The organism is Microbacterium sp. NPDC055683 (assembly GCF_053617895.1).
On the sequence record NZ_JBSHGQ010000008.1, the window covers coordinates 1 to 56107 of the forward strand.

Consider the following 56107-nt stretch of genomic DNA (forward strand, 5'->3'; position numbering starts at 1 on the left):
GATGCCGCCATCGACGGGGAACTCCGAGATGCCCGCACCGGGCGGCGGCGGCACGGTGTCGACGAAGACGACGCGCGCGACGCGCGCGGGCCGTGGGGGGGGCGCGCCCCCCCCCCCCGGGGCGCCCCCCCCCCGGGGCCCCCCCCCCCCCCCCCACCCCGCTGGCTCGCACCACCCCGACGATGAGGACAGGACGATGACGTCGCACGCACTCGACAACCGCTTCGCGCTCGCCCGCTACCGGGAGGGCGCGTCCGCGCGCCTCGGCCTGGTCGCGGGCGACCGCATCCGCCCCTTGGGCCCCGACGAGCTCGGCGCCCCCGATCTCAACGCGTTCCTCGCCGACGCGTTCGCCGGCTGGGAGCGCCTCGCCGCTCTCGTCGACGCAGACGGCCCGTGGCGTCCGCTCGCCGATGTGACGCTCACGGCTCCCGTCGAGCCGCGCCAGGTGCTGCAGACGGGCGCCAACTACCGCCAGCACGTCATCGAGCTCGTGGCGGCGGGGCTCACGAACAACACCGACCGCACGCCGGAGGAGGCGCGCGCGTTCGCCGCCGAGATGATGGACGAGCGGGCAGCTCACGGCGAGCCGTACTTCTTCATCGGGCTGCCCGCGTGCGTCGTGGGCGACGACGTGCCGCTCGCGCTCCCCGCATACAGCGAGGTGCACGACTGGGAGCTCGAGCTCGCCGTCGTCATCGGCCGCGAGGCGTTCCGCGTGTCGCGCGACGACGCGCTCGACCACGTCGCGGGCTACACGATCGTCAACGACATCACGACGCGCGACCTCGTGTTCCGGAAGGACATGAAGGAGATCGGCACCGACTGGTACCGCGCGAAGAACGCCCCGGGATTCCTCCCGACGGGGCCGTTCCTCGTGCCCGCCGGCCTCGTCGACGAGGCAGACGCCCGCGTGCGCCTCGAGCTCAACGGCCAGACGATGCAGGACTCCTCCACGAGCGATCTGCTCTTCGACATCCCCGCCCTCGTCTCCGCGGCGAGCCAGACGATGCCGCTGCTCCCCGGCGACCTGCTGCTCACGGGCAGCCCCGCGGGGAACGGCCAGCACTGGAAGAGGTTCCTGCAGGACGGCGACGTCATGACGGGGTCGATCGCCGGCCTCGGCGCCCAGGTCGTGCGCTGCGTGGCGGAGGGCGCATGAACCTCCACGACCCGGCCCTCATCGACCGCTCAGACCCGGCGGGCTACATCGCCGAGGCGGCGGAGGCCTACCGCAACTGGGGCCGCTGGGGCGAGGACGACCGCCTCGGCACCCTCAACCTCATCGGCGACGCCGAGCGCGCCCGCGCGGCCGCGCTCGTGCAGGAGGGGCGCGTCCTCTCGCTCGCGCAGTCGTTCGACATGGACGGTCCGCAGAGGGGATGGCGGCGCCGGACGAACCCCGTGCACACGATGCTCGACACGGGCACCGACGCCGAACGCGGCACGCAGGGCTTCCCGCACGGCATCGGCGGTGCGGACGACGTCATCGCCATGCCGCTGCAGTGCTCGACGCAGTGGGACGGGCTCGGCCACATCTTCGACCGCGGGATGGCCTGGAACGGGCGGCGCGCGGGCGACGTCGTCACGAGCGACGGCGACCTCGTGACCGGCATCGAGCACACCGCCGACCGCATCGTCGGGCGGGGCGTGCTCCTCGACCTCGGCGCGCACCTGCGCCCGGAGACGGGGGAGCTCGAGGACGGCTACGCCATCACCTCCGCCGACCTCGACGCGTGCATCGCCGCGCAGGGCGCGTCGAGCGCCGTCGGACGCGGCGACCTGATGCTCGTCCGCACGGGCCGCCTCTCCCGCGCCCGCCGGGAGGGATGGGGCGAGTACGCGGGCGGTCCGTCCGCCGGGCTCTCCGTCACGACGGCGGGATGGCTGCGCTCTCGCGACGTCGCGGCGGTCGCGACCGACACGTGGGGCTTCGAGGTGCGCCCCAACGAGTTCGACATCGCCTTCCAGCCGCTCCACCAGATCGCCATCCCGAACATGGGCCTGACGATCGGCGAGATGTGGGACCTCGACGCCCTCGCGCAGGCGTGCAGGGAACGGGGGCGATGGGAGTTCCTGCTCGTCGCCCCGCCGCTGCCCATCACGGGGGCCGTCGGCTCGCCCGTCAACCCGCTCGCCATCCTCTAGACACCCCCACCGAAAGAACGAGGAGGTTCTTCATGACCGCTGTGACGAAGGTCGCGATCGCCGGATGCGGCGCCGCCAGCCTGGCCGTGGCCATCCCGCTCGCCGAGGCGGGCGTCTCCGTCGACGTGTACGAGCTGAAGCCCGAGCTGTCGGCGCTCGGATCCGGCATCACCCTGCAGGGCAACGCGCTGCGCGCGCTCGGGCGCCTCGGCGTCTGGGAGCGGGCAGCCGCCGAGGGATACCCGTTCGAGGGCCTCACGCTGCGCGCGCCCGGCCCCGACGCGGCGGTCATCGCCGAGCTCCCCGAGGTGAAGACGGGCGGCCCTGACTTCCCCGCGTGCATGGGCATGTACCGCCCCGACCTCGCGCGCATCCTCGTCGAGCGCGCCGAATCGCTCGGCGTGCGCATCCACTTCGGCGCCAAGGTGACGGGCGTGCGCGAGACGGACGAGGGCGTGCTCGTCGACGTGGGGGGCGCCCCCGTCGGCGTGTTCGACCTGCTCGTCGGGGCGGACGGCCTGCACTCGACCGTGCGCGAGCTCATCGGCATCGAGACGCAGCCCGAGCACACCGGCATGGGCATCTGGCGCGCATTCGTGCCGCGCCCCACCGAGGTGACGCAGAGCCAGCTCTACTACGGCGGCCCCGCCTACATCGCGGGCTACACGCCCACGGGCGAGGACACCATGTACGCGTTCCTCGTGGAGGACGCGCAGGACCGCTTCGGCGTGAGCCCCGCCGAGGCCGTCGAGATCATGAGGGGCCTGTCGGCCGCCTACGGGGGGCCGTGGAACGCCGTCCGCGAGAGCCTGTCGGAGACGAGCCGCATCAACTACACGTGGTTCACGGCTCATGTGATCGACGGCGCCTGGAACCGCGGGCGCACGGTCGTGATCGGCGACGCCGCGCACAGCTGCCCTCCGACGGTCGCGCAGGGCGCCGCGCAGGCGATGGAGGACGGCATCGTGCTGGCTGAGCTGCTGCTCGCGGCCGATGTCGTCGACGGCGCCCTCTGGGATGCCTTCCACGCGCGCCGCGTGCCGCGCGCGACGGCGGTCGTGGAGGCGTCCGTCCAGCTCGGTCGGTGGCAGCTCGAGCACGACCGCGACGCCGACGCGGCCGGGCTCATCTTCGGCGTCTCGCAGCGGATGGCGCAGCCGGCATGAGCGGGCCGATCGACGTCCACGCCCATCTGCTGCTCCCCACGCTGCAGGACGAGGTGGCCCGCCGCGACCCGGAGGGGTTCGCCGCGGCGGGCGCCCTGGAGGCGCGGCGCAACGGGCCGGAGAGCCTCGCCGCGTCGGGGCGGATGATCGGCGCCCGCATCCCGCTCCTCACCGACGTCGCGGCGCGCGTCGCCGCGATGGACGAGCAGGGCGTCGCGGTGCAGTGGGTGAGCCCGTCTCCCAGCCACTACTACCCGTGGGCGGGCGAGGAGCTCGCCGTGTTCGCGGCCGTCGAGGCCAACGCCGCGATCGCCGCGCACGTCGCGCTGGCGCCCGACCGTCTCTCGGGCCTCGGGGTCGTGCCGCTGCAGCATCCGGCACGGCTCGTGGAGTGCCTCGACGACGCGCTCGCGCGGGGGCTCCTGGGTGTCGAGCTTTCGTCGGCGGCGGGCGACGTGGAGCTCTCCGACGAGCGCCTCGAGCCGTTCTGGGCGCGCGCGGAGGAGACCGGGGCCGTGCTCTTCCTCCATCCTTTCGGGTGCACGCTCGACGAGCGCCTCGACCGGTTCTACCTGTCCAACACGGTGGGGCAGCCGACCGAGAACGCCGTCGCGCTGTCGCATCTGATCTTCGCGGGCGTGCTCGACCGCCATCCGGGGCTGCGCATCGTCGCCGCCCACGGAGGCGGCTACCTGCCGACCGTGATCGGCCGCTCCGACAGGGCATGGGCCGTGCGGCCGGAGGCGCACGGGTGCGCGCAGGCGCCGTCGAGCTATCTGCGCCGGATCTGGTTCGACACCGTCGTGCACGACGCGGTCACCCTGCGCGCGCTCGTCGCGGTCGCAGGCCCCGAGCGCGTCGTCCTCGGCAGCGACTTCCCGTTCGACATGGGCCTCGACGATCCCGTCGCCTTCGTGCGCGACGCGGGCTTCGGCGACGACGTGCTCTCGGGCAACGCGGCGGCGCTCGCCGCAGGCGTGCGTGCGGGATCGGCAGGGATCGCGGGCACGCAGCGGATGGCGGAGGCCGGCGCATGAGGATCGGCCGCTGGACGCGCGACGGGCGCGCAGAGGACGGCTTCATCGAGGCGGACGGCGTCGTGCCGTTCGCCGACGGCCTGACGGTCGCCGAGGTGCTCTCCGCCGGCCTCGCCGCACTTCCTGGCCTGCGCGAGCGCTCGGGCCATCCGGTCGCGGGCCTCGACGGGGTGGCGCTGCGCGCGCCGCTCGACCCCGCGACGGTGCGCGACTTCGTCGCGTTCGAGGAGCACGTCGAGGGCGTGAGCGCCTCGGTCGACGGGAAGAGCGAGGTCGTGCCGGAGTGGTACGAGGCGCCGACCTTCTACTTCACGAACCCGCACACGATCGCGGGGCCGGGCGACACGATCGCCCCGCCCGTGACGGCGCGGCTCGACTTCGAGCTCGAGGTCGCGGCCGTGCTGGGGGTCGAGGGGGCGAACCTCACGGCCGACGAGGGCGAGGCGGCGATCTTCGGGTACACGATCATGAACGACTGGTCGGCCCGCGACCTGCAGTCGCGCGAGATGAAGGTGCGCCTGGGCCCCTGCAAGGGCAAGGACTTCGCGACGAGCCTCGGTCCGTGGATCGTCACGGCTGACGAGCTCGCGCCGTTCCGCGACGCCGACGGGTTCCTCGCGCTGCGCGCCGAGGTCTCGGTCAACGGCGAGCGGTACGGCGAGGACCTCGTCTCGAACATGGGATGGCCCTTCGGCGAGCTCGTCGCCTATGCCTCGCGCAATGCGCGCGTCGTGCCCGGCGATGTGCTCGGCTCGGGGACGGTCGGGAACGGCGGCTGCCTCGGCGAGCTGTGGGGGCGCGGCAGCACCCTTCCGCCGCTCGCCGAGGGCGACGAGGTGCGCATGTCGGTCGAGGGCATCGGCGAGCTCTTCGGGGTCGTCGGCGCCGCCGCGTCGGCCCCCGCCATCCCCCGCGCCCGGGTGCGGAGCCGCGCGCGCACGCGCTGACCCGCCGCGAGCGCGCCCGCGCGCGTCGACCCGGCGTCAGATCCGTGTCGCGGCGATGCGGGCGCCCTCGCCGAGCGAGGCGAGCTTCGCCCAGGCGATCTGCTCGTGCACGCGGCCGCCCAGGCCGCAGTCCGTCGCGGCGATGACACGCTCGGGGCCGACGATGCGCGCGAAGCGCTCGATGCGCTGGGCGACGAGCTCGGGGTGCTCGACGAGGTTCGAGGAGTGGCCGACGACTCCCGGCACGAGCACGAGGTCGTCGGGGAGGAGGCCCGCGTTCTCCTCCCACACGGCCCACTCGTGCTCATGGCGGGGGTTGGCCGCCTCGAACGAGATCTGGCCGACCTTCGCGCCGAGCACCGTCCGGAGGATGTGCCGCAGCTCGATGTCGGTCGTGTGGGGGCCGTGCCACGATCCCCAGCACAGGTGCAGGCGCACGCGCTCCTTCGGCAGCCCCTCGATGGCCGCGTTGATCGCGTCGATGCGGATCTGCGTGAAGGCGAGGTAGTCCTCGACGCTCGGCTCGGGGTTGATCTGGTCCCAGTTCTCGGCGAGCGACGGGTCGTCGAGCTGCAGGACGAGGCCGGCGTCGACGATCGCGCGGTACTCCTCTGCGAGGGCGGCGCCCCAGGCGTCGATGTGCGCCTGCTCGTCGGGGTAGAAGTCGTTGCGGACGCGCGCAGCGGACCCCGGCGCGATGGCCGTGAGGAACCCGGTCTCGCCGTCGTCGAGCGCTCCGCGCAGGGCCGCGATGTCGGCGGCTGCCGCCCCCTGGCCGCGGTACGAGAGCGCCGACGTCGTGGTGGGGAAGGCCGTCGCGCCCTTCCCGGTCTCGACGCCGTGCTCGGGGTCGGCGTAGGCCTCGGCGAACGCCTGCCGGTCGCGCCGGTCGAGGAACGAGGTGAGGCGGATGGCCCCGGGCTCCGAGCGCCGCGGCGGCTCGTTGAACGCGTTGACCTCCGTGAGCGAGAGGCCGTTCACGCGCTGGAACGAGTAGCCCCACCAGGCGCCGTAGTCGACGGGGCTCGACATCGCCTTGCCGAACTCGCCGTCGCCGGGCTGCGTGATGCCCACCTCGCGCTGGCGCTCGACGACGTCGCGGACGGCCTCGGCGACGAGCTCCTCGTACTCGGGTGTCGTCGCGAGCGTGAAGCCGTCGTCCTCGAAGGTGCGCGCGGAGTTGGCCTCGATGAGGGCCTTCGTGCGCGGCAGGCTGCCGGCGGTCGTCGTCTCGATGGTCGTCATGCTGCACAGCTCCTCGCCACGGGGAGCGCCCCCGCCTCCGCGACGCTACCCCGTGCGCCCCGTTCGCTCCGCATCGGGTGTCGAACAGTGACGGATGGCTCGGGCTGGCGCGCGGACGGTGCACGCGCTAGAGTATGCGTATAGCGAACGTACGTTCGCAGAACGAACATCAGCGAGGAGGCCGGATGATCGACAAGACCGTCGCGGGCGTCGAGGACGCCGTCGCGGGGATCGAAGACGGCGCGACCGTCATGATCGGCGGCTTCGGGCGCGCGGGGCAGCCCGTCGAGCTCATCGACGCGCTCATCGCCCATGGCGCGACCGACCTCACGATCGTGAACAACAACGCGGGCAACGGCGACACCGGTCTCGCCGCGCTCCTCGCCGCGCGGCGCGTGCGCCGGATCATCTGCTCCTTCCCTCGCCAGAGCGACTCGTGGGTCTTCGACGGCCTCTATCGCGCCGGGGAGATCGAGCTCGAGCTCGTGCCGCAGGGCAACCTCGCCGAGCGCATCCGCGCGGCGGGCGCCGGCATCGGCGCCTTCTTCAGCCCCACGGGCGTCGGCACAGAGCTCGCGGAGGGCAGGGAGCAGCGCGAGATCGACGGCCGCTCCTACGTGCTCGAGTACCCCATCCGGGCGGATGTCGCCCTCGTCAGCGCCTACCGCGCCGACCGATGGGGAAACCTCGTCTTCCGGGAGACGGCACGCAACTTCGGCCCCATCATGGCGACGGCGGCCACCACGACGATCGTGCAGGTCGACGAGGTCGTGCCGCTCGGTTCGCTCGATCCCGAGACCGTCGTCACGCCGGGCATCTTCGTCGACCGCGTCGTCGCGGTCGGTGAGCGCGCGTGGCTGCAGGACGGCGTCTTCGTCGGAGGCGTGAGCATCGAGGGCGCCCCGATCGGCGCCGAGGAGGGAGCGCAGTGACCACCCGCATCAGCCGCGACGAGCTCGCCGCCCGCATCGCGGCGGACATCCCGGAGGGCTCGTTCGTGAACCTCGGCATCGGGGCGCCGACCCTCGTGGCGAACTTCCTCCCGGCCGACGAGGAGATCATCCTCCACACCGAGAACGGCCTGCTCGGCATGGGAGCCGCTCCCGAGCCCGGCCGCGTCGACCCCGACCTCATCAACGCCGGGAAGCAGCCCGTCACGGCTCTGCCGGGAGCGGCGTACTTCCACCATGCCGACTCGTTCGCCATGATGCGCGGTGGTCATCTCGACGTGTGCGTCCTCGGGGCGTTCCAGGTGTCGCAGACGGGCGACCTCGCGAACTGGTCGACGGGAGCGCCCGGCGCCATCCCCGCCGTCGGCGGCGCCATGGACCTCGCCATCGGAGCCAAGCAGGTGTTCGTCATGACCGACCTGCTCACGAAGCAGGGCGCATCGAAGCTCGTGGCGTCGTGCACCTACCCGCTCACGGGCGTCGGATGCGTGACGCGCGTGTACACCGATCACGCGGTCTTCGACGTGGCGGATGGCCGCTTCCGTATCCGCGAGCTGTTCGGAGACAACACGGTCGCGGGGCTCGAAGCCCTCACCGGCCTCGACCTGGAGGAGAAGGACGCATGACCGCGAGCTTCGTCTACGACGCCGTCCGCACCCCGTTCGGCCGCGCAGCCGGCGCGCTCTCGGGCGTGCGTCCCGACGACCTCGCCGCTGTCGTGATGCGCGCCGCCGTGGAGCGCACGGGGCTCGACCCCGCGCTCATCGACGACGTGATCTTCGGCGACGCGAACCAGGCGGGAGAGGACAACCGCAATGTCGCGCGCTTCGGCGCGCTGCTCGCCGGCTTCCCCGTCTCGGTGCCCGGTGTGACCGTCAACCGCCTGTGCGGCTCGTCGGTCGAGGCCGTCATCCAGGGGTCGCGCGCCATCGAGGCGGGCGACGACCGCATCGTGCTCGCGGGCGGCGTGGAGTCGATGAGCCGGGCGCCGTTCGTCGTCGAGAAGTCGGCGAAGGCGTGGCCCGCCGTCGGCAACCAGACGCTCTGGAACACGTCGATCGGGTGGCGGATGGTCAACCCCGCGCTCCCCGCGCAGTGGACGATCTCGAACGGCGAGAGCGCGGAGCTCCTCGCCGAGATCCACGGGATCTCGCGCGAGGAGCAGGACGCCTTCTCCGTGCGCAGCCACGAACTCGCCGCGCGGGCATGGGCCGAGGGCGCATACGACGACGAGATCGTGCAGGTGGAGGGCCATGAGCTCGCCCGCGACGAGGGCATCCGCGACGGGTCGACGGTCGAGAGGCTCGCCGGCCTGAAGCCGCTGTTCAAGAAGGACGGCACCGTCACGGCCGCGAACTCGTCGTCGATCAACGACGGCGCCTCCGCCGTGCTGCTGGGCGGCGAGGGCGCGCTCGAGGCGGAGCCGCTCGCCCGCATCGCCGGCCGCGGCGTGTTCGGCAACGAGCCGCACCTGTTCGGCGTCGCACCCGTGGAGGCGGCGAACATCGCGCTGCGGCGCGCAGGGCGCACGTGGGCCGACGTCGACGTCGTCGAGCTCAACGAGGCGTTCGCGTCGCAGAGCCTCGCGTGCATCCGCCAGTGGGACGTGGACCCCGAGCGGGTCAACATCCACGGCGGCGCGATCGCGATCGGACATCCCCTGGGGGCGTCGGGCGGCCGCATCATCGGCCACGCCGCGCACGAGCTGAAGCGGCGCGGCGGGGGAGTGGCGGTCGCCGCCCTCTGTATCGGCGTCGGCCAGGGGCTCGCGGTCGTCCTCGAGCGGTAGTGCGGACACAGCGCAGGAGTTCCGCGGCCGTCAGCGCGTTCATCCCGCGGTACGACGCGGATCGCGTGCGCGCGCTGACGCCCCGGGGTCTCGGACTCCTGCGCTGTGCTCGGGGTAGGGTCGCGAGGTGAGCATGAGCGAGCCCGACGACGCGCGCGGCGACTTCGTCCAGTCCTTCGCCCGCGGTCTCGCGGTCATCCGCTGCTTCGACGCGGACCATCCGCGTCTCACTCTCAGCGAGGTCGCCGCGCGCGCCGGCATCACGCGCGCGGCGGCCAGGCGGTTCCTGCTGACGCTCGAGAGCCTCGGCTACGTGCGCGGCACGGGGCGCGAGTTCGCGCTCACGCCCCGCGTTCTCGAGCTCGGCTTCAGCTACCTGTCGGCGCTGTCGCTGCCAGAGGTCGTGCAGCCGCACCTCGAGCGGCTCTCGCAGGAGGTCGACGAGAGCGTGTCGGCCGCCGTGCTCGACGGCGGCGACATCGTGTACGTCGCACGTGTCCCCACGCGGCGGATCATGAGCGTCGGCATCACGATCGGCACCCGGTTCCCGGCGTATGCGACGAGCATGGGGCGCGTGCTGCTCGCGGGGCATCCCGACGCCATTCCCGAGGCGCCCGTGTCTCCCGCGACGGGGGAGCAGATGGACAGGGACGCTCTGCGACGGGCGATCGCGCGGGCGGCGGACGACGGCTTCGCCATCGTCGACGGCGAGCTCGAGCAGGGCGTGCGGTCGATCGCGGCGCCCGTCCACGATCGTGACGGCCGCGTGATGGCGGCCGTGAACGTGTCGACGGCGAAGTCGCGCGTGAGTGGGGAGGCGCTCGAGAGCGAGATCCGCCCCCTGCTGCTCGCGACGACCGCCGCGATCGACGCCGAGCTGCGCCACCTGTAGTCGCGCGGTCAGCGGGATTCGGCGCGGACGGGGGAGCTCCCGCGCGGGGTGGACTGGCTCGTGCGGCGCCGCCGGTCGCGCATGCCGAGGCCGTCGCAGCGGGTGCAGGGAGATGTCGTCTCGTCCGCCCGGGCGGTTACGCTGGCTCCGTGCGTGAGATTCGTGATCTGGACACCGTCGAGCTGATTCTTGAGGCGCAGGGCATCTTCGATGCCATCCGCGGCACCCGCGTGATCGACGCGGGCACGATGCGCGCACTGCAGCAGTCGGGCAACTACGTCACCGGCTATTTCGATGACGGGCGGATGGTCGGGGCCTCGGTCGGGTTCTTCGGTGCGCCGGACGACCGCGCCATGCACTCGCACATCACGGCACTGCTGCCCGAGTTTCGCGGGCGCGGATGGGGCCGCGAGTTGAAGGAGCATCAGCGCCAGTGGGCGCTGCGCCGAGGGGTCGGCAACATCACGTGGACGTTCGACCCGCTCGTCGCGCGCAATGCGCGGTTCTATCTGGGTGTGCTCGGCGCGCGTGTGACGAGCTACGTCGTGAACCAGTACGGCATCTTCGGCGGCGGCGACGCGGGCGACGAGTCGGACCGCCTCGACGTGAAGTGGGCGCTCGCCGATCTCGCTCGCACCCCTGCCGACGCTGATGTCGTCGCGACGCTCGAGATCCCCGAGGATGTCGAGGCGCTGCGCGAGAGCGACCCGGCCGCCGCGCACGAGTGGCGTATGCGCGTGCGTCGCGAGATGGCCGTGCTCACGGGGCGCGGCCTGCGCCTGGCCGGCTTCGCCCCCGGACGCGGGTACCTGTTCACGGAAGCCTGAACCGGGTCCTTATTCGCCACGTCGGCCTCCCGGGCACTCGACCGTGCCCCGCGCCCGGCTCAGCCCGGCAGCGACGGGTGCGGCTCCGTGGAGCGCTGGCGCGGGATGAAGAGCGACAGCACGACGGCGACGGCCCCCGCGGCGATCGCGAGCCAGAAGCACACCTCGAATGCCGCGCGGGTCGGGATGGTCGCGCCGTCGACGTCGATGCTCATGGCCGCGAGCACGCCGCCCATCACCGCGGAGGCGCTCGAGGTGCCGACCGAGCGGAAGAGCGCGTTGAGCCCGTTCGACGCTCCCGTCTCGTTCGCGGGGACCGCGCGCATGATGATCATCGGCATGGCCGCGAACGTGAACCCGATCCCGACGCCGATGAGGATGTTCGCCACGAGGATGTGCCACACCTCGGTCGACCACAGCAGCACGAACACGTAGGCGAGCACGATCGCCGCGGCGCCGCCCGTGAAGAGAGGGCGCGGCCCGATCGTGCGCTCGAGCCAGCCAGACAGCGGCGAGATGACCATCATGACGAGGCCCGCGGGCATGACGACGAACGCCGCGGCGATCATGTCGAGGCCGAACCCCGACCCCGTCTCGACGGGCAGCTCGAGCAGCTGCGGGAAGGTGACGTTCGACGAGAACAGGGCGAAGCCCATCCCGATCGCGGCGACGTTCGTGAAGAGCACGGCGGGGCGCGCGGCGACCCGCAGATCGAGCAGCGGGTCGCTCGCGCGCAGCTGGTAGACGCCCCACACGAGCAGGACCACGACGCCGCCGACCACGCAGGCGAGCGCGGCGGGAGACGCCCACCCCCACTCCGCGCCGCGGGAGACGAACAGCAGGATGCCGGTGAGGCCGACCGCGAGGCCGATCGCGCCCACGATGTCGAGACGACCGGGGGAGCGGAGGATGTCCTCCGGCACGAAGAGGACCACGAGCGCGAACCCGACGACTCCCAGCCCGGCGGCGAGCCAGAACAGACTGTGCCAGTCGGCGTTCTGGGCGAGGTATGCCGCCAGAGGCATGCCGACGGCGCCGCCGACGCCCATGGTCGCGCTCATGAGCGCCACGGCCGTGCCGAGCCGCTCGGGAGGCAGCACGTCGCGCATGATCGCGATGCCGAGGGGGATGACCCCCGTCACGCCGCCCTGCAGCGCGCGCCCGATGATGACGCCGACGATCGAGCCCGACAGCGCGGCGATGAGCGAGCCGACGACGAGCAGGGCGAGCAGCACGATGACGACGCGCCGCTTGCCGTACATGTCGCCGAGGCGCCCGGAGATGGGCGTCGCCACCGCGGCCACGAGGAGCGTGATCGTCACGACCCAGGTCGTGTCCTCGCGCGAGGCGTCGAGCAGCGCGGGCAGCTCGGCCTGCAGCGGCACGACGAGCGTGAACATGAACGACGAGCACAGTCCCGCGAACGCGAGGACGGCGACGGTGAGCCACCGCGGCGGCCTTCGGGAGAGTGTGGCGCGCCGGTTCATCCCCTCCAGGCTAACGGTGCCCGCCGACACCGGCTCCGCGTACCGTGGGAGGCATGATCGGCCCCGACTGGATTCCGCACCACCGCGCCTCGGATCGCGAGCTGGTGGGATGGCTGCGTCCTGCCGACGAGGGATGGGTCGCGATCTCGCTCTTCGGCGCGGACCTCACCGGGCCCGTGGACTGGGATGAGGCGGAGGCGCTCCTCGAGGAGCAGGGGCTCTCGTGGATGGCCGACGTCTGGCTGCTGCGGGGCGACGACGGGCGCGACATCCGCGTGAGGCTCGTCGAGTTCGCCCCCGATCGACTCCGCGACGACGGCACCGTGGAGGCCGGGCGGGTCGTCGTGAAGACCGACGACTTCGGCGCCATCGACGTGCCGTACCGTCTCATCGATCTGCCGTGGCCGCCGCCGTCGACGCTGCGGCCGCTGAGCAAGGGCAGCGGCGGCGCACTCGCCTGACTCAGCCGATCGCGCCGAGGAACGCCCGCGGATCAGGGGCGTCGCCCGGGGCCTGGATGGCGACGGCGTCGGCGCCCGCCTCGGCCAGCTCGCCCACGCGGTCGGCGATCTGCTGCGCCACGGCGCCCGCACGCGGGTCGATCTCGGTGAACGTGCGCACGAGGGTGCGGCCGGGGCGCCCCGACGCCGCGCGCCCCTCGTCGACGATCGCGCGGGCGTCGCGCACGGTCTGCCCGCCCGTGACGGTGTCGAGCAGCACGGAGTCGCCGATCTCGCCCGCGAGCCGCAGCGTCTTCGGCCCGCGCGCGCCGATCGTGATCTCCGGCGCGGCCGCGGGCGGCCATCCGAGGCGCACGTCGGAGAGGGACACGTAGCGGCCGGCGACGTCGACCGTGTCGCCGTCGAGCAGCGTCCGCACCGCCGTCACGTACTCGCGGAGCAGTGTGAGGGGTGAGGCGACGCGCGCGCCGACCTGGCCCATCCAGTCGAGCACGCCGTGCCCGAACCCGGCCACGAAGCGGCCGGGGGCGAGGCGCTCGAGCGTCGCGATCTCCATCGCCGCGAGCGCGGGGTTCCGCAGCGGCACGGGCAGCAGACCGATGCCGACGCGGACGCGCGAGGTCGACGCGAGTGCCGCGGCGGATGTCGTGAGCCCGCCCTCCTGGAAGCAGTCCTCCCACAGCCACAGCTCGGCGACGCCCGCGTCGTCGACCGCGCGCGCGACGGCCACGAGCTCCTCCGGCGGCGATTGCGGACGGAAGACGATGCCGACGAGGGGCGACGATGCCGAGGTCATGGCCCCATCGTGCCATCAGGGCCCGACATCGGGGAGGGACGGCCGCGCACGGCGACGCCGCGCGATGTCGCCGGCCCGTGCCATCCTGGTCGCGTGACGACGCAGGGGCCGGGCACTCCCGGCGGGACAGCCGAGCGGCCGGCCGTGTTCTTCCGCGACGCGGCCGAGTTCCGGGCGTGGCTGGAGCAGAACCACGACACCGCGACGGAGCTGTGGATGGGCCTGCGGCTCGCCCACGTCGCCGACCGCGGCCTGACGTGGGCGGACGCCGTCGTCGAGGCGCTCTGCTTCGGATGGATCGACTCCGTCTCGCAGCCGGTCGACGCGGACGCGCGCCGCCAGCGGTGGACGCCGCGCACGGCACGCAGCACGTGGTCGCTCGTCAACATCGCCCACGTCGAGCGGCTGCTCGCGGAGGGACGCATGCATCCGGCGGGCATCGCGGCGTTCGAGCGCCGCACCGAGGCGCGCTCCGGCACCTACTCGCACGAGAACCCTGAGGTCGAGATCGCGGAGGCGCAGCAGCGTGTCATCGACGCGTCGCCCGCCGCCGTCGCGTTCCTCGCCGCCGCGACGCCGGGCTACCGCAGGGCGGTGCGCCACTGGATCGTGTCGGCGAAGCAGGAGGCGACGCGCGACCGCCGGGCGCGCCAGCTCGTCGAGGACTGCGAAGCGGGCCGCCTCATCCCGCCCCAGCGTCCCGGTGGCACGCCCGCGTGGCTCGCCCGCGCGGCCGCGGCGGCGGCCTCAGCGGGGTGAGGCTGACGGCGCCCGCTGCCCGCGGCCGAGGAGCACCAGCACGACCACGATCCACGCGGTCGCCGCCACGGCGACCGCCGCCGCGGTTCCCCAGAGCGCGGCGGGGTCGGAGATCGCCAGCGACGGCAGGTAGCGTCCCGGCACGAGCGCGGCGAACGCGCCGGCCGCCACCGCACCCGCCCACGAGCCCACCATGTTGCCGATGTGGGAGGCGATGCGGCGACGTCGGATCGCGATCACTCCGAGCGTCGTCGTCGCGAACGTGAACACGGCGAGGGCGTGGAACAGCGTCAGTCCGCCGCTGAGCGAGTAGATGAACATGCCGCTCACGCACACGAGGTACATCATCACGACGAACGTGCGCCCGATCACGCGATGGGCGGCATCCCTGCGGCGCCGGAGGATGTTGACCGGGCCCAGCAGCACGACGAACGACGCCGCGACGGCGTGCACAGGGATGGCCAGCGCGTGGATCTCCATAGCGCAAAGATAGAGGCACTATCCGATGGGTGCATCCTGGATAGCGGAGGCGCCCGCATCGATCCGAGGAGTCACGATGAAGCTCTCCGAGCTGTCGCTCAGGAGCGGTGCGTCCGTCCCGACGCTGAAGTACTGGATGCGCGAGGGCATCCTCCCGCCGGGAGCGCTGCGGAACCAGACCACCGCCGTCTACGACGAGCGGCACCGGGAGCGGGTCGCCCTCATCCGGACGCTGCGCGAGGACTTCGACCTGCCCATCGTGCGCATCCGCCGCCTCGTCTCGCTCATCGACGACCCGGGCGTCCCGCTCCTCGACGTCATGCAGGAGTGCCAGCTCATCGCGGTCGGGCTCGCACCGGGCGGCGACGGCGACGACTCCGGCCCCGTGAGGTCGGTCATCCGCGACCTGGGATGGCCGGATGCGGCGAGCATCGCCAGGGACGCCCTCGCCTCCGCGCTCGACGACGCGGTGCGCGCGGGCGTGCCGTTCTCGACGGAGACGCTCACGGCCTACGGGCGTGCCCTCGCGCCCTTCGCGGCCGCAGACATCGCCGTCATCCACCCCGAAGGATCGCGCGACGCGGTCGCGCGGGGGCTCCTCCGCGGGGCCGCGGCGCAGGCGCGTGTGCTGCTCGCCATGAACCAGCTCGCGCACACCTCGGAGGCCATCCGTCGCACCCGCGGGCGCGGCCCCGCGCCCGCGTCTCCGAGCGCCGACGACTAGGATTGCTGGCGATGCCCGCGCGCCTCGCGCGGCCGCGCATCGCCATCCCCCTTTCCGACCATTGGAGCCACCGTGGCCGAGCAGTCCCGCCTCGACAAAGTCATCGCCCTCGCCCGTCATCGCGGGTTCGTCTTCCAAGCGGGCGAGATCTACGGCGGGTCGAGGTCGGCGTGGGACTACGGCCCCCTCGGCACCGAGCTCAAGGAGAACGTCCGCCGCCAGTGGTGGCAGACGTTCGTGCGCGGGCGCGGCGACATGGTCGGCCTCGACTCGTCGATCATCCTGCCCTCGAAGGTGTGGGAGGCGTCGGGCCACGTCGCGACGTTCACCGACCCCCTCGTCGAGTGCCTGCAGTGCCACAAGCGCCACCGTGAGGACCACCTCGTGGAGGCGTACGAGGCGAAGAAGGGCCGCGCGCCGGAGAACGGGATGGCCGACATCGTCTGCCCCGACTGCGGCACGCGCGGCCAGTGGACCGAGCCGAAGTCGTTCTCGGGTCTCGTGAAGACGTACCTCGGCGTCGTCGACGACGAGTCGTCGCTGTACTACCTGCGCCCCGAGACCGCGCAGGGCATCTTCGTGAACTTCGCCAACGTCGTCACGGCGGCCCGCAAGAAGCCGCCGTTCGGCGTGGGCCAGGTCGGCAAGGCGTTCCGCAACGAGATCACGCCGGGCAACTTCATCTTCCGCACGCGCGAGTTCGAGCAGATGGAGATCGAGTACTTCACTCCGCCCGCCGAGGCGCCGGAGTGGTTCGAGCACTGGGTCGACGCCTGCTGGAACTGGTTCGTCGACCTCGGCATCGACCCCGCGCACATGCGCAAGTTCGACGTGCCCGACGGCGAGCGGGCGCACTACTCCGACCGGACGATCGACGTCGAGTACGACTTCGGCTTCGCAGGCAAGGGCTGGGGCGAGCTCATGGGCATTGCCAACCGCACCGACTTCGACCTGTCGAACCACATCGCGCACTCGGGGTCGAACCTGGCGTTCTTCGACCAGGCCTCCGGCGAGAAGTACGTGCCGTACGTCATCGAGCCCTCGTTCGGCCTCACCCGCTCGATGATGGCGTTCCTCGTCGACGCATACCACGAGGAGGAGGTGCCGAACGCGAAGGGCGGCGTCGACACCCGCACGGTGCTGAAGCTCGACCCCCGCCTCGCGCCCGTGAAGGCCGCCGTGCTGCCGCTGTCGCGCAACGAGCGCCTCTCGCCCCTCGCCCGCGAGGTCGCCGACACCCTGCGCGCCTCGTGGAACGTCGACTTCGACGACGCCGGCGCGATCGGCCGGCGCTACCGCCGTCAGGACGAGATCGGCACGCCGTTCTGCGTCACGGTCGACTTCGACTCGCTCGACGACCAGGCCGTCACCGTGCGCGACCGCGACACGATGGGCCAGGAGCGCGTCCCGCTCTCGGGGCTCCACGCCTATCTCGCGGAGCGTCTGCGCGGCGCCTGACGCCGTCCGCCGAGCGCCCCGCCCCGGAGATCCGGGGCGGGGCGCTCGGCGTCTCAGGCCGTGACCTCGATGGTCATCCCGTCGGCGCCGCCCGCCTCCGCCCAGACGAGCGATCGGCGCAGGACGCCGCGCAGCACCTCGACGTCGACCTCGGCGAGCCGCGGGAGGTAGAGGCATCCCGCGCCCGTCGTGTGCGGACCGAGGTCCGCGAGCGTCGCGGCGTGGGCGCCGGCGCCGTCGAGCAGGTAGAGGGTCGTCGCCGCCTTCCGCGGCGCGAACGACAGCAGGGGGCTCTCGCCCTCCGTGCCGGTCGGGTATCGATAGCGGCACGCGCCGAAGCCGACGATCGTGCCCCACAGCACGGGCTCGCGACCCGACGCCTCCCGCATGAGGTCGACGAGGACGAGCGCATCGTCGCGCCTCCTCGCCGGCTGCACGCCGGCGATGAACGCGAACGGGTCTCCTCCGGAGGGCTTCATGACCCGAGCATGTCACGCGTCGACGGGCGCCGCCTTCTTCGGGTTCGGGATCTGCGCCACGGCGAGCACGGCCAGCACAGCGGCACCGGCGTAGAGGTAGAACGCGCCCGGGTAGGCGGTGCCGGCGGCGACCATGACACCGGTCGCCCACGGGCCGATGATGGCGCCGAAGCGCCCGATGCCCGAGGTGAGGCCGATACCGGTCGCCACGAGGTTGCGGGGGTACACGTGGCCGGCGAAGGCGTACATGAGCGTCTGGGCGCTGAAGACGAAGACGCCCGTGATGAAGATCGCCGCCGTGAGGGCCACCTGCGCGTCGAAGGGGATGGACAGCACGACGAGCAGCGCCGCGGCCGCGGCGAACCAGATCATCGCGACGCCCTTGATGCCCCGCGCGTCGGCGGCGAACGCGCTGATGACGAGCCCGGCGATCGCGCCGAGGTTGAGCACGAACAGCATGATGAGCGAGTCGGCGACGGGGTAGCCGGCTGCGCCCATGATCTTCGGAAGCCAGGCGTTGAGGCCGTAGACGAGCACGAGCCCCATGAACGCCGCGACCCACAGGCCGATCGAGGAGCGCAGGTAGCGGGGCTTCAGGACGTCGGTCATCGACGTCTTCTGCCCACGCGCCCGCTCCTCGGCTGGTGCGGTCTCGGGCAGGCCGATCCAGAGCAGGACGAGCAGGACGAGACCGAGGCCGCCGCCGAGGTAGTAGAGCAGTGACCACTCGGCGCCCGCGAAACGGCCGGCGAGCGACGCGAGCACGGCGCCCAGGTGGTAGCCGATCATGGGGATGTTGTTGGCGAGCGCGCGGCGCCCGACGGGCGCCGCCTCCTGCATCATGGCGAGCGCGACGGGCATGCAGCCGCCGAGACCGAGGCCCGCGACGAAGCGGGTGAGGCCCATGAGGGCGGCGTCGGGCATGAGCGGGAACGCGAGCGTGAAGACCGAGAACACGGCGACCGCCACGAGAAGCGGGGCGCGTCGGCCGAACCGGTCGGCGATGCGGCCCATCGATGCGGCACCGAGCCCGACGCCGACGAGCGAGACGGTGTTGACGATGTTCATCTCGTCGACCGAGAACCCGCCGATCGCGGGATCGGTGAGCACGGGGATGGTCGCGCCGAGGGCGACGATGTCGTACCCCTCGAACACGACGATGAGGAAGCAGAGGATGGCGAGCCAGCGGCGGCTCTGCGGGGCGGTCATCGACGTCGTCGTCCCTTCCGATTCGCTCCATCGTGCGCCGATGCACGACGGATGCCCCGGAATCGTGTCAGGTCCGCTCCGGTATGCCGGTCAGGACTCCCGCTGAGCGGGAATCCGGATCATCCCTTCTTCGCGGCGGCCTTCATCGCGCGCTTGTGCTCGCGCACCTTCGCGAGCGACTCGGGGCTCGTGATGTCGGCGACGGAGCGGAAGGAGCCGTCCTCCCCATACGGGGCCGACGCCTCTCGCCATCCGTCGCCCGTGAACCCGTACTGCTTGCCGAGCAGGGCGAGGAAGATCTTCGCCTTCTGCTCGCCGAAGCCGGGGAGGCCCTTCAGGCGCTTGAGCACCTCGCGGCCCGACGGGGCGTCGCGCGTCCAGATCGCCGCCGCATCGCCATCCCAGTCATCGACGACCGCCCGGCACAGCTGCTGCACGCGCCCCCCCATCGACCCGGGGTAGCGGTGCACGGCAGGCGTCTCGCGGAACACCTCGACGAGAGCCTCGGGGTCGTAGCCGGCGAGCGCCGCGGCGTCGACCGCTCCCGCTCGCTCGCGGATCTTCTCGGGCCCGGCGAACGCCGTCTCCATGGCGACCTGCTGGTCGAGCAGCATCCCGATGAGGAGCGCGAGCGGGTTCTCGCTCAGCAGGGTGTCGGCGGTCTCGTCGCCCGTGATGTGAAGCGCCATGGATCCATCGTCGCAGGTGGGGGGACACCGTGCAGGAGATTCGGGCCGCACCCTTGTTCCGGGCCGCGGGAACACGCGGGCCGGCGGCAGCACGCACGGTGGTTCTCCTGCGGTGTGTCCGCCGGAGGCGCCAGCGGATGGCCGGGGCCGGCTCAGCCCGCGCGGACCTCGCCCGTGAAGGGGCAGGCGGCGGCGGAACCGGCATCGGCGGGCGCGACAGCGGGCCGCGCGTCGATGCCGAACAGCGTCTCCAGCGCGTCGAACACCTCGTCCGAGCGGCCGTCCGCGGCGAGCTGCGCGGCCCGCGCGGTGGGGGTGTGCAGCATCACGCCCACGAGATGCCGCAGCGCCTGCTCGACCTGCGCGCCGTCACCCCGGCCGCGGGCCCGGTCGACCTCGGCCTGCGTGAGTGAGAACATGTGCTCGCGCAGCGCGACGATCGCGGGCTGCGCGCTCTGACGGCGCCCGGCCATCCGGAACCGGGCGGCGGCGTCCTCGACGATCGCGCGCGCGGCCTCCGTCGCCTGCAGCTCCTCGAGGGGCGCGTGCAGGCGGATGGTCTCGAGGTCGAGAAGCGTGACGCCGTCGACGGCCGAGACGTCGGGGGCGACGTTGCGCGGCATGCCGAGGTCGATCACCATGAGTGCATCCGCCGTGCCGGTCGCCCGCAGCAGGGCGCCGTCGATGACGGGCTCCTCGCGCGAGGTGCACGTGATGACGAGGTCGGCCTCGGCAAGCGCCTCGGGGAACGCGCCGCCGTCGACGCTGCGCAGGCCGTGCTTCGCGGCGAAGGCGGAGCCGCGCCCGGAGGGGGAGTGCACCGCGATGTCGTCGACGCCGTGATCGCGCAGCGCGGCCAGGGTCGCCGCCGCGTACGAGCCGGTGCCGACGAGCAGCGTGCGCTGCGTCGTCCAGTCGGCGATGCGGCTGCCGGCCAGGTCGAGAGCGAGGCGCACGAGCGAACGGCCGGCGCGGCCGAGCGCCGTGCTGTTCTTGACGCCCTTCTGCGTCTCGGTGGCGCGCTGGAAGAGGCGCTCCAGCTCGCTGGACGTGGTCCCGTGACGACGCGCCTCGTCGAGCGCACGGCGCACCTGGCCCCCGATCTCTCCCTCGCCGACGATGACCGACTCGAGCCCGGAGGCGACGGAGAAGAGGTGCGCGGCGACATCCCCGCCCGAGGCGAGCTCGTACGAGCCCTCGAGATCGTCGGCCGTGACGCCCGTCGCCTCCTCGATGGCGACGCGAGCCGCCGCGAGACCCGCCTCGCGTGCGGCCTGCGGCGACGTCTCGTCGATGTCGATGTACGCCTCGAACCGGTTGCAGGTCGACAGCACGACGGTGCCGCGGACGCCGTCGGCGTGACCCTGGATGATCGGAGCGATGTCGGTGGTGTGCGTGCTCAGCCGTTCGAGGAGGGTGAACGGGGCGGTCTTGTGACTCGCGGACAGGCAGAACAGCACATCGTCATTCTACTCCTCGTAAAAGTGCGCGCAGGCGACGTCCAGACTCGGGGAAGGCATGCCTAACCTGCACTTTCCGTCTTCCCAGTCGGCGGGTGGGAGGATGGCCGCATGCCTTCCTCCGACGCGCCGCTGCTGCGCGCCCTGCGCGGCGACCGACCAGAGCGGACCCCCGTGTGGTTCATGCGCCAAGCCGGGCGATCGCTCCCCGAGTACCGGGAGCTGCGGGTCGGCACGCGCATGCTCGACGCATGCCTGACCCCTGACCTCGCCGCAGAGATCACGCTGCAGCCCGTGCGCCGCCACGGCGTGGACGCCGGGATCTTCTTCAGCGACATCGTCGTCCCGCTCCGGCTCGCCGGCATCGGGGTCGAGATCGAGCCGGGCCGCGGCCCCGTGTTCGCCGACCCCGTGCGCACCCGCGCCGACGTCGACCGCATCGTCGCCATCGATCCCGCCGAGGTCGCGGCGGCCGCTGACCCCGTCCGCGAGGCCGTGCGCGCCGTCGTCGCCGAGCTCGACGGAACCGGCACGCCCCTCATCGGCTTCGCGGGAGCCCCTTTCACCCTCGCGGCGTACCTCGTCGAGGGCGGCCCCTCGAAGGAGCACCTGCGCGCCCGCGCCATGATGCACGCGGACCCCGCGGCGTGGCATGCCCTGGCCGGATGGCTCGCGCGGGTCTCGCGCGCCTTCCTCTCCGCGCAGGTGGAGGCGGGCGCGGCCGCCGTGCAGCTGTTCGACTCGTGGGCCGGTTCGCTCGCCCCCGCCGACTTCCGCGCCTTCGTCGCCCCGCACTCGTCGGCCGCCGTCGCCGGCGTCGACGTGCCCGTCATCCACTTCGGCGTCGGCACGGGGCCCGTCCTCGCCGACATGCGCCTGGACGGCGCCGCGTCTGCGGTGGGCGTCGACTGGCGCGTGCCGCTCGACGAGGCGGCGGCCGTCGTCGGACCCGGCACGACGGTGCAGGGCAACATCGATCCTGCTCTGCTCACCGCGCCGTGGGAGGTGCTCGAAGCGCATGTGCGGGACGTCCTCGCGCGGGGCCGCGCGGCCCGCGCGCACATCGTCAACCTCGGCCACGGCGTGCCGCCCGAGACCGACCCCGACGTGCTCACGCGCATCGTCGGACTCGTCCACGCAGCCTGAGGGAGACCCGTGACCGAGCCGCTCGAGGAGCTCTACGCCCACGCCAACGGGACGCACGTCGTCGTCGTCGGGGGCGGCGTCTCCGGGCTCGTCGCCGCGCTCGAGTGCGCGAAGGTCGGCATGCGCGTGACGGTGCTCGAGGCCGACGAGCGAGCCGGCGGCGTGCTTCGTGCGGGCGAGGTCGGCGGCGTCGTCCTCGATCTCGGCGCGGAGAGCTTCGCGACCCGCGGGGGAGCGGTGCGCCGGCTGGTCGAGGAGCTCGGGCTCGGAGACGACGTCGTCGCGCCGGCCCCTGGCGGCGCGTGGGTGGCAGGGATCCCCGGCATCGGCGCGGCACCGCTGCCGAAGGGCGGCGTCCTCGGCATCCCCGCCAACCCCTTCGCCGACGACGTGCGTCGCATCCTCGGGTGGGGTGGCGCCTGGCGCGCCTACCTCGACCGGCTCCGCCCCGTGCTCACGATCGGCCACGCGCACAGCCTCGGCCGCCTCGTGCGGACACGGCTCGGCGCGAAGGCGCTCGACCGCCTCGTGGCGCCCGTCACGTCGGGTGTGTACTCCGCGCATCCCGACGACATCGACCCCGATGTCGCCGCCCCCGGGCTCAACGCCGCCCTCACGCGCACAGGGTCGCTCACGGCCGCCGTCGCCGCCGTGGTCGGCGAGCGCACGGCCGCGCCCGGAGGCGCCGTCCTCGGCATCAGGGGCGGGATGGCCCGGCTCGCCGATGCGCTCGTCGACCGACTCGCCGTGCTCGGGGCCGACATCCGCACGGGTGTCGCGGCGACCGCGCTCGAGCGCGCCGACGGCGGATGGCGCGTGCACGTCGCGGGCGACGACGCCCCCCTCGACGCGGGGCTCGTCGTCGTCGCGACCTCGGAGGCCGCCGCGCGCTCGCTCATCGCTCCGCACGCCGACGGACTCGCCGCGGCGCCGGCGCGGCCGGGGCCCGAGGTCGAGATCGTCACGCTCGTGCTCGATGCCCCGCAGCTCGACGCGCGCCCTCGGGGCACCGGGGTGCTCACGGTGCCCGGGTCGCACACGGCCAAGGCGCTCACGCACGCGACGGCGAAGTGGCAGTGGGTCGCCGACGCGGCGGCCGGGCGCCATGTCGTGCGCGTGTCGTTCGGCACGCAGGGCGAGGCGCCCGCGACGGCCGCGCTCGACGACGACGCGGCCGCCGCGCTCGCGCTCTCCGAGGCGTCGGCGCTCCTCGGCGTCGCGCTCCCCGCGTCGGCGCTGCGCGGGGCCGCTCGCGCCCGCTACACGCAGGCCCAGCCCGCAGCGACGCTGGGTCTGCGTGCCGCCACCGACGACGCCCGTGCGGCCATCCGCGCCGTCGACGGGCTCGGCGCCGTGGGAGCCTGGCTGTCGGGGACCGGCCTCGCGCAGGTCGTGCCGGACGCCGCGGCCGAGGCCGAGCGACTGCGTCGCGGGGCGCTCTTCTCCTGAGGTGCCGGGATACACCCGGGGCCGCTCCGTGACAAGGTGGATGCCGAAAACGGCATACGAAAGCTACTGTGGACGCGGAGCAACACCCGAAACGATGTGAGGAGAACCCGATGCGTGGAAAGCTGGGACTCGTGATCGGCCTCGGTGTGGGCTACGTGCTGGGCACGCGCGCCGGCCGCGAGCGCTACGAGCAGATCAAGGACAAGGCCGAGGAGGTCTGGGAGCTGCCCGTCGTGCAGAAGCAGGTCGCCAAGGCGAAGGACCTCGCCAAGTCGAGCGCCCTCGCCGTGCCGCGTGCCGCCTGGAACGGCGCCATCAAGGTCGTCAAGGCCGCGACCACCCCCGGAACGCCCGGTCAGCGTCTCGACGCCGCCCTCGACGAGACCGGCGATGCCGCGGGCGACGTGAAGAAGGCCGCGGACGAGCAGAAGAAGGCCGCGCGCTGATGCCCGGGCCCTCGCCGCTGCGCGACCGCGCGGACGACAGCCTGTTCTCGCTCATCGGCGACGTCCCGGAGCTCGTCCGCAACCTCGTCGTCGCCGAGGTCAACGCGGCGAAGAAGTGGGCCATCCAGGCCGCCAAGGACGCCGGGATCGGCACGGGCTTCATGCTCGTGGCGCTCTTCTTCGTGTTCTGGGCCATTCCCGCCTTCCTCGCCTTCGTGGTCGCGCTGCTGGCGCTGTGGCTCCCGGTGTGGGCGTCCGCGCTCATCGTGTTCGGCATCGGGCTCGTGCTCGCCGTCGTCGCCGTGCTGCTCGGCATCCTGCGGTTCCGTCACCTCTCGCGCAGCGAGAATCCCGTGAAGGCCGCGAAGACCGACGTCAACATCGTCAAGGAGGTCGCCGATGAGTTCTGAGGCCCCGCACCCCAAGACCGTCGTGCCGAGCGGGATCTCCGACCCCGTGGAGCTCGCACGCGCCGAACTGAAGGCGGCGCTGGCCGCCATCGAGATCAAGGGCAACCTGCCGCGCCGCGCCGCCGAGGCGACGCAGCGCGGTGCCGTGAAGGCGCGCGCCTTCGCGCAGAAGAGCCCGGTCGCAGCGGCAGCGGCGGCGGCGGGTGCCGCTGCCGCGATCGGCTTCGCCATCTGGGGAGCAGCTCGCCTCATCGCCCGCTGACGGGGTCGCGACCGGATTTCCGCCTCCCGGCGCGCAGGCGCATGATGGAGGCATGTCTGACGCACCCGAGACGACCGGCGACAACTACAGCCTCTGGACCGTGTGGCGGCGCGATCCGCACAACCCGGTCACGGAGGGCGACGCCACGGAGCTCGAAGACATCGTCGCGCTCCTCGAGGGCGAGGGCATCACCATCCGCGGGTTCTACGACGTCAGCGGGCTGCGGGCAGACGCCGACCTCATGATCTGGCTGCACGGCGCGGTCGCGGAGGACCTGCAGCGTGCCGTCCGCCGGCTGCGCCGCACCGAGCTCCTGAAGAACCTGCTCCCGACCTGGCACGCCATGGCCGTGCACCGCGACGCGGAGTTCAACAAGCGGCACGTGCCCGGCTACCTCCGGGGCATCCCCGCGAAGGGATGGCTCACGGTGTACCCGTTCGTCCGCAGTCACGAGTGGTACCTCCTCCCGGAGGACGAGCGCCGCGCCATGCTCGCCGACCACGGCCGCAAGGGCGCCGCCTTCACGGGCGTCGTCGCCAACACGATGGCCTCGTTCTCGCTCGGCGACTACGAGTGGATGCTCCCCATGGAGTCGGACGAGCTGACGGAGCTCGTCGACATGATGCGCGAGCTTCGCTACACGGATGCCCGCCGTCACGTGCGCGAGGAGGTGCCGTTCTACACGGGTCGTCGGATCCCCGCGTCCGCCGTCCCCGAGGTGCTGCAGTGACGGCCGGCGCCATCCGCCTCGGCACGCGCCGGAGCGCGCTCGCGATGGCGCAGTCGGGGCAGTTCGCCGCCGCGCTCGAGCGCGTGGCAGGACGCCCCGTCGAGCTCGTGCAGATCGTCTCCGAGGGCGACACGTCGCGCGCGTCGCTGTCGCAGCTCGGGGGCACGGGCGTGTTCGCGACGCGCCTGCGCGAGGCGCTCCTCGCGGGAGGGTGCGACCTGCTCGTGCACTCGCTCAAGGATCTCCCCACGGCCGACGCCCCCGGCCTGCTGCTCGCGGCGACGCCGGTCAGGGCCGATGCCCGAGACGTCGTGCTCACCCGCGACGGCACCCCGCTCTCGGCGCTCGCGGCCGGGAGCCGCATCGGCACGGGGTCGCCCCGGCGCATCGCGCAGGTGAACCGGGCGAACGCGGATGTCTCGGTGCACGATCTGCGCGGCAACGTCGACTCGCGCATGCAGCGCGTGCGCGACGGCGAGCTCGACGCGATCGTGCTCGCCGCGGCGGGGCTGTCGCGGCTCGGAGCCGACATCGACCTGCGTCTCGAGCCGCAGGATCTCGCGGCCTGGCCGACGGCGGCAGGCCAGGGGTCGCTCGCGGTCGAGACGCGGGACGACGTCGACGACGAGCTGCTCGCGGCCATCCGCTCGCTTGACGACCCCGCGACGCGCTTCGCCGTCACGGTCGAGCGGACCATCCTCGCCGGCGTCGAGGCCGGATGCCACGCGCCCGTGGGCGTGCACGCCGACGTCGTCGACGGGCGTCTGCGCGTGCGTGCTGCGGTGTACGGTGCCCGCCCGGGCGACGAGATCGTCGTCGACCACGACGAGACCGTGGGGGAGGAGTATATTCGTCCGCAGGGCAGTGGCGATGGTGCCGACTCTGCCCGGCGCGTCGTCCCCGAGCGAGCCAGCGCGATCGGCACCGTTGTCGCCGGTCGGCTTCTCGACCGAGGGGCGTCCGACCTCGTGTCCCCCTCGACCACCTCATGACGAAGCCAGTGGAAACCATGACCGGAAAGCCCCTCGCCGGATGGCGCGTGCTCGTGCCGCGCGGCGGACCCTGGGGCGACAGCGTCGCGGCGCGGCTGCGCTCCGACGGCGCGGTGCCGGTGATCGCCCCGCTCATCAACTTCGCTCCCACCGAAGACCTCGCCGCGCTCGAGCAGGCGCTGCGCGAGCTCGCCGACGGCGCGTTCGACTGGCTGACGATCACGAGCGCCACGACGGTCGACGTGCTCTACTCCTACGGTGCGAAGATCCCCGACGGCACGAAGGTCGCCGCGGTGGGCGAGACGACGGCCACGGCGCTGCAGGCGGTCGGCTACCGCGTCGACCTCGTCCCGGACACCGACAACTCCGCGGCCGGACTCGCGCGGCAGCTGCTCGCCCTCGAGCCGGAGCCGCGCCGCATCCTCACGCTGCGCAGCGAGATCGCGAAGCCCGTCCTCACCGACGCGCTCATCTCGGCGGGCCACGACGTCCACAGCATCGTGGCGTACCGCACCGTCGGCGTCCCCGCGACGGAGCGCGCGCACCGCGACGTCCTGAACGGCCGCATCAACGCCATCCTCGTCACGAGCGGATCCGTCGCGCAGCAGGTGCGCGAGCAGTTCCCCGACATCCCCGACGAGACCGTGATCGCGGCCATCGGCCCTCGTACGGCGCGCGATGCGGATGCCGTGGGTCTCCCCATCCAGCTCGTCGCCCCCAAGCAGACGATCGAGTCGCTCATCGTCTCGCTCGCGGCCATCCCCGTGCCGCCGCCGTCTGACGCCGCGCGCGCCGTTCCGCCCACCACGCCCACCGCGGTCATCCGGATCCCGGGGGGTCGGTCGTGAGCTTCCCCGTGCACCGCCCGCGCCGCCTGCGGCAGTCGCCCGCCGTCCGCCGGCTCGTGCGCGAGACGCAGCTCGTGCCGTCGCAGCTCGTGCTGCCCGCCTTCGTGCGGGAGGGGATCCGGGAGCCGATCGACATCTCCTCGATGCCCGGTGTGCGCCAGCACACGCTCGACTCGCTGCGCCGCGCCGCGGCCGACGCCGCCGAGGCGGGTGTCGGCGGCATCATGCTGTTCGGCGTGCCCGCCGTGCGCGACGCCGTCGGCTCGGGCGCCGACGACCCCGACGGCATCCTCAACGTCGCGGCGGCCGCCGTCGCCGCGGAGGTCGGCGACGCGCTCGTCGTGCAGACCGACCTCTGCCTCGACGAGTTCACCGATCACGGCCACTGCGGCGTGCTGACGCCGTCGGGCGCCGTCGACAACGACGCGACCCTCGAGCGCTACGCCGCGATGGGCGTCGCGCAGGCGCGTGCCGGGGCGGCTCTCTTGGGCCTGTCGGGCATGATGGACGGCCAGGTGGAGGCTGTGCGCACGGCGCTCGACGACGAGGGGTTCTCCGACACGATCATCCTGGCGTACTCGGCGAAGTACGCCGGCGCCTTCTACGGACCCTTCCGCGAGGCCGTCGACTCGCAGCTGAAGGGCGACCGCCGCACCTACCAGATGGACCCGGGGAACGCGCGCGAGGGCATCCGCGAGGCCGTGCTCGACGTCGAGGAGGGCGCCGACATCGTCATGGTGAAGCCCGCACTGCCGTACCTCGACGTGCTCGCCGACGTGCGCGCCGCGGTCGACGTGCCGGTGTGGGCGTACCAGGTGTCGGGCGAGTACGCCATGATCGAGGCCGCGAGCGCGAACGGCTGGATCGACCGCAGGGGCGCCATCGAGGAGTCGCTCCTGGGCATCCGCCGCGCCGGCGCCGACGCGATCCTGACCTACTGGGCGGTCGAGGCCGCGGGCTGGCTGCGCGAACGGCCCTGAGCAGCACGATCCACGGGGCCGCGCCGCCGCTCGCACGCGACGCCCATCCGCGGCGCGGGAGAATGGACGCATGACCGACCGGAACGACGCCCTGTTCGCCCACGCCCGCGACGTGATCCCCGGCGGGGTCAACTCGCCGGTCCGCGCCTACGGCTCGGTCGGGGGGACGCCGCGCTTCCTCGCGTCGGCGCGCGGCGCGTACGTGACGGATGCCGCGGGCCGGGAGTACGTGGACCTCGTCGCCTCGTGGGGCCCCGCGCTGCTCGGCCACGCCCATCCCGAGGTCGTCGCCGCCGTGCAGGAGGCGGCGGCGCGCGGACTGTCGTTCGGGGCGCCGACGGAGGGCGAGGTGGAGCTCGCGGAGCTCATCGCCGGCCGCGTGCAGGCGGGCGGGCTCCGCCCCGTCGAGCAGGTGCGCCTCGTGTCGACGGGAACCGAGGCGACGATGACGGCCATCCGACTCGCGCGCGGCGTCACGGGGCGCGACCTGCTCGTCAAGTTCGACGGCAACTACCACGGGCACTCCGACGGCCTGCTCGCGGCAGCGGGCTCGGGCGTCGCGACGCTCGCGCTGCCCGGAACGGCGGGCGTGCCCGCCGCCATCGCCGCCCAGACCCTCGTCGCGCCGTACGGCGACCTCGAGGCCGTGCGCGAGATCTTCGCGGCGCGCGGGCACGAGATCGCGGCGATCATCGTGGAGGCCGCTCCCGCCAACATGGGCGTCGTCCGTCCGGAACCCGGCTTCAACGCCGCGCTCGCGCGGATCGCGCACGAGGCGGGGGCCCTGCTCATCCTCGACGAGGTGCTGACGGGATTCCGCGTGCACCCTGCCGGCCACTGGGGTCTGCAGGTCGAGGCGGGCGAGGCGTTCGAGCCCGACATCCTCACGTTCGGCAAGGTCGTGGGCGGCGGGATGCCGCTGGCCGCGCTGGGCGGCAAGCGCGCCGTCATGGACCAGCTCGCGCCCGTCGGACCGGTGTACCAGGCGGGCACGCTGTCGGGCAATCCGCTGTCGGTCGCCGCGGGTCTCGCGACGCTCCGCCTCGCCACGCCGGAGGTCTACGCCGCCGTCGACGCCGCGGCGTCCGCGGTCGCCGACGCGCTCGATGCGGCGCTCACGGCGGAGGGTGTCGTCCACGCCGTGCCGCGCGCGGGCAGCCTCTTCGGGCTCGCCTTCCTGCCGGAGGCCCCGCGCGACTACGCGACGGCGAAGACGCAGGAGGCGTTCCGCTACACGCCGTTCTTCCACGCGCTGCTCGATGCGGGCGTCTCGCTGCCGCCGAGCGTGTACGAGGCGTGGTTCCTCACCGCTGCGCACGACGACGAGGCCGTCGGTCGCATCGTCGACGCCCTCCCCGCCGCCGCGCGAGCCGCGGCCGCCGCGACCGCCTGACACATCCCGCAGGGCGCCTCGTCGGCGGCGCCCCGCGGTCCCCCCGGCCCCTCGTCGGCGGCGCCCCGCGGTCCCCCCGGCCCCTCGCTCGGGGCTCCTCGTCCGGCGCTCCTCGGCCGGGGCTCCTCGTCCGGGTGGCGGTTTCCGTCCCCAGGGTGGCCGTTGGGGACGCGAACTGCGACCTGGGCGGGTGGGTTGTTTGTCCGGGTTGCGGTTTCGGTCCTTGGGGGCGGGTTTCGGGCCGTGAACTGCGACCTGGGCGGGTGGGGTGTTTGTCCGGGTGCCGGTTTCCGTCCTCGGGGCGGGTTTCGGGACGTGAACTGCGTCCTGGGTGGCGGGGATTCGTGTCCGCGTTGCAGGTTCCGTCCCCAGGGCGGCCGTTGGGGCCGTGAACTGCGACCTGGGCGGGTGGGGTGTTTGTCCGGGTGGCGGTTTCCGTCCTCGGGACGGGGTTGGGGACGCGAACTGCGACATGGGCGACGGAACGTCCCGTGCACAGAACTCGGGTCGCCGCTCGTCATCCCCATCCGGCTCCCGCGGACCGCGTGGCGGGGGTGGTCGCGCGGAGGATCGTCGAATCCGATCGAGGAGGAGACATGTCCGACCACAAGCTGGATCTCATCGCCAAACTGCTTGCGAAGGCCGAGAGCACGACGCCCGAGGAGGCCGAAGCGCTCACAGAGCACGCCGAGCGTCTCATGGTGAAGTACGGCATCGACCGGGCGCGGATCGACGCCCGGCGGGCGCGCGAGGGCCGCTCGCAGGAATCCGTCGTGATGGAGCGGATGCTCTCGACGGGCGCGTACGCGCGGGAGCTGCGCGACCTCGGCACGATCGTCGCCGATGCGCTCGGCACGCTCCGGCCGCTGCAGGCGGGACCGACCGGTGCCGGCGCCATCCTGTACCTCGTCGGGTTCTCGTCCGACGTGCAGCAGGCGCTCGTCCTCATCGAGAGTCTGCGCGTGCAGGCGCTCGTCGCGATGCGCCGCTGGTGGTCTCGCGAGCGCGACGCCTGGAGATGGGCGAGCGAGAGCGAGCGGCGTCGCGCGCGCAGGGGATTCATCCTCGGGTTCGGCGTCGGCGCGGCCGCGCGCATCCGCGAGAACCGCCGAGTCGTCGTGGAGGAAGCGGGAACGGGCACCGAGCTCGTGCTCGCTTCGCGCAGGGCCAGCGTCGACGCCTACGTCGACACGCTCGCGACGACCACGGCACGGTCGCGGCGCAGCGCGGATGGACGCGGCTTCGCGTCGGGGCACCTGTCCGGCCGGGCGGCGAACACGGGGGAGGCGGCCCTCGGCGCGCGCGGGAGCCTGCCGCGGTGATCTCCAGGTGGCGGTTTCCGTCCTCAGGGCGCCCGGACGGGCCGCGAACGGCGACCTGGGGGAGGAACCCCACTCGCTCGGGTCGCAGTTCCCGTCCTCAGGGGCCGGGTTCGGGCCGTGAACTGCGACCTGGGCCGAGCGCCGCTGTACAGGGCCCCAGCCCGAGCGCCGCTGTGCGGGGCCCCAGCCCGAGCGCGGCCGCGGCGTCGAGCTGCGCGAGCGTGTCGACGTCGCGGCGCAGCGTCGACGTCGCGGCGATGTCGAGCTCGACGAAGCCCGCCGCACGGTGGCGGGCGGCCGAGCCGGGGCCGAACGCGGGCTCCAGCGCCGCTCCCCCGCGCGCCGTGACGAGCGTCGACCCCGTGCCCTCGGCATCCGGGACGAGCCCGAGTGTCACCGCCTCGGCGAGCCCGAGCGCCGCGTCGAGATCGGCCGGCCGCAGCGCCGGCAGGTCGCCGAGCAGCACGGCGCGCGGCCGGTCGGCTGCCACCGCCGCGAGCCCCGCGCGGATGGCGGGGCCGAGTCCCGCGGGCGCCGTCTCGTGTACGACGCGGACGCGGGAGGCCGGGTCGTCGGCCCACGCGCCATCCGCCGTCACGACGACCACCTCGGCGACGCGCGCCGCTCGGCACGCGGCCTCGACGGTGTCGCGCGCGATGGCCTCCGCGAGGACGGCGCGCCCGCTCCCGCCGAGCCGCGACTTGCCGACGGCGGCCGGCTTGACGGGGACGACGACGTGCCAGGCCGCCGTCACGCGCCGTACTCGGCGCGCAGGCGCGGCAGCACCTCTTCGCCGTAGAGCCGCAAGAACGCCTCCTGGTCGTGTCCCGGGTCGTGGAAGACGAGGTGGCGGAAGCCGAGCTCGATGTTCGCGCGGATGGCGGCGAGGTGCTCGTCGACGTCGTCGGACACGATGAAGCGCGACGCCGCCCGCTCGACGGGCAGCTCCTCGGCGAGACGCTGCATCTCGAGCGGGTCGTCGACGCCCATCTTCTCCTCCGGCTTCAGCGCGAGGGGCGCCCAGAAGCGTGTGTTCTCGAGCGCCTGGGCGCGGTCGCGGCGGAACGACACCTTCACCTCCATGAGGGTGTCGACGTCGTCGCGCGTGCGTCCCGCCTTCGCGAGGCCGTCGTCGAACGCCGGGAGCAGCGTGTCGGTGTACAGCGACGGGTCCTTGCCGCTCGTCGTGATGTAGCCGTCGGCGATGCGCCCCGCGAGCCGGGTCGCGGCGGGCCCAGACGCGCCGATGTAGATCGGGACGAGCTCGTCGGGGCGGTCGTAGATCGTCGCGTTCCGCACCGAGTAGTACGCGCCGTCGAACGTCACACGGTCGTCGGTCCACAGGCGGCGGATGAGCCCGATCGCCTCCTTCATGCGCTGGAAGCGCTCCGGGGGCTCCGGCCACTCCAGGCCCAGCGTCACCTCGTTGAGCGCCTCGCCCGTCCCCACGCCGAGGATGAAGCGGCCGGGGTGCATCGCGCCGAGCGTGCCGAAGGCCTGGGCGACGACGCCGGGGTGGTACCGGAACGTCGGCGTGAGCACCGAGGTGCCGAGCAGCACGCGCGACGTGCGCTCGGCGGCCGCGCCGAGCCACGGGAGGGCGGCCGGTGCATGCCCGCCGTCGTGCATCCACGGCTGCAGGTGGTCGCTGAGGAACACGGAGTCGAAGCCGACCTCCTCCGCGAGCACGGCGTAGTCGAGCAGCTCGCTCGGGCCGAACTGCTCGGACGACGCCTTGTATCCGAACCGGAAGGGGATGGTCATGGCAGTGCTCCTTCTGGGGTGAGGGATGGCCGGCGCACGTCGTGCGCGACCAGGGCGAGACGCTCGCGGAAGGCGGCGACGGTTCCCGGCCACAGCAGCGTGAGCCGGCCGCTCCGGGAATCGACGTACCAGTTGTCGCAGCCGCCGGCGACCCAGGGGGTGCGCGCGGAGCGGTCGACGATCTCGCGCGTGTACGCGGCCTCGGCCTCCGCCGTCACGCGCACATCCGCGCCGTCGGCGATGAGCGCGGCCGCGAACGCCGCCTGCTCCTCGAGCACGAGCACGGCGGAGGTGTGGCCGAGCGCCGCGTTGGGGCCGCCCAGCACGAACAGGTTCGGGAAGCCGTGCACGAGCGTCGACCCCACCGAGGTCATCCCGTCGGCCCAGTGCGCGTCGAGCGTGGTGCCGTGCTCGCCCGTGACGAGGCGCGCGTACGGCTGCCGCGTCGACGCGAAGCCCGTCGCCAGCACGAGCACGTCGGCGCGGTGCCGTGATCCGTCCGCAGCGACGAGCACCCCGTCGTCGATCCCGGCGAGGGCCGACGGCACGAGGTCGACGGCGTCGGATGCGACAGCGGGATAGAAGTCGTCGCTCAGCAGCACGCGTTTGCAGCCGAACGCGTAGCCCGGTGAGAGCGCGGCGCGGAGCGCGGGGTCGGCGACCTGCCGGACGAGATGCGCGCGCGCGACCGCCTCCGCCTCCGCGGCGGCGCGGGGGTCGCCCGACCGCGAGGCGAACCGCGCCTCGCCCTCGTCGTGCAGGCGCGCCCGGAGCGCGGCGGCGACCAGCGGGTCGGCCAGCTCGGCCTGTTCCTGCGGCGTGTACGCGCGGTCCTCCTTGGGGACGATCCACGCGGGCGTCCGCTGGAAGAGCACCACCTCGGCGCCGGCGGCGGCCAGCCGCGGCACGAGCTGCACGGCGCTCGCGCCCGTGCCGACGACAGCGATGCGGCGGCCGGCGAGGTCGAGCGACGGATCCCAGCGGGCGGAGTGGAGGATCGGGCCGTCGAAGGTCTCGAGCCCCGACAGCTCGGGGATGCGCGGCTCGGTGAGCCGCCCGCACGCGAGCACCAGGTGGTCGGCGCGCAGCTCGTCCGAGCACACGGCAGGAGATCCAGCCGCTGCGGCAGCCTGGAACCGGTTCCCGGCCCCGACGCGCTGCGGATCTCCTGCGGTGTGTCCGCTCGTCCGCACGACCCAGCCGTCGTCGTCCCATCGGGCGTCGACGAGCGCCGTGCCGAACCGGATGTCGAACCCCTCGTCGTGCGCGATGCGCTGGAGGTAGCTGCGGATCTCCTCGCCCGGTGCGAACACGCGCGACCAGCCCGACCACGGGTGCGTCGAGAGCCCGTAGAGGTGCGAGGGCACGTCGCACGCGACCCCGGGGTAGACGTTGTCGCGCCACGTGCCGCCGACGCCGTCGCTGCGCTCGATCACGACGACGTCGCGCTCGCCGCGGGCCTTCAGCGCGAGTGCCGCGGCGATGCCCGCGAACCCCGCCCCCACGACGACGACGCGGCTCACGCGCGGCCGCCTGCGACGTCGCCGTAGGTCGTCGTGCGCTGCCGGAACGAGCGGAACAGGCGCGTGGCGATGCCGCGTGCCGCGTCCAGGGGCAGCTCGAGCCCCGCCTCCACACCGGCCCTCGGCGCGACGCGACCGTCGAGGAGCGTGCCGCCGAGGTCGTCGCCACCCGCGCGCAGCAGCTCGATCGTCGTCTCGACGCCGTGGCGCGTCCACGGGATCTGGATGTGCGCGATGGCGCCCGTGAGCAGGAGACGCGACACCGCGACCATGGCGCGGTGCTCGTCGAGCGCGCTGCGGCCCGGCACCAGGGGACGGCCGCCGCCGGGCAGCGGGATGGGCACGAACTCGGTGAAGCCGCCCGTCTCGCGCTGGATCGCGAGGAGCGTCCGCAGGTGGGCGATGCGCTCGGCGGCCGTCTCGACATGCCCGTAGAAGAGCACCGACGTCGACCGGAACCCGGCGCGGTGCGCTGCGGTGATGCCCTCGATCCAGCGGTCGATCTCGAGGTCGCCGGGCGCGATCTCGCGGCGGACGCGCTCGCTCAGCACCTTGACCCCGGTGCCGGGGACGGTGCCGACGCCCGCCTCGCGCATGGCCTGCAGCGCGCCGTCGAGGCCGAGCCCCGTGCGGTCGGCGAGATCGGCGACATCCTGCGGTCGGAACGCGTGCAGATGGATGGCCGGGGCCGCCTGCGCGAGCGTGCGCGCGATGTCGAGATACGCCTCCGGGCGCTCGCCGGGTGCGACGAGCCCCTGCACGCATATCTCGGTGAGGCCGAGGTCGACCGCGTCGCGGGCGATGTCGCCGAGGAGCGCGAGATCGTACTCGTCGTCGGCACCGGCCCCCGCCGCGCGGAATCCGCTCGAGGCGACGTTGCGGTTCGCGACGACGCCGACCGACTCGCCGACCGTGTAGCGGCGGACGTCGTCGGCCGTCTGCGCGAGGGCGTCGAGCTCGTCGCCCGTCGCGACGAGCAGGCGCCCCCACTCGGCGTCGTCGAGCGAGGCCGGGTCCTGCGCCGCGCGTTCGAGGACGGCGGCGATGAGGCCTCCCGGCGCCGAGAGCGACACGCCCAGGTCGCTCGGCGCGGGTGAGGCGACGCCCGACGGCGCTCGCCCCTCCGGCCGCACGAGGCCGCCGTCGGCCGCCGTGCGGGCGAGGCCGTCGGGTCCTGCGAGCGCGCGCGTGGCGTCTCGGATGGCCGGGTCGAGCCATCCGTCGTCGACGAACTCGGGATGCGCCGTGAGCCGTTCGCGCAGGGTGAAGCCGAGCTCGGCCGTGCGGGCGGCGAGATCGTCGAGGTGGGGCCACGGCCGCTCGGGGTTCACATGGTCGGCGGTGAGGGGCGACACCCCGCCCCAGTCGTCGGCGCCGGCCTGCACGAGCAGATCGAACTCCTGCGGGTCGGAGAGGTTGGGCGGCACCTGGACGCGCATGCGCGGACCGAGCACGAGCCGCGCGACGGCGACCGCGGCGACGTACTCGCGCAGGCCCGCGTCGGGCGCATCCCGCATCGCGGTGCGCGGCTTCGCGCGGAAGTTCTGCACGATGACCTCCTGCACGTTCCCGTGCCGCTCGTGCACGTCGCGCAGCGCGACGATCGACTCGGCGCGGTCGCGCAGCGTCTCGCCGATGCCGACGAGGATGCCCGATGTGAACGGGATCCGGGCGCGCCCCGCGTTCTCGAGGAGCGCGAGGCGGACGGCGGGGTCCTTGTCGGGGGAGCCGTAGTGCACGCCGCCCTGCTCGGTGAAGAGGGCGCGCGACGTCGTCTCGAGCATGACGCCCATGGACGGGGCGACGGGGCGGAGCGCGGCGAGCTCCTCCGGGCTCATGACGCCGGGGTTCAGGTGCGGCAGCAGCCCCGTCTCGTCGACGATGAGCCGGGCCATCGCGCCGACGTACTCGAGCGTCGACGCGTAGCCGTGCGCGTCGAGCCAGGCTCGGGCCTCGGGCCAGCGCGCCTCCGGACGGTCGCCGAGCGTGAGCAGCGCCTCCTTGCAGCCGAGCGCCTGACCCTGCCGGGCGACGGCGAGCACCTGCTCCGGCGACATGTAGGCCGGCTTGCGCTTCTTGAGCAGCTGGCCGGGGGTGTCGACGAAGACGCAGTAGTGGCAGCGGTCGCGGCACAGCGTCGTCAGGGGGATGAACACCTTGCGCGAGTAGGTGAGGACGCCGGATCGGCCGGCGAGAGCGAGGCCCTCGTCGCGCACGCGGGAGGCCGTCCGCAGCAGGGCGGACAGGTCGTCGCCCTCCGCCTGCAAGAGGGCGTGGGCGTCGTCGACGTCGAGCCGCTCGCCGCGCTCGGCGCGGTCCAGGGCCCCGAGCAGGGAGGGGGCAACCTGGTCGATCGGAGTCACCGCTCCAGTCTCCCACCGCCGCCGCGGGCGGGCGCCGCGCGCTCTGACGACGTCCACAGCGAGATCGTCACGGATCTGTGAGGTGCGGCCATCCGCTCGGCCGCGCGCGCTGGCAGGATGGACGCATGGTGTCCCTGCTCCTGGATCGCTCGCAGCTGGAGATCGTGCTGTCGCCGACGGAGCGCGCCCTCGCGTTCCAGCGGAGCAGCGTCCGCGTCGAGCGGCGGTCGATCGTCAAGGTGCAGCTCACGGAGGACCCGTGGACGTGGCTGCGGGGAGTCCGTGCGACGGGAACGCACATCCCCGGTGTCGTCGCGCTCGGCACCTGGCGCGCGGAGTCGGGCGACGACTTCGCCGCGGTGCGCGGTCGCCGCCTGCCCGGCGTCGTGATCGACCTCGACGGGACGGGCGCCTTCGAGCGGCTCGTCATCTCGACCCGGCACGGCCTCGCGCTCACGAAGGCCCTGCGCCTCGATCTGTCGCAGCAGGCGGACGTGGCCGATCTCGCCGCCGCGACGCCGCGGAAGCGGGCGCCGCGCGCCGCGCCGCGCCCCGCCCCCGCGGTCTGAGGATCCCCCGGGTCAGCGCTGCTCGTCGCCCTCCGGGCGCTCGTCCGCGTCGCCGCGGAGCAGCTCGTCGAACGACACGCTCTCGTGGTGCTCGCCGGCCGTGACGTCGGAGTCGTCCTCGTCGTGCTGCGGCGGCACGAGCGGGATGGCGACGGTCTCGGTCGCGCCGGAGTCGATCGTCGGGATCGCGACCGTCGGCGCACCCGGGTCGCCGAGGAACGCCGCGGCGCCGCCGATCGCCTCGTCGCCGCCCGACAGCAGGTTCGCGAGACGGTCGGAGCCCGGGAGGTGGGGGCGCTCGCCGTCGTCGAACGGCACCCATTCGTCCGCCTGCTCGACCGCGTCGGGGGTGTCGGCGTCGTCGTGCGGGGCGTGCTCGTGCGCACGGCCCTCGCGCTCCGCCGCCGTCACGGACTCGGGAGCCTCGTGCTCACGACGCCACTCGCCGTGGTCGCCGTCGAGCGCGGGCGAGTTCGCGAAGGCGTCGGCCTCGGCGATCTCGCGCGCGAACGCATCGTCGGATGGCGCGGGCCGCGTCGCCCCCTCGGCCTCGTCGGCCGTCTCCTCGGCGATCTCGGACTGCTCCTGCGGCGTCTCGTCGTGCGCGCTCGCGTCGTCGGCGGACTCCCCGTCTGCGGGCGCGGCGGGCGCGGCGTCCGCGGAGACGTCGTGGGGGGCTTCGTCCGCCTCCGCACTGTCGGCCGTGCTCTCGTCGGCCGTGCTCTCGTCGGCCGAGGCCTCGGCGGCCGAGGCCTCGTCGACCGAGGCCGCCGCCGCGTCGGCGTCGAACCCGAGCGCGGCGAACACGCCGAACCCGTCATCCGCGGTCTCGTCCTCCGAGAGGGGAGCGTCTTCCGCATCGGGTTGCGCAGCGTCACCACCGGTCGCCGTCTCCTCCGAGTCGGTCTCCTCCGAGTCGGCCTCCTCGACCGGGGCGTCTCCGCCCGCGTCGCCGTCAGCGGCTTCGTGCTCGTCAGCCGCGCCGTCTGCGGTCTCGTCGTCGGCGTCCTCGCCGGCGTCGGAGGCGGCGTCGGTCGACTCGCCGTCGGCCTCGGCATCGTCAGCCGCGTCGTCCGTCGTCTCGTTGTCGTCGCCTTCGCCGTCGGCGGCTTCGTGCTCGTCTGCCGCGCCGTCTGCGGTCTCGTCGTCGGCGTCCTCGCCGGTGTCGGAGGCGGCGTCGGTCGACTCGCCGTCGGCCTCGGCCTCGGCCTCGCCAGCGGGATCGTCAGCCGCGTCGTCCGTCGTCTCGTTGTCGTCGCCTTCGCCGTCGGCGGCTTCGTGCTCGTCTGCCGCGCCGCTTTCGGCCTCCGCGTCTGCGGCCTCGTCGTCGCCCGACTCCCCGTCGGCCTCGACGACGACATCGGGATCGTCAGCCGCGCCGCTTTCGGTCTCGCTGTCGCCGCCTTCGCCGAGAGCGGTCTCGCCCTCGACAGCCGCGACATCGCCCGGCTCGCCGATACCGTGCTCGCCGGTGGCAGCGTCGCCCACGGCATCCCCAGCTGAGGCATCCTCGGCCTCGGCAGCCTCTCCGTCGGGAGCCGCAGCACCGGCGGTCTCGCCGTCGCCGTCGCCGGCCTCCCCGGTCTCGCCCTCTGCGCCCTCGATGTCGGCCGCTTCCGCGTCGCCATTCTCGACGTCGACTGCCTCGGGGCCGGCAGACCCGTCGTCGGCACCCTCGATGTCGGTCGCTTCCGCGCCGCCATCCGCGGCGCCCGCTCCCGCGACGGCGCCCGCTCCCGCGACGGCGCCCGCACCCGCTCCCGCACTCGCTCCCGCGGCGGCGCTCGTGTCCGCGCCGTCCGCCGCAGCGTCCGCATCCGCCCCCTCACCCGCGCCATCCGCCTCGCGCCGCGGCTCGAGGGCCGCGGTCATGGGCGGCACGTACTCGCCGTTGACGAGCTGCAGGAAGACGTCCTCGAGCGAGGGGCTGCGCTGCTGCAGCGTCGTGAGCGCGACGCCCGCCTGCGCGGCCACGGAGCCGATCTCGGCCGCCGTGGCACCGTGCACGTTGATGCCGGAGCGGAGCAGCTCGAACGAGTAGCCCGCCGCCCGCAGCGCCTGCGAGAGGCCAGCGCGGTCGAGCGAGTCCACCGCGACGGTCTGCGACGACGCGTCCTCGAGGTCCTCGATGCCGCCGGCGAACACGAGCGAGCCGTTCGAGATGACGAGCAGACGGTCGGCCACCTGCTGGATCTCGCTCAGCAGATGAGACGACACGAGCACCGTGCGTCCCTCGTCGGCGAGGCGCCGCATGAGCAGGCGCATCCATCGGATGCCTTCGGGATCGAGGCCGTTCGCCGGCTCGTCGAGCACGAGCACGCCGGGGTCGCCGATCATCGCCTCGGCGACCGCAAGGCGCTGCGTCATGCCCAGGGAGTACCCCGACAGGCGCATGTCGGCGATCTCGGCGAGGCCGACGAGCGACAGCACCTCTCCCACCCGCGAGGCCGCGACGCCCGCCTGCCGCGCGACCGCGGCGAGATGCTTGGACGCCGTGCGGCGCGGGCGGAACGTGGGGCTCTCCGGAACCCAGCCGACATGGCGGCGCGGTCCGGACAGCTGCGCGAAGGTCTTGCCGTCGATCGTCGCCCGGCCGGAGGTGGCGCGCACCTGGCCCAGCAGGATGCGCAGCGTCGTCGTCTTCCCCGCGCCGTTCGGCCCGAGGAACGCGGTCACGAAGCCGGGGTCGACGCGCGCGGTGAAGTCCGAGACGGCGGCGATGCCGTCGAAGGTCTTCGTGACGCCGGTGAACTCGAGCACCTTGCCGTCGGTCATGGTGGCCCCTCCAATGCGAACATGCCCTGCGCGAACATGCCCAGTGCGTGCATGTTCTGTCTATCTTGTCGGAGACCGTGCACGAAACGCGGCACATCCGTGTCGCCTTCCTCCACGGGCAGCGGTCGCGGGGCGCCTCGGCACGGCGGGTAACGTGGCACCCGTGACCCCCACGACACCGCAGCGCCGCGTCTCCTCCTTCATGCGCAGCGGCGTCGGATGGCTCACGCTCGAGCGGCCCGAGGCGATCAACGCGCTCGACCGCGGCATGCTGCAGGAGGTCCGCGCGGCGCTCGAGGCGTGGCGCGATGAACCCGATGTCGCGATCGTGCTGCTGCAGGGAGCGGGCGAGCGGGGGCTCAGCGCGGGAGGCGACATCCGCGCCCTGTACGACGCGGTCCGCACGGGAGGGGAGGCGGCGGCGATGCCGTTCTTCCTCGACGAGTACCGCCTCGACGCCGTCATCGCGGAGTATCCGAAGCCCGTCGTCGCGATCGCCGACGGCGTCACGATGGGCGGCGGCATCGGCCTCGCCGGGCCTGCGCACGTGCGGGTCGTGACGGAGCGGTCCCGCCTCGCGATGCCGGAGACCCGCATCGGGTTCTCGCCCGATGCGGGAGGGTCGTGGCTGCTCGGACGGGCGCCGGGCCGTCTCGGCGAGTACCTCGCGCTCACGAGCGACGTCATGGACGCCGCCGACGCCATCCACTGCGGCTTCGCCGACCACCTCGTGCCGAGCGAGCACCTCGACTCGCTCGCCGACGCCCTCGAGATGCGCGCGGACCCCTCCACACCGGCAGAGCTCGTCATGCTCTTCGACGAGACGCCGGACGCCGGACCGATCGAGCGGGCGCAGCCGTGGATCGACGTCGCCTTCGCCGCCGACACCGTGACCGAGATCAGGGAGAGGCTGGAGCAGCTCGTCGCCCAGGGCGTCGGAGCGGATGAGGCGCGCACGCCAGCTGGCGCGCTCGCGGCGCTCGACGGGCGATCCCCGACGGCGCTGGTCGTCGCGCTCGCCGCCGTGCGGTCGGCGCGGGCGCTGCCGTCGCAGCGCCGTGCGCTCGAGCAGGAGTACCACCTCATGTCGTGGTTCCTGGCGACGCAACCCGACCTGCCGGAGGGCATCCGCGCGCAGGTGGTCGACAAGGACCGGCAGCCCCGTTGGCAGCCCGCCCATGTGGCGGACGTGCCGGCCGACACGGTCGGCCGCGCGTTCGCGCACCGTGCGGCCGATGCCCTCTTCCCCGACCCGCAGGCGCGCTCGTGACGACGAAGGCCGCCTTCGGACGCATCGGCGCATGGCGATCGGCGTCGCAGCTCGACGGGGCGTTCGCCGCGCGCGCCGAGCAGCTCGGCTACCGCACGCTGTGGGTGGGAGGCTCTCCCGTCGCCGACCTCATGATCGTCGAGGAGCTGCTCGACGCCACGGAGCACATCCTCGTCGCGACGGGCATCGTGAACATCTGGCAGGCCGACGCGGCGTCGGTCGCGCAGTCGTTCCACCGCATCGAGGACGCGCATCCCGGCCGCCTCATGCTGGGCATCGGATCGGGCCATCGCGAGGCGACGCCCGAGCGCATCCGCCCGCTCGCGGCTCTCCGCTCCTACCTCGACGTGCTCGACGCCGAGGGCGTCGGCCCCGATCGGCGGCTGCTCGCGGCGCTCGGCGAGCGCACGCTCGCGCTCGCGGCGGAGCGCACGCTCGGCGCCCATCCCTACTTCACGATGCCCGAGCACACGGCGCACGCCCGCGGGGTGATGGGGTCGGACGCGCTGCTGGCGCCCGAGCTGACCGTGGCGCTGGGCGACAGCGCGCTCGCCGCCGCCCGCCCGTTCGTGCGCCGCTATCTCGGCCTGTCGAACTACGTCGCGGCGCTGCGGCGCTCCGGCATCTCGGACGCCGAGGTCGACGGCGGCGGCAGCGAGGCGTTCGTCGACCGCATCGTCGCGAACCCTGCACCGGCGGACGCCGCGGCGGGAGCCGCTGCCCATCTCGCCGCAGGAGCCGACCACGTCGCCGTGCAGGCGCTCGGCGACGACCCCCTCGGCGCCCTGGAGCAGATCGCGGTCGAGCTCGACCTCGCGTAGTCGACCCGCTCCGGGCGGTGCGCCGTCCGCACGCTCGCATGGCAAAGCGGATGGCACGGTGAACGGGGGCTGAACGGCATCAGTCCCGGATTCTCAACGAAACATCCGCGAAATATGGCAAGGAGTTGGCACACTCCTTGCCGCCCGGATTCTCGCGGTCCTACCGTTCCAGACACACAGCCCTGGTTCGATGGAGACGACATGACGACCTCCGCTACACCCCGCAAGACCCCCGCCAAAGCGGCGATCGCATCGTGGGTCGGCACCACACTGGAGTACTACGACTTCGCCGTCTACGGCACGGCGTCGGCCCTCGTGCTCAACCAGCTCTTCTTCCCTGAGGAGCTTCCCGACGGTGTCGCCGTCCTCCTCAGCATGGCCACCCTCGCGGTCGGCTATGTCGTGCGGCCGCTCGGGGCCTTCATCCTCGGCCCTCTGGGCGACCGGTTCGGACGCAAGTTCGTCATGATGCTCACGCTCTTCGGCATCGGCGTGTGCACGTTCATCATCGGCTGCCTGCCGACCTACGAGCAGATCGGCGTCCTCGCGCCTGTGCTGCTCGTCGTGATCCGCGTGATCCAGGGGCTCTCGGTGTCGGGCGAGCAGGCGAGCGCCATCACGATGAGCCTCGAGCACGCCCCCGAACGGCGCCGCGCGTTCACCACGAGCTTCACGACGAGCGGCTCCGCCTCGGGCGGCCTGCTCGCCACGGCGGTGTTCATCCCGTTCGCCTCGCTCCCGCAGGAGCAGCTGCTCAGCTGGGGATGGCGGGTGCCCTTCTGGCTGTCGGCGGTCGTCGTCGTCGTGGCCTACATCATCCGCCGCACCCTGGAGGAGCCGCCCGCGTTCCTCGAGACGCAGGCGATCAAGGTGCAGATGGCCCCCATCGCGCAGGCGACCCGCTTCCACTGGGTGGCCATCCTCCGCATCGCGGCGTGCGCGCTCATCGCGGGGGTCAGCTATCTCTTCGCGACGTTCTCCGTCGCGTTCGCGACGACGGGATACGGCCTCGACCGACCGACCATGCTCTGGGTGCCGGTGCTCGCGAGCCTCCTCGCCCTCGCCTACACGCCCGTCGCGGGCCTCCTCGCCGACCGGATCGGGCGCAAGACCGTCTTCCTCATCGGCGCGATCGGCGCCGGCGTCACGACGCTGCCCTATCTCTGGGCGATCACGACGGGCGACTGGGTGCTCATCTTCACCCTCGGCATCCTGTGCAACGGCCTGTTCTACTCCACCGCGAACGCCGCCTGGCCGTCGTTCTTCGCGGAGATGTTCCCCAACCGCGTGCGGGTGTCGGGGCTCGCGGTCGGCACCCAGATCGGGTTCGCCGTCGCGGGCGCGATCGGACCCGTCGCGTCCACCGCGCTCTCCGGCTCCGACCTCACGGGCTGGGTCGGCCCGGGTCTCCTCGCACTCGGACTGACGCTCGTGTCGGCCGTCGCCGCAGCCACGGCGAAGGAGACGCGGGACTACACCGTCGACGAGCTCGACGACCTGCAGCAGTCCGAGCACGAGAAGGCGGCCGTCACCGCGGCGATCGTGCTGCCGCGCTGACAGGGCGTGACGGGACCCCCGGGGCAGGCCCCGGGGGTCCCGTCACGCCCGCGCCGGCCCCGTCGACGCCCGCACCGTGAGATGCGCGGAGATGTGGTCGATGCGCTCCGAGCGGTCGCGCGTGGAGAACCGGCCGATGAGCAGGTCGACGGCCGCGCGGCCCGCGCTCTCGCCCGGCGAGGTCACGGTCGTGAGTGGCGGCGAGGAGAAGGACGAACCGAAGATGTCGTCGCAGCCGACGACGCTGAGGTCGTCGGGGATCGTGACCCCGAGGCGATGGAACCGGTCGAGCGCGCCGATCGCGAGCACGTCGTTGAAGAAGATGCACGCGGTCGCCCTCGTGAGCACCACCGCATCGGCGGCGGCAGCGCCGTTGGCGAGCGTCGGCTGGTACCGCCCCACCTCGACGAGATCGACGTCGTGCTCGTCGGCCGCCGCGGCGATGGCGGTGAAGCGGACGTGGTCGGTCCACGAGCCGTGGGGGCCGTGCACGTACGCGATGCGCGTGTGGCCGAGGGACTGCAGGTACTGAAGCGCCTGGGCGAGGCCCTCGGGGGTGTCGATGACGACGCCGGGGAGTCCGCGCGTCTCGCGGTTGACGAGGACGGTCGGCGTGATCTGCGCCACGGAACGGAGGACCTCGTCGTCCACACGGGGGGAGGAGACGACGATGCCGTCGACGGTGCGCGCGAGCTCGCGCAGCCAGTGCTCCTCCATCGTGAGCGACTCCTCCGTGCTGACGAGCAGGTGGAGGTAGCTCGCCGCGCGGATCTGCGCCTGCGCGCCGCGCGTCACGTCGAGGTTGAAGGGGTTCGTCAGGTTCGGCAGCACGAGCGCGATGGTGCCGCGGGCGAGGCGGTCGTCGCGCGGCGGCAGGAGAGCGGAGGTGTAGCCCATCTCCTGTGCCTTGCTCGTGATCCTCTCGTACATGGCCGGGCTCACCCGGTTGGGGTTCGACAGGGCGCGCGAGACGGTGGACGGCGCGACTCCGAGCACCTGCGCGATCTCCGTCAGCGTCACGCGCCTCTGCACCCTGCGTGCCGGCACCGCCATTCCGTGCTCCCATCGATCGATTTCCCGACAGCATACCTTCTGCACGATTCTTGCCAGCACGCGCCACAAGACAGTCGTAATTTCAGACTTGACTGCGGAAATCTGGCACGGATTTGGCATGCGACTGCACTCAACTGTGCCATCGTCCTAGCCTGGTCGCAGCATCAGCCGGACGACAGCATCGGAGGTGGGCCATGGGCCGCAGGATCGACCTGGTCGCGGATCTCGGCGAGGGGTTCGGGCCGTGGCGCATGGGCGACGACGCCGCCCTGCTCGACGTGCTGACCTCGGCGAACATCGCGTGCGGGTTCCACGCCGGCGATCCCCGGATCATGGACGAGACGGTGCGCGCATGCGCGCACCGAGGAGTGGGCATCGGCGCGCATCCCTCCTTCCCCGACCTCGCGGGGTTCGGCAGGCGCGACATGGGCCTGAGCGCGGAGGAGGTGCGCACCGACGTGCTCTACCAGCTCGGCGCCCTGCAGGCCATCGCGTCGTTCCACGGCGCATCCGTCACGCACCTCGCGCCGCATGGCCGGCTCGGCAACCTCGTCGCGGTGCGCGAGGACTACGCCGGCGCGGTCGCCGAAGCCGCGCTGCGCGTGGACCCCTCGCTCATCGTCCTCGCGCAGGACGGCGCCCTCGCCGACGCCGCACGGGCCGCCGGCCTCCGCGTCGGCATCGTCGGCATCGCCGACCGCGCGTACCAGGACGACGGCACGCTCGTCCCGCGCAGCCAGCCGGGCGCCGTGATCCACGACCCCGACGAGATCGAGCGGCGCACCGTGCGGATGGTCGTGGACGGCGTCATCGAGAGCCGAGGGGGCGTGGCCATCCCCGTCGCGTGCGACACCGTGCTCGTCCACGGCGACACCGACGGCGCCGTGGCGCTCGCCCAGCGGATCCGCCTCGGGCTGGAGCGGGCCGGCGTCGAGATCGCTCCGCTCGCCGACTGGCTGGAGTGACGTCGCCGTGCTCCCGTCGTCCGTCTCCGTATCCGCCAGCGGCGATGCCGCGCTGCGCGTCGCGAGCGCACTCGACGACCGCGAGGCCGGATGGCGGCTCGTGCACCACCTCGCGCGCCGTCTCGACGCGCTCCGCGTCCCGGGCGTCGAGTGCGTCATCCCGACGTACGACGCCGTGCTCGTCGAGCTCGATCCCACTGAGGTGTCCGCGGAGCGCCTGGGGGCGCTGCTCGGAGAGCTGATCGCCGACATCGACGTCGATCGCCCGCTCACCTCATCGCCGCGCACGTTCGACGTCCCCGTGCTCTACGACCTCGACGGCGAGCTCGACCTCGCGGCGGTCGCGCACGCGCAGGGACTGGAGCCCGCCGACGTCGTCCGCCTGCACGGCGAGCCCGCGTACGTCGTCCGCTGCCTCGGGGCGCCCGGCGGCTCGCCCATGCTGGACGGCCCGCCCCTCCCGCTCCCCGTCCCCCGTCTCCCCAGCCCCCGCGCGCACGTGCCGCAGGGCGTCGTCTCCGTCGCAGGCCGGCAGGCGACGATCACCCCCGCCGCCGCGCCGGGGGGATGGCCGCTCATCGGGCGCACGCCGCTCACCGTGCTCGATCTCGGGGCAGAGCCGTTCGCCCCCTACGAACCCGGCGACATCATCCGCTTCCACCCGATCGGCCGCGACGAGTACGACGCGCTGCGCGGCACGCGGATGGCCCCCCGATGAGCGCGGGCACGCTGACCGTCGTCGAGGCGGGGGCGGCGCAGGTCACCGACCTCGGACGGCGGCGAGGGCCGCGCTTCGGCGTCCCGGCGAACGGGGCGCTCGACCAGGGCGCGGCGCGCATCGCGAACATCCTCGCGGGCAACCCCGACGACGCTCCGCTCATCGAGATCACGGCGTTCGACGCCGAGTTCGTCCCCGACATCGACATCCTCGTCGCCGCCTCGGGGGCGGAGAGCGTGCTGCGCGTGGGCGGGGCCATCCGCCCCTGGAACGAGCCCGTCTCGGTGCGCGCGGGCGAGCCGGTCTCCGTCCGAGCGCTCCGCGGAGGCCTCCGCGCCTATCTGGCGGTCCGCGGATCGTTCGACGTGCCCCTCCTGCTCGGCAGCTGCGCACCCGACTCCGTGCTCGGTTTCGGCGAGCGCCTCGCCGCCGGCGGGGTCGTCGCGCTGCGCGCCGCGACGCCGCCCGTCGTCAACCCCGCCTTCGGCGCCGCGCTCTTCCGGCTCGACGTGCCCGCACGCGCGGCGAAGGGGGTCGTCGAGGTCGCCGACGGGCCGGACGCCGCCGACTTCGCGGGCACCGCCGACCGGCTGTTCGCCGCGCCGTACACGGTGAGCCCGACGAGCAACCACATCGGCCTCCGCCTCACGGGCGCCCCGCTGCCCGAACGGAGCGCGACGGGCGAAGTGCTCTCGCGCGGCGTGCCCGTGGGTGCCGTCGAGGTGCCGCCGGGCGACGAGCTGCTCGTGCTGCATCGAGGGCGCGGCGTCACCGCCGGCTATCCGGTGCTCGCCGTCGTCACCTCGGCCTCGCTCGATGTGCTCGCGCAGGTCCGCCCGGGCGAGCGGGTGCGGTTCCGGCGCGTGTCCGACGCGGACGCCGCCGCCCGCGCCCGCCGCGATCGCGCCGCGCGCGACGCCCTCCGCCTCCGTGTCCAGTCCGTCTTCGCGGCGCTGGACGTGCCGCCCCCGACCTCCTCCGGAAGGACCCCCGTATGACATTCACCGACTACCGCGTCGCGGTCGTCACGGGCGCGACGAGCGGCGTCGGCCGCGGCGCCGTCGACCTGTTCCTCTCCCAGGGACTGACCGTGCACGCGATCGCGCGCGACGCGTCGCGCCTGGCCGAGCTCGCCGAACGCGGCGTGATCGTGCACGCCCTCGACGTGCGCGACACCGAGGCGCTCGAGCACGCGCTCGACGGCGTGGAGGCCGACATCGTGCTGAACAGCGCGGGGGTGAGCCGCTCGGGCAACATCCTCGACGCCACGGCCGCCGACCTCGACGACATGGTCGAGGTGAACCTCGGCGCCGTCATGCACATCCTGCGCCTGCTCTACCCAGGGATGGTCTCGCGCGACAGGGGCCATGTGCTCAACATCTCGTCGATCGCCGGGCACTACAACTTCTTCGGGCACACGGCCTACCACGCGACGAAGGCCGCCGTGCATCAGCTGTCGCGTCAGCTGCGCAACGACGCCCTCGGCACGCGCGTACGGGTGACGGAGCTCAGCCCCGGACGCATCGAGACGGAGATCTTCTCGCGGAACCTCGGCGGCACGCCCGAGACCGACGCGGCGGCGTGGGCGACCTACTACGAGGGCTACGAGTCGCTCACGGTGGACGACATCGTCGCGGCCATCGACTACGCCGTGGGTGCCCCCGTGCACGTCAACGTGGGGCTTCTCGAGATCATGCCCACCTTCCAGGTGCCCGGGGGCCTCACCTTCGATCGCCGCACGCAGGACGCAGAGTAAGGACACCGCCATGGTTCACGTCACCACCCGCATCGAGCGCGCCGACGGCGCCGACATCGCACGACTCGGCGAGTTCACCGCCGCGACCATCCACGAGGCGCAGGGCCGTCGCGGCGCCGTCGCCTCGCGGATCAAGCCGATCGACCCCGAGACGTCGTTCGTCGGGTCGGCCTTCACCGTCGTCTGCGCACCGCGCGACAACCTCATGCTGCAGGTCGCCATCCACTACGCGCAGCCCGGCGACGTGCTCGTCGTCGCCGCGGGGGAGCTCGGCGAGGCGGGCATGTTCGGCGACGTGCTGGGCAACGCGTGCAAGGCGAAGGGCATCGCGGCCCTCGTCACCGACGCCGGTGTGCGCGACACACGGGAACTGCGCGAGCTCGGGCTGCCCGTCTTCTCCGGCAGCGTGTCGATCAGGGGCACCGTCAAGGAGACGCTCGGCGCGCTCAACCAGCCCGTCGTGTTCGGGGGCGAGCTCATCCGCCCGGGCGACATCGTGAAGGGCGACGCCGACGGCGTCGTCGTCGTGCGCCGCGAGGAGGCGCGCGAGGTGGCAGAGCTGGCGGCCGCACGTGACGCGCACGAGGCGTCGCTCATCGAGAAGTACTGGGCGGGCGGGACGACGATCGAGCTGTGCAACCTCGTCGACGTGCTCGCCGCGAAGGGCCTCACGACCGACCTCGAGGACGCGTCGTGAGCGCCATCCCGGCCTCCGGGTTCTCTCCTGCCGCGCGGCTGGGGCGCATCCAGCCGTCGCCGAGCACGGCGGCCGCCGCACGCGTCCGCGAGCTGAAGGCCGAGGGTCGCCGGATCCTCGATCTCACGGTCGGGGAGCCCGACTTCGACACGCCGGACCACGTGAAGGAGGCCGCCATCGCGGCCATCCGGGCAGGCGAGACGAAGTACACCCCCGTCAACGGCACGCCCGCGCTCCGGGAGGCCATCCGCGGCTCGCTGCGCCGCACGCACGGCATCGAGTACTCGGACGCCGAGATCACGGTCGGCGGCGGCGGCAAGCAGGTCATCTTCCTCGCGCTCATGGCGACCGTCGACACGGGCGACGAGGTGCTCGTCCCCGCGCCGTACTGGGTGTCGTACCCCGACATGGTGCGCGCGAACGACGGCGAGCCGGTCATCGTCTCCACATCGGCCGAGAACCGCTACAAGCTGACGCCGGAGGCGCTCGAGGCGGCGATCGGGCCGCGCACGACCTGGCTCATCCTCAACAGCCCCGGGAACCCGAGCGGCGCCGTCTACTCGGAGGACGAGCTGGCGGCGCTCGCCGCGGTGCTGCGTCGGCATCCCCGCGTGTCGGTGCTGTCCGACGAGATCTACAGCGAGATCTCGTTCACGGGAGCGCCCGCCCCGAGCCTCGCGGCCGTCGCCCCCGACCTCCGCCATCGCGTGCTCGTCGTGTCGGGCGTCTCGAAGTCGTACGCGATGACGGGGTGGCGCCTGGGGTACGCGGCGGGCGACCCCGCGCTCGTGAAGGCGATCAACACGCTCCAGTCGCAGACGTCGTCGTGCCCGTCGTCGATCAGCCAGGCCGCCGCAGCGGCCGCGCTCTCGGGTCCGCAGGACTTCATCGCGCGCACGGTGCCCGTCTACGCCGAGCGTCGCGACGCGGCCGTGGCCGGGTTCTCGGCGATCGACGGGCTGGAGCCGCTCGTCCCCGACGGCGCGTTCTACCTCTCCGTCGACTGCGCGGGGCTCATCGGCCGCCGCACGGAGGACGGACGGACCCTCTCCGACGACCAGGACGTCACGCTGTACCTGCTCGACCGTGCGGGGGTCGCGGTCATCCAGGGCTCGGCGTACGGCCGGTCGCCCTTCTTCCGCATCTCGTTCGCGACCGACCTCGACACTCTCACCGCGGCCGTCGACGCCGTCGCAGAGGCCGTCGCCGCGCTCCGCTGACGCGCTGGTCAGCGGGGCGGCGCGGGGAACCGTCTCGCTTCGCTCGCTCAGCGACCTGCCGGCGCCCCGGTCGACGCGCGCACGTTCAGCGCGGGGCTGAGCGTCAGGCGGTGCACGGGGCGCGACGGGTCGGCCATCCGCGACAGCAGCAGGTCGAGCGCGGCCCGTCCGAGGGCGGCGCGGGGAGGGGCGACGCCCGTGAGGGCGGGCGTGGAGAGCTCGGCGAACTCGTCGTCGTAGGCGACGACCGACAGGTCGCCCGGCACCGTGAGCCCGCGTGACAGGGCGAGATCGACGATCGCGATGGCCTCGCGGTCGGAGTGGACGAGCAGCGCCGTCACGCCCGCCTTCAGCACGGCGTCGAGCATGTCGTCGATGCCGCGCGAGAACCCGGGCGATGCGCGATCCGGGAGGATGCGCTCGACGTGCTCGGCGGGCGTGAGGCCGAGCTCGCGGCACGCGGCCGTCCAGCCCGCGATGATCTTCCGCGAGGTGGGGGACGTCCGCGAGATGAGCAGCCCCACCTTGCGATGGCCGAGCTGCGCGAGGTGGCGCGCGGCGAGCAGGGCCCCGAGCGCATGATCGGTCGTGACCGACTCCACGGGCGTCCCGTCGGGGCGGCGCACCGCGTCGCGCTCGGCGAGCACGAACGGCACGCCCGAGCCGGTCAGCCAGTCGACGACGTCCTGCGCGTACTCCGTGTCGGTGTTCGGCACGACGACGAGGCCCGAGACGCCCTCGTTCTCGACCATCCGCTCGAGGACGGGGCGCTCGTCCTGCAGGTCGTACGACGTGCCGCGGAGCAGCATGGCCACACCGCGCCCGCGCCCCGCCTGCTCGATCGAGCGCACCACCTGCGGCCAGTAGAAGTCGAGCGACGGCACGAGGACGCCGACCGTCGTCGAGGCCGCGGGGTCGGCGGACGGCCGCCGTGCCGCGACGCCGCCGGGCGGGGCGACGGCGCCGCCGTGCACGCGGATGAGGAGGCCCTCCTCCTCGAGCTGCTGCAGGTCGCGGCGCAGCGTCACCGCCGCGACGCCGAACTCCGTGACGAGCTGCGACACCCGCACGGCGCCCGTGCGGGCGAGCACATCGAGGATGAGATCGCGCCGCGATGCCGCGAGCGGCGCCGCCTGATCGCTCACCGTCCGGCTCCCGCGGCGTCGGCGTCCTGACGCACGACGACGGTCAGCTCCGCGAGCGCCGACACGTCGATGTCGATGCGCGACAGGCGCGCGCCCCACACCTCCGCCAGCATGGGATCGTCGAGGGCACGGTCGACGACGCGGGCGGGCGCTGCGGCATCCCACACGAGCACGACGGGCGTCGCGCCGTCGAGCGGGCGGATGCGCGCCGATCCGGGCGAGAGGACGACCTCGCCCGCCACGACGAAGCGCACCTCGGTGGGGCCGCCTCCCTCCGCGAGCTGCCACCGGTCGGCGATCACGACCGCGCCGCCCGCCCCGGGACCGCCCGCCCCGGGACCGCCCGCCCCGGGCCCGCCTTCCGCGCGGTCGAGGCGGATGGCGCGGCGCCAGCTCGCGAGGCCCGTCACGTCGTAGGCCCCCGCGAGCTCGAGCTCGATCCCGTCGTCGTCGACCGCGACGAGCTCCGCGGCGCGCTCGACGCCCGCCGGCTGCTCCCTGCCGTGGACGAACGGCACGCTGTGCCATCCGCTCCGCATCGGCCACAGCTCGTACCGCTCGTCGCCGAACGTGCGGGCCTCGTACGTCGGGCGCCCGGCATCGACGAGCACGGGCACGCCGTCGGATGCGACGATCACCTCACCGACATCGTTGTGGTTGTGGTTCTCGCCGTTGTGGCCGCCCTTGGCGACCACGGCGAGCCCCGCGGCGTCTCCGCCGCTCTCGCGCACGACGAGCATCTGCGTCGACGGCAGCCAGATCCGCTCGGGCAGCGGGTCTGCACCGTCGGCCGCACCCAGCCACGCCGGGTCGGCGGCGCCGCGCAGCACGCGCCCGAGGCCATCCGAGGCCGCGACGGCCGGGTGCGCGGGGTCGCGGTGCAGCGCCGCGAAGGCCTCGGCGTCGCGGTCTCCCACGCGCCGTGCGGCGCGGTGCAGCGCGTGCCACGGCTGCGGCCCCGACTGCCGAGCCTGCCCGTCGGCGGCGTTCGCGAACCACTCGCCGCCCAGGTGCATGCGGTGCGGGAAGGCGATGACCTGCCGCACCGCCTCGATCCGGGGGACGGGGTCGTGGCCCGTCGCATGCGCGAGCACGTCGAGCGCCTCGAGCAGCCGGCAGGCGCCGTTCCACCAGTACGCGTATCCCTCGTCGATCGCGCCGTCCGCCGGCAGCACGGCGACGTAGCGGTCGAGCCCCTCGACGACGAGATCGACGATGCGCAGACGCTCGTCGGCCTCGTCCGGCGCGTCGAGCAGCTGCAGCGCGCCGACGAGCACGTTCCCGTGGATCCACGGATTCCAGTTGTGCACGTGCCCGTCGAGGCCGATCCAGTGCCAGTCGCGGCGGGCGAGGAACGGCGCGAAGATGCGGGTGCGCGCCTCGTGCCGCACACGGGATCGGAAGCCGGGGAACCGCGCCTCCAGCACCTCGCCGAGCACATGGTCGAGCCACGCGAGCTGCCCGACGACCTCGCCAGCGCCGAGGTCGACGTACGGGTCGGTGACGGTCGCGAGCACGGCGCCGTGGCGGGCGCGCGTGTCGTCGTGCGCCGGCCAGCACCACGAGCTCTGCTCGCACAGCATGATGGCGCCGTCGAGCGTCTCGTCGAGCCAGCGGTCCTCGCCCGTCGCGAGCGCGAGGAGGGCGGCCCGCGTGAGCCGGTGCTGGCGGGCGAACGCCGGCGTCTCCCAGGCGACGCGGTCGCCGTCGCCGTGGAAGCGCGCCGCATCGTGCGCGCGGGGCTGCGGCCACGGCGTGGCGAGCTCGGCCTCCGCCTCCTCGCGGAACGCGGCGACGGTCGCCGCGTCGAGGGCATCGCGGCGGATGGTCGGCAGCGCGGCCCCGGGCGGCGCGAGCACGAGCGGGTCGTCGCCGCGCAGCGCCTCGAGCGCGCGGGCGAGCGGACCGCGGAAGACAGGAGGGGAGTCGGTCGTCGTCGAAGCCGGCATGAAGCGATCATAAACGATCAGACGTGATCTAAAAAGTGGGTGGAGTGTCGAATCTGATTGATACGCTCCTCGATGTCACCCCGACGGACCTTCGAAGGAGAACTCCGTGCCCCACGCCACCGCCGCCTGGACGCGCGCCGACTGGACCGCGTACGCCGACCGCCTGCTCGCCGGGGCCATGGCGCACGGCACACCCGGTCGAGGACGCATCCTCATCCCCGGAGCCGAAGGCGGCTACGGGCGCGACGTCGACGGCCTCGAGGGCTTCGCGCGCACGTTCCTCATCGCCGGCTTCCGCATCGCCGGCGAGCGCGGCGAGGGCGTCGACCCCCTCATCGACTTCTTCGCCGCGGGCATCCGCTCGGGCGTCGACCCGGATGCGCCCGACCGCTGGGTGCGGATGGAGGAGCACGGGCAGGCGAAGGTGGAGGCGGCCTCCATCGCCCTCATCCTCGACATGACCCGGCCGTGGATCTGGGACCGGCTCGACGCGCTGACGCAGCAGCGCGTCATCGACTACCTCGCGCCCGCCGTCGGCGACGACACCTACCCGCCCATCAACTGGCTGTGGTTCCGCCTCGTCGTGCAGACCTTCCTCCGCTCCGTGGGCGGGCCCTGGTCGCCCGGCGACGTCGCCGCCGACCTCGCCCTGCACGACACCTTCGCGCGGGGCGCCGGATGGATGTCGGACGGCGCCGCCCGCTCCTACGACCACTACGTGGGCTGGGCGCTGCACCTGTACCCCGTCCTGTGGGCGCGCATGCAGGGCGCCGCCGAGCTCGCCGGCGACAGGATCGCGCGCGATGCCACCGCCCTCGACCGCTTCCTCCAGGACGCCGTGCACCTCGTCGGCGGCGACGGCTCGCCGCTCATCCAGGGCCGCAGCCTCATCTACCGCTTCGCCGCCGCCGCGCCGTTCTGGGCGGGCGTCGTCGCGGGCGTCCCCTCCGTTCCCGCCGGAGCCCTCCGCCACGCCGCCGAGCGCATCGTGTCGCACTTCGCCGAGCGCGGCGCCCCCGACGACCGCGGCGTCCTCTCGATGGGATGGCACGGCGAGTGGCGGCCGCTGGCGCAGTCGTACTCGGGGCCCGGCTCGCCGTACTGGGCGGCCAAGGGGCTCCTCGGCATCATGCTGCCCTCCGACCACCCGGTCTGGACGGCCCCGGCGCAGCCCCTTCCCGTCGAGCAGGGCGACACGCTCCGCGCCGTCGAGGCGCCGGGATGGATCGTCTCGGGCACGCGCGCCGACGGCATCGTGCGCGTCGTCAACCACGGCAACGATCACGAGCTCGAGGGGGCGCTCGTCGCCGACTCCCCGCTCTACGCGCGCCTCGGCTACTCGACGGCGACGAGCCCGCTGCTCGACGAGCGCGGATGGCGCGAGCCGCTCGAGCAATCGGTCGCGCTCGTCGACGTCGCGGGCGCCGCGACGCACCGCGCCGGCATGGCGCTGCGCGCGACGCGGGTGGACGACGGCGTGGGCGTCGCCGCGTCGACGTGGAGCGCGCACACGTTCGTCGCCGACGCCGACCAGGTCGCGCACGGCTCGGGCCTGCGCGGCACGGCCTCGGTCGCGGCGCGCATCGACGTCGTCTCCCTCGTCCGCGGTGCGCACGAGGTGCGCCTCGCACGCGTCGACGACGTCGCCGTCCCGCTCGCGGGGCTCCGCGTGCGGTGGGGCGGATGGCCCGTGGCGGGCGACGACGTCGTCTCGCGCGTCGCGACGAGCCCGCACGCGCGTGCGTCGGCGTCCGCAGGCGGCGTGACGAGCGCCATCCGCGCCCTCGACCACGTCGCGAGCGCGCGCGTCGACGAGCGCCGCGACGCGAGCCCGCTCGGCCCCGTCGCCGCCGTGCCCGTGCTCGAGAGCCCCGTGCGCCCGGGCGTCTGGACCGCCGTCGAGCTGACCCTCGACGGGTCGGGCCCGGCAGCGGCCGAGACGCGGCTCCGCCTCGAGGGCGACGTCGCGCACGTCGGCTGGCCCGACGGCTCCGAGACCTCGACGACCCTCCCCGACCTCCGCGCGGCGCAGCCCGTGTCGCGCTGACCCCACCCCCCGCAGCAAAGGAGCAGCACTCCCATGAAGAAGCGCATCATCGCCACCACGGCCGGCCTCGCGGTCTCGGCCCTCGCCCTCGCCGGGTGCAGCGGCGGCACGACGTCGACGACCGATCCCGACGGGCCCATCACCCTGACGCTGTCGGGCTGGAGCGTCGAGACGACCCCCGAGTTCCAGCTGCTGGCCGACGCCTTCCACGAGCAGAACCCCGACGTCACGGTCGAGATCGTCGACTACGACCCCGCCGAGTACAACACGCTCGTCACGGCCGATCTCGCCGCAGGCACGGGCCCGGACATCATCACGCAGAAGGAGGTCAAGTACCTCACCACCTTCCAGGAGGGCGGTCAGCTGCTCGACGTCTCCGACGTGGAGCTGCCGGACGGCATCGGCGGCGCCTCGGCGTACGAGGTCGACGGCACGGCCTACGCCGTCCCGTACCGCCAGGACTCGTGGGTGCTCTACTACAACACCGCCCTCTTCGACGAGGCGGGCGTGGCCTACCCCGACGGCACCTGGACGTGGGACGACTACGAGGCGGCGGCCGAAGAGCTCACGACGAAGCTCGCCGACGCCGGCTCGTCCGCCAAGGGCGCATACCAGCACAGCTGGCAGTCGACCGTGCAGGGCTTCGCGACCGCGCAGACCGAGGGCGCCGATCTGCTCAGCGGCGACTACGGCTACGTCGCGCCGTACTACGAGCGCGTGCTCGCCCTGCAGGAGGCGGGCGCCCAGGAGGCGTACAACACGGTCACGGCGAACCAGCTCACCTACCAGGGCGAGTTCGGCACGCAGAAGGCCGCCATGCTGCCGATGGGCACGTGGTTCGTCGCCACGCTCATCTCCCAGCAGGCGTCGGGCGACGCCGACGACTTCGAATGGGGCATCGCGCCCATCCCGCAGCAGGACGCCTCGACGACCG

General features: G+C 73.4%; 53 protein-coding genes (1 of these 53 cut by a window edge). 37 read left to right on the forward strand and 16 right to left on the reverse strand.

Features of this window, described 5'->3' with window-relative positions:
• Nucleotides 1-196 precede the first annotated feature (196 nt).
• The 5 genes from ACWGPF_RS05085 to ACWGPF_RS05105 are packed head-to-tail and all read left to right on the forward strand — an operon-like array spanning nucleotide 197 to nucleotide 5298.
• On the forward strand, nucleotides 197-1162 hold the full coding sequence (locus ACWGPF_RS05085) for a fumarylacetoacetate hydrolase family protein (RefSeq protein WP_452331792.1): 966 nt from the start codon (nucleotides 197-199) through the stop codon (nucleotides 1160-1162).
• Nucleotides 1159-2148: a cyclase family protein gene (locus ACWGPF_RS05090; protein ID WP_452331793.1), complete on the forward strand. Its 990-nt coding sequence runs from the start codon at nucleotides 1159-1161 to the stop codon at nucleotides 2146-2148. Before ACWGPF_RS05085 ends, ACWGPF_RS05090 begins: the two co-directional genes overlap by 4 nt.
• A 32-nt stretch (nucleotides 2149-2180) precedes the next feature.
• Nucleotides 2181-3314: an FAD-dependent monooxygenase gene (locus ACWGPF_RS05095; RefSeq protein ID WP_452331794.1), complete on the forward strand. Its 1134-nt coding sequence runs from the start codon at nucleotides 2181-2183 to the stop codon at nucleotides 3312-3314.
• Nucleotides 3311-4351: an amidohydrolase family protein gene (locus ACWGPF_RS05100; RefSeq protein ID WP_452331795.1), complete on the forward strand. Its 1041-nt coding sequence runs from the start codon at nucleotides 3311-3313 to the stop codon at nucleotides 4349-4351. Before ACWGPF_RS05095 ends, ACWGPF_RS05100 begins: the two co-directional genes overlap by 4 nt.
• A complete protein-coding gene (locus ACWGPF_RS05105; RefSeq protein ID WP_452331796.1) occupies nucleotides 4348-5298 on the forward strand; it encodes a fumarylacetoacetate hydrolase family protein in 951 nt (316 codons plus the stop codon). Before ACWGPF_RS05100 ends, ACWGPF_RS05105 begins: the two co-directional genes overlap by 4 nt.
• A gap of 36 nt (nucleotides 5299-5334) precedes the next feature.
• Here ACWGPF_RS05105 and ACWGPF_RS05110 read toward each other — a convergent pair whose 3' ends face one another.
• On the reverse strand, nucleotides 5335-6543 hold the full coding sequence (locus tag ACWGPF_RS05110) for a cobalamin-independent methionine synthase II family protein (RefSeq protein ID WP_452331797.1): 1209 nt from the start codon (nucleotides 6541-6543) through the stop codon (nucleotides 5335-5337).
• A gap of 185 nt (nucleotides 6544-6728) precedes the next feature.
• On the opposite strand from ACWGPF_RS05110, the gene ACWGPF_RS05115 reads away from it, so the two are divergent.
• The 5 genes from ACWGPF_RS05115 (at nucleotide 6729) to ACWGPF_RS05135 (ending at nucleotide 11001) form a co-directional block, all read left to right on the forward strand.
• Nucleotides 6729-7475 (forward strand): 3-oxoacid CoA-transferase subunit A, encoded by a 747-nt coding sequence (locus ACWGPF_RS05115; RefSeq protein WP_452331798.1) that lies wholly within the window; start codon nucleotides 6729-6731, stop codon nucleotides 7473-7475.
• Nucleotides 7472-8119, forward strand: a complete 648-nt coding sequence (locus ACWGPF_RS05120; RefSeq protein WP_452331799.1) for a 3-oxoacid CoA-transferase subunit B — start codon at nucleotides 7472-7474, stop codon at nucleotides 8117-8119. The genes ACWGPF_RS05115 and ACWGPF_RS05120 overlap by 4 nt, the downstream gene beginning before the upstream one ends.
• Complete coding sequence (locus ACWGPF_RS05125; RefSeq protein ID WP_452331800.1) at nucleotides 8116-9282, forward strand: thiolase family protein; 1167 nt, start codon at nucleotides 8116-8118, stop codon at nucleotides 9280-9282. The genes ACWGPF_RS05120 and ACWGPF_RS05125 overlap by 4 nt, the downstream gene beginning before the upstream one ends.
• 133 nt (nucleotides 9283-9415) lie before the next feature.
• Complete coding sequence (locus ACWGPF_RS05130; RefSeq protein WP_452331864.1) at nucleotides 9416-10174, forward strand: IclR family transcriptional regulator domain-containing protein; 759 nt, start codon at nucleotides 9416-9418, stop codon at nucleotides 10172-10174.
• Nucleotides 10175-10323: 149 nt separating this feature from the next.
• Nucleotides 10324-11001 (forward strand): GNAT family N-acetyltransferase, encoded by a 678-nt coding sequence (locus ACWGPF_RS05135; protein ID WP_452331801.1) that lies wholly within the window; start codon nucleotides 10324-10326, stop codon nucleotides 10999-11001.
• Between the two features lie 59 nt (nucleotides 11002-11060).
• Here the strand turns inward: ACWGPF_RS05135 and ACWGPF_RS05140 are convergent, their stop codons facing one another.
• Nucleotides 11061-12488 (reverse strand): MFS transporter, encoded by a 1428-nt coding sequence (locus ACWGPF_RS05140; protein WP_452331802.1) that lies wholly within the window; start codon nucleotides 12486-12488, stop codon nucleotides 11061-11063.
• Between the two features lie 53 nt (nucleotides 12489-12541).
• On the opposite strand from ACWGPF_RS05140, the gene ACWGPF_RS05145 reads away from it, so the two are divergent.
• On the forward strand, nucleotides 12542-12949 hold the full coding sequence (locus ACWGPF_RS05145; RefSeq protein ID WP_452331803.1) for a hypothetical protein: 408 nt from the start codon (nucleotides 12542-12544) through the stop codon (nucleotides 12947-12949).
• A 1-nt stretch (nucleotide 12950) separates the two neighbouring features.
• On the opposite strand, the gene ACWGPF_RS05150 is transcribed toward ACWGPF_RS05145, so the two are convergent.
• Nucleotides 12951-13745 (reverse strand): LLM class flavin-dependent oxidoreductase, encoded by a 795-nt coding sequence (locus ACWGPF_RS05150; protein WP_452331804.1) that lies wholly within the window; start codon nucleotides 13743-13745, stop codon nucleotides 12951-12953.
• Between the two features lie 93 nt (nucleotides 13746-13838).
• Here ACWGPF_RS05150 and ACWGPF_RS05155 point away from each other — a divergent pair, with 93 nt between their 5' ends.
• Nucleotides 13839-14504: a YdeI/OmpD-associated family protein gene (locus ACWGPF_RS05155; protein ID WP_452331805.1), complete on the forward strand. Its 666-nt coding sequence runs from the start codon at nucleotides 13839-13841 to the stop codon at nucleotides 14502-14504.
• Here ACWGPF_RS05155 and ACWGPF_RS05160 read toward each other — a convergent pair.
• Nucleotides 14493-14984 (reverse strand): DUF2306 domain-containing protein, encoded by a 492-nt coding sequence (locus ACWGPF_RS05160; RefSeq protein ID WP_345441149.1) that lies wholly within the window; start codon nucleotides 14982-14984, stop codon nucleotides 14493-14495. The genes ACWGPF_RS05155 and ACWGPF_RS05160 overlap by 12 nt on opposite strands.
• Nucleotides 14985-15060: 76 nt before the next feature.
• Between ACWGPF_RS05160 and ACWGPF_RS05165 the strand changes: the two genes are divergently transcribed.
• Together ACWGPF_RS05165 and ACWGPF_RS05170 are read left to right on the forward strand one after the other, a co-directional pair.
• Nucleotides 15061-15708 (forward strand): MerR family transcriptional regulator, encoded by a 648-nt coding sequence (locus tag ACWGPF_RS05165; RefSeq protein WP_452331806.1) that lies wholly within the window; start codon nucleotides 15061-15063, stop codon nucleotides 15706-15708.
• Between the two features lie 72 nt (nucleotides 15709-15780).
• Nucleotides 15781-17166: a glycine--tRNA ligase gene (locus ACWGPF_RS05170; RefSeq protein ID WP_452331807.1), complete on the forward strand. Its 1386-nt coding sequence runs from the start codon at nucleotides 15781-15783 to the stop codon at nucleotides 17164-17166.
• A gap of 53 nt (nucleotides 17167-17219) precedes the next feature.
• Here ACWGPF_RS05170 and ACWGPF_RS05175 read toward each other — a convergent pair whose 3' ends face one another.
• The 4 genes from ACWGPF_RS05175 to ACWGPF_RS05190 all read right to left on the reverse strand — a co-directional run bounded on the left by ACWGPF_RS05175 (nucleotide 17220) and on the right by ACWGPF_RS05190 (nucleotide 21003).
• Nucleotides 17220-17645 (reverse strand): DUF1801 domain-containing protein, encoded by a 426-nt coding sequence (locus tag ACWGPF_RS05175; RefSeq protein ID WP_452331808.1) that lies wholly within the window; start codon nucleotides 17643-17645, stop codon nucleotides 17220-17222.
• A 12-nt stretch (nucleotides 17646-17657) separates the two neighbouring features.
• On the reverse strand, nucleotides 17658-18854 hold the full coding sequence (locus tag ACWGPF_RS05180; RefSeq protein WP_452331809.1) for an MFS transporter: 1197 nt from the start codon (nucleotides 18852-18854) through the stop codon (nucleotides 17658-17660).
• 119 nt (nucleotides 18855-18973) lie between these two features.
• The gene (locus ACWGPF_RS05185; protein ID WP_452331810.1) at nucleotides 18974-19543 is read right to left on the reverse strand and encodes an HhH-GPD-type base excision DNA repair protein; all 570 of its coding nucleotides are present in this window, start codon (nucleotides 19541-19543) and stop codon (nucleotides 18974-18976) included.
• A gap of 152 nt (nucleotides 19544-19695) precedes the next feature.
• Nucleotides 19696-21003, reverse strand: a complete 1308-nt coding sequence (locus tag ACWGPF_RS05190) for a glutamyl-tRNA reductase (protein ID WP_452331811.1) — start codon at nucleotides 21001-21003, stop codon at nucleotides 19696-19698.
• A 111-nt stretch (nucleotides 21004-21114) separates the two neighbouring features.
• On the opposite strand from ACWGPF_RS05190, the gene hemE reads away from it, so the two are divergent.
• The 11 genes from hemE to ACWGPF_RS05245 all read left to right on the forward strand — a co-directional run bounded on the left by hemE (nucleotide 21115) and on the right by ACWGPF_RS05245 (nucleotide 30981).
• Nucleotides 21115-22149, forward strand: a complete 1035-nt coding sequence (gene hemE, locus ACWGPF_RS05195; protein ID WP_452331812.1) for a uroporphyrinogen decarboxylase — start codon at nucleotides 21115-21117, stop codon at nucleotides 22147-22149.
• Nucleotides 22150-22158: 9 nt separating this feature from the next.
• Nucleotides 22159-23598, forward strand: coding sequence for a protoporphyrinogen/coproporphyrinogen oxidase (locus ACWGPF_RS05200; protein ID WP_452331813.1), 1440 nt, complete (start codon nucleotides 22159-22161; stop codon nucleotides 23596-23598).
• Nucleotides 23599-23708: 110 nt separating this feature from the next.
• Nucleotides 23709-24044: a hypothetical protein gene (locus tag ACWGPF_RS05205; protein ID WP_345441176.1), complete on the forward strand. Its 336-nt coding sequence runs from the start codon at nucleotides 23709-23711 to the stop codon at nucleotides 24042-24044.
• Nucleotides 24044-24454, forward strand: coding sequence for a phage holin family protein (locus ACWGPF_RS05210; RefSeq protein ID WP_345441179.1), 411 nt, complete (start codon nucleotides 24044-24046; stop codon nucleotides 24452-24454). The genes ACWGPF_RS05205 and ACWGPF_RS05210 overlap by 1 nt, the downstream gene beginning before the upstream one ends.
• Entirely contained in the window at nucleotides 24444-24716 is a 273-nt protein-coding gene (locus ACWGPF_RS05215; protein ID WP_345441181.1) for a hypothetical protein, read from the forward strand. The genes ACWGPF_RS05210 and ACWGPF_RS05215 overlap by 11 nt, the downstream gene beginning before the upstream one ends.
• Before the next feature lie 52 nt (nucleotides 24717-24768).
• Entirely contained in the window at nucleotides 24769-25446 is a 678-nt protein-coding gene (gene hemQ, locus ACWGPF_RS05220; protein ID WP_345441184.1) for a hydrogen peroxide-dependent heme synthase, read from the forward strand.
• On the forward strand, nucleotides 25443-26438 hold the full coding sequence (gene hemC, locus ACWGPF_RS05225; protein ID WP_452331814.1) for a hydroxymethylbilane synthase: 996 nt from the start codon (nucleotides 25443-25445) through the stop codon (nucleotides 26436-26438). The genes hemQ and hemC overlap by 4 nt, the downstream gene beginning before the upstream one ends.
• A 17-nt stretch (nucleotides 26439-26455) precedes the next feature.
• Nucleotides 26456-27286: a uroporphyrinogen-III synthase gene (locus ACWGPF_RS05230; RefSeq protein WP_452331815.1), complete on the forward strand. Its 831-nt coding sequence runs from the start codon at nucleotides 26456-26458 to the stop codon at nucleotides 27284-27286.
• Nucleotides 27283-28266 (forward strand): porphobilinogen synthase, encoded by a 984-nt coding sequence (gene hemB / locus ACWGPF_RS05235; protein ID WP_452331816.1) that lies wholly within the window; start codon nucleotides 27283-27285, stop codon nucleotides 28264-28266. The genes ACWGPF_RS05230 and hemB overlap by 4 nt, the downstream gene beginning before the upstream one ends.
• Nucleotides 28267-28336: 70 nt before the next feature.
• A complete protein-coding gene (gene hemL, locus ACWGPF_RS05240) occupies nucleotides 28337-29659 on the forward strand; it encodes a glutamate-1-semialdehyde 2,1-aminomutase (protein ID WP_452331817.1) in 1323 nt (440 codons plus the stop codon).
• A 596-nt stretch (nucleotides 29660-30255) separates the two neighbouring features.
• Complete coding sequence (locus tag ACWGPF_RS05245) at nucleotides 30256-30981, forward strand: DUF2786 domain-containing protein (protein WP_452331818.1); 726 nt, start codon at nucleotides 30256-30258, stop codon at nucleotides 30979-30981.
• A gap of 97 nt (nucleotides 30982-31078) precedes the next feature.
• Here the strand turns inward: ACWGPF_RS05245 and cofC are convergent, their stop codons facing one another.
• The 4 genes from cofC to cofG are packed head-to-tail and all read right to left on the reverse strand — an operon-like array spanning nucleotide 31079 to nucleotide 36631.
• Nucleotides 31079-31735: a 2-phospho-L-lactate guanylyltransferase gene (gene cofC, locus ACWGPF_RS05250; protein ID WP_452331819.1), complete on the reverse strand. Its 657-nt coding sequence runs from the start codon at nucleotides 31733-31735 to the stop codon at nucleotides 31079-31081.
• Nucleotides 31732-32745 carry a glucose-6-phosphate dehydrogenase (coenzyme-F420) gene (gene fgd, locus ACWGPF_RS05255; protein ID WP_452331820.1) on the reverse strand — a complete coding sequence of 338 codons (1014 nt, stop codon included), beginning with the start codon at nucleotides 32743-32745 and terminating at the stop codon, nucleotides 31732-31734. The genes cofC and fgd overlap by 4 nt, the downstream gene beginning before the upstream one ends.
• Nucleotides 32742-34268, reverse strand: coding sequence for a flavin-containing monooxygenase (locus ACWGPF_RS05260; protein ID WP_452331821.1), 1527 nt, complete (start codon nucleotides 34266-34268; stop codon nucleotides 32742-32744). The genes fgd and ACWGPF_RS05260 overlap by 4 nt, the downstream gene beginning before the upstream one ends.
• Nucleotides 34265-36631, reverse strand: coding sequence for a 7,8-didemethyl-8-hydroxy-5-deazariboflavin synthase CofG (gene cofG / locus ACWGPF_RS05265; protein ID WP_452331822.1), 2367 nt, complete (start codon nucleotides 36629-36631; stop codon nucleotides 34265-34267). The genes ACWGPF_RS05260 and cofG overlap by 4 nt, the downstream gene beginning before the upstream one ends.
• Nucleotides 36632-36756: 125 nt before the next feature.
• Between cofG and ACWGPF_RS05270 the strand changes: the two genes are divergently transcribed.
• Entirely contained in the window at nucleotides 36757-37200 is a 444-nt protein-coding gene (locus tag ACWGPF_RS05270) for a hypothetical protein (RefSeq protein ID WP_452331823.1), read from the forward strand.
• Nucleotides 37201-37212: 12 nt separating this feature from the next.
• On the opposite strand, the gene ACWGPF_RS05275 is transcribed toward ACWGPF_RS05270, so the two are convergent.
• Entirely contained in the window at nucleotides 37213-39975 is a 2763-nt protein-coding gene (locus tag ACWGPF_RS05275; RefSeq protein ID WP_452331824.1) for an ATP-binding cassette domain-containing protein, read from the reverse strand.
• Between the two features lie 163 nt (nucleotides 39976-40138).
• Here ACWGPF_RS05275 and ACWGPF_RS05280 point away from each other — a divergent pair, with 163 nt between their 5' ends.
• The 3 genes from ACWGPF_RS05280 to ACWGPF_RS05290 all read left to right on the forward strand — a co-directional run bounded on the left by ACWGPF_RS05280 (nucleotide 40139) and on the right by ACWGPF_RS05290 (nucleotide 43623).
• Nucleotides 40139-41245: an enoyl-CoA hydratase/isomerase family protein gene (locus ACWGPF_RS05280; protein WP_452331825.1), complete on the forward strand. Its 1107-nt coding sequence runs from the start codon at nucleotides 40139-40141 to the stop codon at nucleotides 41243-41245.
• On the forward strand, nucleotides 41242-42066 hold the full coding sequence (locus ACWGPF_RS05285; RefSeq protein WP_452331826.1) for a TIGR03620 family F420-dependent LLM class oxidoreductase: 825 nt from the start codon (nucleotides 41242-41244) through the stop codon (nucleotides 42064-42066). Before ACWGPF_RS05280 ends, ACWGPF_RS05285 begins: the two co-directional genes overlap by 4 nt.
• Nucleotides 42067-42267: 201 nt before the next feature.
• The gene (locus ACWGPF_RS05290; protein ID WP_452331827.1) at nucleotides 42268-43623 is read left to right on the forward strand and encodes an MFS transporter; all 1356 of its coding nucleotides are present in this window, start codon (nucleotides 42268-42270) and stop codon (nucleotides 43621-43623) included.
• Nucleotides 43624-43665: 42 nt separating this feature from the next.
• Here ACWGPF_RS05290 and ACWGPF_RS05295 read toward each other — a convergent pair whose 3' ends face one another.
• Nucleotides 43666-44643, reverse strand: coding sequence for a LacI family DNA-binding transcriptional regulator (locus ACWGPF_RS05295; protein ID WP_452331828.1), 978 nt, complete (start codon nucleotides 44641-44643; stop codon nucleotides 43666-43668).
• Nucleotides 44644-44870: 227 nt separating this feature from the next.
• Between ACWGPF_RS05295 and ACWGPF_RS05300 the strand changes: the two genes are divergently transcribed.
• Genes ACWGPF_RS05300 through ACWGPF_RS05325 form a run of 6 tightly spaced genes read left to right on the forward strand, consistent with a single transcriptional unit; the run spans nucleotide 44871 to nucleotide 50032 of the window.
• Nucleotides 44871-45641, forward strand: coding sequence for a LamB/YcsF family protein (locus ACWGPF_RS05300; protein ID WP_452331829.1), 771 nt, complete (start codon nucleotides 44871-44873; stop codon nucleotides 45639-45641).
• A 7-nt stretch (nucleotides 45642-45648) separates the two neighbouring features.
• Nucleotides 45649-46359, forward strand: a complete 711-nt coding sequence (locus ACWGPF_RS05305) for a 5-oxoprolinase subunit B family protein (RefSeq protein ID WP_452331830.1) — start codon at nucleotides 45649-45651, stop codon at nucleotides 46357-46359.
• Nucleotides 46356-47357 carry a 5-oxoprolinase subunit C family protein gene (locus ACWGPF_RS05310; RefSeq protein ID WP_452331831.1) on the forward strand — a complete coding sequence of 334 codons (1002 nt, stop codon included), beginning with the start codon at nucleotides 46356-46358 and terminating at the stop codon, nucleotides 47355-47357. Before ACWGPF_RS05305 ends, ACWGPF_RS05310 begins: the two co-directional genes overlap by 4 nt.
• Nucleotides 47354-48115 (forward strand): SDR family oxidoreductase, encoded by a 762-nt coding sequence (locus tag ACWGPF_RS05315; protein ID WP_452331832.1) that lies wholly within the window; start codon nucleotides 47354-47356, stop codon nucleotides 48113-48115. Before ACWGPF_RS05310 ends, ACWGPF_RS05315 begins: the two co-directional genes overlap by 4 nt.
• 10 nt (nucleotides 48116-48125) lie before the next feature.
• Entirely contained in the window at nucleotides 48126-48812 is a 687-nt protein-coding gene (locus tag ACWGPF_RS05320; protein ID WP_452331833.1) for a 4-carboxy-4-hydroxy-2-oxoadipate aldolase/oxaloacetate decarboxylase, read from the forward strand.
• Nucleotides 48809-50032, forward strand: a complete 1224-nt coding sequence (locus ACWGPF_RS05325; RefSeq protein ID WP_452331834.1) for an aspartate transaminase — start codon at nucleotides 48809-48811, stop codon at nucleotides 50030-50032. Before ACWGPF_RS05320 ends, ACWGPF_RS05325 begins: the two co-directional genes overlap by 4 nt.
• 47 nt (nucleotides 50033-50079) lie before the next feature.
• Here the strand turns inward: ACWGPF_RS05325 and ACWGPF_RS05330 are convergent, their stop codons facing one another.
• Both ACWGPF_RS05330 and ACWGPF_RS05335 read right to left on the reverse strand, forming a co-directional pair.
• Nucleotides 50080-51177: a substrate-binding domain-containing protein gene (locus ACWGPF_RS05330; protein ID WP_452331835.1), complete on the reverse strand. Its 1098-nt coding sequence runs from the start codon at nucleotides 51175-51177 to the stop codon at nucleotides 50080-50082.
• Nucleotides 51174-53126: a heparinase II/III domain-containing protein gene (locus ACWGPF_RS05335; RefSeq protein WP_452331836.1), complete on the reverse strand. Its 1953-nt coding sequence runs from the start codon at nucleotides 53124-53126 to the stop codon at nucleotides 51174-51176. Before ACWGPF_RS05335 ends, ACWGPF_RS05330 begins: the two co-directional genes overlap by 4 nt.
• 106 nt (nucleotides 53127-53232) lie before the next feature.
• On the opposite strand from ACWGPF_RS05335, the gene ACWGPF_RS05340 reads away from it, so the two are divergent.
• Nucleotides 53233-55173, forward strand: coding sequence for a DUF2264 domain-containing protein (locus ACWGPF_RS05340; RefSeq protein WP_452331837.1), 1941 nt, complete (start codon nucleotides 53233-53235; stop codon nucleotides 55171-55173).
• A 33-nt stretch (nucleotides 55174-55206) separates the two neighbouring features.
• Nucleotides 55207-56107, forward strand: the 5' portion of a protein-coding gene (locus ACWGPF_RS05345) for an ABC transporter substrate-binding protein (RefSeq protein WP_452331838.1). It continues 401 nt past the right edge of the window; the window shows 901 of its 1302 coding nt (coding positions 1-901); it begins with the start codon at nucleotides 55207-55209; its stop codon lies beyond the right edge, outside the window.

Bases quoted from the DNA above. Each gene is read 5' to 3' on its own strand.
- ACWGPF_RS05090 (WP_452331793.1), top strand. From the start codon at position 1,159: ATGAACCTCCACGACCCGGCCCTCATCGACCGCTCAGACCCGGCGGGC.
- ACWGPF_RS05165 (WP_452331806.1), top strand. From the start codon at position 15,061: ATGAAGCTCTCCGAGCTGTCGCTCAGGAGCGGTGCGTCCGTCCCGACG.
- ACWGPF_RS05310 (WP_452331831.1), top strand. From the start codon at position 46,356: ATGAGCGCGGGCACGCTGACCGTCGTCGAGGCGGGGGCGGCGCAGGTC.
- ACWGPF_RS05105 (WP_452331796.1), top strand. From the start codon at position 4,348: ATGAGGATCGGCCGCTGGACGCGCGACGGGCGCGCAGAGGACGGCTTC.
- ACWGPF_RS05110 (WP_452331797.1), bottom strand. From the start codon at position 6,543: ATGACGACCATCGAGACGACGACCGCCGGCAGCCTGCCGCGCACGAAG.
- ACWGPF_RS05320 (WP_452331833.1), top strand. From the start codon at position 48,126: ATGGTTCACGTCACCACCCGCATCGAGCGCGCCGACGGCGCCGACATC.
- ACWGPF_RS05145 (WP_452331803.1), top strand. From the start codon at position 12,542: ATGATCGGCCCCGACTGGATTCCGCACCACCGCGCCTCGGATCGCGAG.
- hemE (WP_452331812.1), top strand. From the start codon at position 21,115: ATGCCTTCCTCCGACGCGCCGCTGCTGCGCGCCCTGCGCGGCGACCGA.
- ACWGPF_RS05300 (WP_452331829.1), top strand. From the start codon at position 44,871: ATGGGCCGCAGGATCGACCTGGTCGCGGATCTCGGCGAGGGGTTCGGG.
- ACWGPF_RS05275 (WP_452331824.1), bottom strand. From the start codon at position 39,975: ATGACCGACGGCAAGGTGCTCGAGTTCACCGGCGTCACGAAGACCTTC.
- ACWGPF_RS05270 (WP_452331823.1), top strand. From the start codon at position 36,757: ATGGTGTCCCTGCTCCTGGATCGCTCGCAGCTGGAGATCGTGCTGTCG.
- ACWGPF_RS05085 (WP_452331792.1), top strand. From the start codon at position 197: ATGACGTCGCACGCACTCGACAACCGCTTCGCGCTCGCCCGCTACCGG.
- ACWGPF_RS05180 (WP_452331809.1), bottom strand. From the start codon at position 18,854: ATGACCGCCCCGCAGAGCCGCCGCTGGCTCGCCATCCTCTGCTTCCTC.
- ACWGPF_RS05215 (WP_345441181.1), top strand. From the start codon at position 24,444: ATGAGTTCTGAGGCCCCGCACCCCAAGACCGTCGTGCCGAGCGGGATC.
- ACWGPF_RS05245 (WP_452331818.1), top strand. From the start codon at position 30,256: ATGTCCGACCACAAGCTGGATCTCATCGCCAAACTGCTTGCGAAGGCC.
- ACWGPF_RS05130 (WP_452331864.1), top strand. From the start codon at position 9,416: ATGAGCGAGCCCGACGACGCGCGCGGCGACTTCGTCCAGTCCTTCGCC.
- ACWGPF_RS05115 (WP_452331798.1), top strand. From the start codon at position 6,729: ATGATCGACAAGACCGTCGCGGGCGTCGAGGACGCCGTCGCGGGGATC.
- ACWGPF_RS05100 (WP_452331795.1), top strand. From the start codon at position 3,311: ATGAGCGGGCCGATCGACGTCCACGCCCATCTGCTGCTCCCCACGCTG.
- ACWGPF_RS05185 (WP_452331810.1), bottom strand. From the start codon at position 19,543: ATGGCGCTTCACATCACGGGCGACGAGACCGCCGACACCCTGCTGAGC.
- ACWGPF_RS05125 (WP_452331800.1), top strand. From the start codon at position 8,116: ATGACCGCGAGCTTCGTCTACGACGCCGTCCGCACCCCGTTCGGCCGC.
- ACWGPF_RS05150 (WP_452331804.1), bottom strand. From the start codon at position 13,745: ATGACCTCGGCATCGTCGCCCCTCGTCGGCATCGTCTTCCGTCCGCAA.
- ACWGPF_RS05210 (WP_345441179.1), top strand. From the start codon at position 24,044: ATGCCCGGGCCCTCGCCGCTGCGCGACCGCGCGGACGACAGCCTGTTC.
- ACWGPF_RS05290 (WP_452331827.1), top strand. From the start codon at position 42,268: ATGACGACCTCCGCTACACCCCGCAAGACCCCCGCCAAAGCGGCGATC.
- ACWGPF_RS05175 (WP_452331808.1), bottom strand. From the start codon at position 17,645: ATGAAGCCCTCCGGAGGAGACCCGTTCGCGTTCATCGCCGGCGTGCAG.
- hemL (WP_452331817.1), top strand. From the start codon at position 28,337: ATGACCGACCGGAACGACGCCCTGTTCGCCCACGCCCGCGACGTGATC.
- ACWGPF_RS05140 (WP_452331802.1), bottom strand. From the start codon at position 12,488: ATGAACCGGCGCGCCACACTCTCCCGAAGGCCGCCGCGGTGGCTCACC.
- ACWGPF_RS05335 (WP_452331836.1), bottom strand. From the start codon at position 53,126: ATGCCGGCTTCGACGACGACCGACTCCCCTCCTGTCTTCCGCGGTCCG.
- fgd (WP_452331820.1), bottom strand. From the start codon at position 32,745: ATGACCATCCCCTTCCGGTTCGGATACAAGGCGTCGTCCGAGCAGTTC.
- ACWGPF_RS05315 (WP_452331832.1), top strand. From the start codon at position 47,354: ATGACATTCACCGACTACCGCGTCGCGGTCGTCACGGGCGCGACGAGC.
- ACWGPF_RS05230 (WP_452331815.1), top strand. From the start codon at position 26,456: ATGACCGGAAAGCCCCTCGCCGGATGGCGCGTGCTCGTGCCGCGCGGC.
- ACWGPF_RS05205 (WP_345441176.1), top strand. From the start codon at position 23,709: ATGCGTGGAAAGCTGGGACTCGTGATCGGCCTCGGTGTGGGCTACGTG.
- hemQ (WP_345441184.1), top strand. From the start codon at position 24,769: ATGTCTGACGCACCCGAGACGACCGGCGACAACTACAGCCTCTGGACC.
- ACWGPF_RS05095 (WP_452331794.1), top strand. From the start codon at position 2,181: ATGACCGCTGTGACGAAGGTCGCGATCGCCGGATGCGGCGCCGCCAGC.
- ACWGPF_RS05160 (WP_345441149.1), bottom strand. From the start codon at position 14,984: ATGGAGATCCACGCGCTGGCCATCCCTGTGCACGCCGTCGCGGCGTCG.